Annotated in this window: 60 protein-coding genes, 1 tRNA gene and 1 pseudogene (2 of these 62 cut by a window edge); 43 read left to right on the forward strand and 19 right to left on the reverse strand. The window is 67.6% G+C overall.

The features are described from left to right. Together rdgB and D514_RS22395 are read left to right on the forward strand one after the other, a co-directional pair. On the forward strand, window positions 1-56 hold the final stretch of the coding sequence (gene rdgB, locus D514_RS22390) for an RdgB/HAM1 family non-canonical purine NTP pyrophosphatase (RefSeq protein WP_017828510.1). 541 nt of this gene lie to the left of the window's left edge; only the last 56 of its 597 coding nucleotides appear in the window; its start codon lies beyond the left edge, outside the window; the stop codon is at window positions 54-56. A gap of 111 nt (window positions 57-167) precedes the next feature. Next, window positions 168-1,088, forward strand: coding sequence for a cation diffusion facilitator family transporter (locus tag D514_RS22395; protein ID WP_017828511.1), 921 nt, complete (start codon window positions 168-170; stop codon window positions 1,086-1,088). Window positions 1,089-1,104: 16 nt separating this feature from the next. On the opposite strand, the gene ligD is transcribed toward D514_RS22395, so the two are convergent. After that, on the reverse strand, window positions 1,105-3,057 hold the full coding sequence (gene ligD / locus D514_RS22400; protein ID WP_017828512.1) for a non-homologous end-joining DNA ligase: 1,953 nt from the start codon (window positions 3,055-3,057) through the stop codon (window positions 1,105-1,107). Window positions 3,058-3,148: 91 nt separating this feature from the next. On the opposite strand from ligD, the gene D514_RS22405 reads away from it, so the two are divergent. Continuing rightward, on the forward strand, window positions 3,149-3,958 hold the full coding sequence (locus D514_RS22405) for a Ku protein (RefSeq protein WP_017828513.1): 810 nt from the start codon (window positions 3,149-3,151) through the stop codon (window positions 3,956-3,958). 36 nt (window positions 3,959-3,994) lie between these two features. On the opposite strand, the gene D514_RS22410 is transcribed toward D514_RS22405, so the two are convergent. Continuing rightward, window positions 3,995-4,759 (reverse strand): DedA family protein, encoded by a 765-nt coding sequence (locus D514_RS22410; protein WP_031205420.1) that lies wholly within the window; start codon window positions 4,757-4,759, stop codon window positions 3,995-3,997. 96 nt (window positions 4,760-4,855) lie between these two features. Further along, window positions 4,856-4,937 (reverse strand) — tRNA-Leu (locus D514_RS22415). A gap of 142 nt (window positions 4,938-5,079) precedes the next feature. On the opposite strand from D514_RS22415, the gene D514_RS38830 reads away from it, so the two are divergent. From D514_RS38830 to D514_RS22430, 3 genes are read left to right on the forward strand one after another with little or no spacing between them, the layout of a single operon-like run. Further along, the gene (locus D514_RS38830; RefSeq protein ID WP_017828514.1) at window positions 5,080-5,580 is read left to right on the forward strand and encodes a Flp pilus assembly complex ATPase component TadA; all 501 of its coding nucleotides are present in this window, start codon (window positions 5,080-5,082) and stop codon (window positions 5,578-5,580) included. A 26-nt stretch (window positions 5,581-5,606) separates the two neighbouring features. Continuing rightward, entirely contained in the window at window positions 5,607-5,966 is a 360-nt protein-coding gene (locus tag D514_RS22425; protein WP_017828515.1) for a helix-turn-helix transcriptional regulator, read from the forward strand. Further along, complete coding sequence (locus D514_RS22430; protein ID WP_174524677.1) at window positions 5,963-7,876, forward strand: cation-translocating P-type ATPase; 1,914 nt, start codon at window positions 5,963-5,965, stop codon at window positions 7,874-7,876. Before D514_RS22425 ends, D514_RS22430 begins: the two co-directional genes overlap by 4 nt. A 503-nt stretch (window positions 7,877-8,379) precedes the next feature. Here the strand turns inward: D514_RS22430 and merB are convergent. Together merB and merA are read right to left on the reverse strand one after the other, a co-directional pair. Beyond that, a complete protein-coding gene (gene merB, locus D514_RS22435) occupies window positions 8,380-9,042 on the reverse strand; it encodes an organomercurial lyase MerB (RefSeq protein ID WP_017828517.1) in 663 nt (220 codons plus the stop codon). 48 nt (window positions 9,043-9,090) lie between these two features. After that, window positions 9,091-10,515 carry a mercury(II) reductase gene (gene merA / locus D514_RS22440; protein WP_031205421.1) on the reverse strand — a complete coding sequence of 475 codons (1,425 nt, stop codon included), beginning with the start codon at window positions 10,513-10,515 and terminating at the stop codon, window positions 9,091-9,093. Between the two features lie 115 nt (window positions 10,516-10,630). On the opposite strand from merA, the gene D514_RS22445 reads away from it, so the two are divergent. Next, window positions 10,631-11,020, forward strand: coding sequence for a heavy metal-responsive transcriptional regulator (locus tag D514_RS22445; protein WP_017828519.1), 390 nt, complete (start codon window positions 10,631-10,633; stop codon window positions 11,018-11,020). Between the two features lie 74 nt (window positions 11,021-11,094). Here D514_RS22445 and D514_RS22450 read toward each other — a convergent pair whose 3' ends face one another. The 3 genes from D514_RS22450 to D514_RS22460 all read right to left on the reverse strand — a co-directional run bounded on the left by D514_RS22450 (window position 11,095) and on the right by D514_RS22460 (window position 14,437). After that, on the reverse strand, window positions 11,095-12,324 hold the full coding sequence (locus D514_RS22450; RefSeq protein WP_236610901.1) for a hypothetical protein: 1,230 nt from the start codon (window positions 12,322-12,324) through the stop codon (window positions 11,095-11,097). A gap of 732 nt (window positions 12,325-13,056) precedes the next feature. Continuing rightward, window positions 13,057-13,392 carry a helix-turn-helix transcriptional regulator gene (locus D514_RS22455; RefSeq protein WP_017828522.1) on the reverse strand — a complete coding sequence of 112 codons (336 nt, stop codon included), beginning with the start codon at window positions 13,390-13,392 and terminating at the stop codon, window positions 13,057-13,059. Further along, complete coding sequence (locus D514_RS22460; RefSeq protein WP_017828523.1) at window positions 13,382-14,437, reverse strand: tyrosine-type recombinase/integrase; 1,056 nt, start codon at window positions 14,435-14,437, stop codon at window positions 13,382-13,384. The genes D514_RS22455 and D514_RS22460 overlap by 11 nt, the downstream gene beginning before the upstream one ends. Window positions 14,438-14,663: 226 nt before the next feature. Between D514_RS22460 and D514_RS22465 the strand changes: the two genes are divergently transcribed. The 6 genes from D514_RS22465 (at window position 14,664) to D514_RS22490 (ending at window position 19,254) form a co-directional block, all read left to right on the forward strand. Further along, window positions 14,664-15,404, forward strand: coding sequence for a CpaF family protein (locus D514_RS22465; RefSeq protein ID WP_236610898.1), 741 nt, complete (start codon window positions 14,664-14,666; stop codon window positions 15,402-15,404). Beyond that, complete coding sequence (locus D514_RS22470) at window positions 15,401-16,258, forward strand: type II secretion system F family protein (RefSeq protein ID WP_017828525.1); 858 nt, start codon at window positions 15,401-15,403, stop codon at window positions 16,256-16,258. Before D514_RS22465 ends, D514_RS22470 begins: the two co-directional genes overlap by 4 nt. After that, a complete protein-coding gene (locus tag D514_RS22475) occupies window positions 16,255-17,133 on the forward strand; it encodes a type II secretion system F family protein (protein WP_017828526.1) in 879 nt (292 codons plus the stop codon). The genes D514_RS22470 and D514_RS22475 overlap by 4 nt, the downstream gene beginning before the upstream one ends. Before the next feature lie 228 nt (window positions 17,134-17,361). After that, on the forward strand, window positions 17,362-18,072 hold the full coding sequence (locus D514_RS22480; protein ID WP_017828527.1) for a hypothetical protein: 711 nt from the start codon (window positions 17,362-17,364) through the stop codon (window positions 18,070-18,072). Then, window positions 18,069-18,584 (forward strand): helix-turn-helix domain-containing protein, encoded by a 516-nt coding sequence (locus D514_RS22485; protein ID WP_017828528.1) that lies wholly within the window; start codon window positions 18,069-18,071, stop codon window positions 18,582-18,584. Before D514_RS22480 ends, D514_RS22485 begins: the two co-directional genes overlap by 4 nt. A 160-nt stretch (window positions 18,585-18,744) precedes the next feature. Further along, the gene (locus tag D514_RS22490; protein ID WP_017828529.1) at window positions 18,745-19,254 is read left to right on the forward strand and encodes a hypothetical protein; all 510 of its coding nucleotides are present in this window, start codon (window positions 18,745-18,747) and stop codon (window positions 19,252-19,254) included. 300 nt (window positions 19,255-19,554) lie between these two features. Here D514_RS22490 and D514_RS22495 read toward each other — a convergent pair whose 3' ends face one another. The 3 genes from D514_RS22495 to D514_RS22505 form a co-directional block, all read right to left on the reverse strand. Continuing rightward, window positions 19,555-20,046, reverse strand: a complete 492-nt coding sequence (locus D514_RS22495; RefSeq protein WP_017828530.1) for a hypothetical protein — start codon at window positions 20,044-20,046, stop codon at window positions 19,555-19,557. Window positions 20,047-20,262: 216 nt separating this feature from the next. After that, window positions 20,263-21,132 carry a DNA-processing protein DprA gene (locus tag D514_RS37955; RefSeq protein ID WP_144052923.1) on the reverse strand — a complete coding sequence of 290 codons (870 nt, stop codon included), beginning with the start codon at window positions 21,130-21,132 and terminating at the stop codon, window positions 20,263-20,265. Continuing rightward, window positions 21,129-21,935, reverse strand: a complete 807-nt coding sequence (locus D514_RS22505) for an AAA family ATPase (protein ID WP_144052924.1) — start codon at window positions 21,933-21,935, stop codon at window positions 21,129-21,131. Before D514_RS22505 ends, D514_RS37955 begins: the two co-directional genes overlap by 4 nt. A 634-nt stretch (window positions 21,936-22,569) precedes the next feature. Here D514_RS22505 and D514_RS38835 point away from each other — a divergent pair. The 12 genes and pseudogenes from D514_RS38835 (at window position 22,570) to D514_RS22555 (ending at window position 32,864) form a co-directional block, all read left to right on the forward strand. Next, the gene (locus D514_RS38835) at window positions 22,570-22,719 is read left to right on the forward strand and encodes a hypothetical protein (RefSeq protein ID WP_186004804.1); all 150 of its coding nucleotides are present in this window, start codon (window positions 22,570-22,572) and stop codon (window positions 22,717-22,719) included. Next, entirely contained in the window at window positions 22,719-24,758 is a 2,040-nt protein-coding gene (locus D514_RS37960) for an AAA family ATPase (protein ID WP_081603834.1), read from the forward strand. Before D514_RS38835 ends, D514_RS37960 begins: the two co-directional genes overlap by 1 nt. A gap of 756 nt (window positions 24,759-25,514) precedes the next feature. After that, complete coding sequence (locus D514_RS22510) at window positions 25,515-25,883, forward strand: hypothetical protein (RefSeq protein ID WP_017828535.1); 369 nt, start codon at window positions 25,515-25,517, stop codon at window positions 25,881-25,883. A gap of 562 nt (window positions 25,884-26,445) precedes the next feature. After that, window positions 26,446-28,299, forward strand: a complete 1,854-nt coding sequence (locus tag D514_RS37965; RefSeq protein ID WP_017828537.1) for a tape measure protein — start codon at window positions 26,446-26,448, stop codon at window positions 28,297-28,299. Between the two features lie 179 nt (window positions 28,300-28,478). Continuing rightward, window positions 28,479-28,646, forward strand: a pseudogene (locus D514_RS39480) (WhiB family transcriptional regulator); the annotation flags it as partial. Between the two features lie 198 nt (window positions 28,647-28,844). Continuing rightward, complete coding sequence (locus D514_RS39145; protein ID WP_017828538.1) at window positions 28,845-29,138, forward strand: hypothetical protein; 294 nt, start codon at window positions 28,845-28,847, stop codon at window positions 29,136-29,138. A gap of 195 nt (window positions 29,139-29,333) precedes the next feature. Beyond that, entirely contained in the window at window positions 29,334-29,561 is a 228-nt protein-coding gene (locus tag D514_RS22530) for a hypothetical protein (RefSeq protein WP_236610903.1), read from the forward strand. Window positions 29,562-29,675: 114 nt separating this feature from the next. Continuing rightward, on the forward strand, window positions 29,676-31,298 hold the full coding sequence (locus D514_RS22535; protein WP_017828540.1) for a recombinase family protein: 1,623 nt from the start codon (window positions 29,676-29,678) through the stop codon (window positions 31,296-31,298). 89 nt (window positions 31,299-31,387) lie between these two features. Beyond that, complete coding sequence (locus D514_RS22540; RefSeq protein WP_017828541.1) at window positions 31,388-31,600, forward strand: hypothetical protein; 213 nt, start codon at window positions 31,388-31,390, stop codon at window positions 31,598-31,600. 1 nt (window position 31,601) lies between these two features. After that, the gene (locus tag D514_RS22545) at window positions 31,602-32,003 is read left to right on the forward strand and encodes a TadE/TadG family type IV pilus assembly protein (protein ID WP_031205427.1); all 402 of its coding nucleotides are present in this window, start codon (window positions 31,602-31,604) and stop codon (window positions 32,001-32,003) included. Beyond that, entirely contained in the window at window positions 31,972-32,427 is a 456-nt protein-coding gene (locus D514_RS22550) for a hypothetical protein (protein ID WP_017828543.1), read from the forward strand. The genes D514_RS22545 and D514_RS22550 overlap by 32 nt, the downstream gene beginning before the upstream one ends. Further along, complete coding sequence (locus D514_RS22555) at window positions 32,424-32,864, forward strand: pilus assembly protein TadG-related protein (protein ID WP_051056535.1); 441 nt, start codon at window positions 32,424-32,426, stop codon at window positions 32,862-32,864. Before D514_RS22550 ends, D514_RS22555 begins: the two co-directional genes overlap by 4 nt. A 13-nt stretch (window positions 32,865-32,877) precedes the next feature. On the opposite strand, the gene D514_RS22560 is transcribed toward D514_RS22555, so the two are convergent. Next, window positions 32,878-33,438, reverse strand: a complete 561-nt coding sequence (locus D514_RS22560; RefSeq protein ID WP_017828545.1) for an NUDIX hydrolase — start codon at window positions 33,436-33,438, stop codon at window positions 32,878-32,880. Next, a complete protein-coding gene (locus tag D514_RS22565; protein ID WP_031205430.1) occupies window positions 33,435-34,733 on the reverse strand; it encodes an MFS transporter in 1,299 nt (432 codons plus the stop codon). Before D514_RS22565 ends, D514_RS22560 begins: the two co-directional genes overlap by 4 nt. A gap of 82 nt (window positions 34,734-34,815) precedes the next feature. Between D514_RS22565 and prfB the strand changes: the two genes are divergently transcribed. Next, a complete protein-coding gene (gene prfB / locus D514_RS22570) occupies window positions 34,816-35,925 on the forward strand; it encodes a peptide chain release factor 2 (protein WP_017828547.1) in 1,110 nt (369 codons plus the stop codon). A gap of 54 nt (window positions 35,926-35,979) precedes the next feature. Here the strand turns inward: prfB and D514_RS38640 are convergent, their stop codons facing one another. Together D514_RS38640 and D514_RS39150 are read right to left on the reverse strand one after the other, a co-directional pair. Further along, window positions 35,980-37,056, reverse strand: coding sequence for a DUF2510 domain-containing protein (locus D514_RS38640; protein ID WP_017828548.1), 1,077 nt, complete (start codon window positions 37,054-37,056; stop codon window positions 35,980-35,982). A gap of 198 nt (window positions 37,057-37,254) precedes the next feature. After that, window positions 37,255-38,331 (reverse strand): DUF2510 domain-containing protein, encoded by a 1,077-nt coding sequence (locus tag D514_RS39150; protein ID WP_017828549.1) that lies wholly within the window; start codon window positions 38,329-38,331, stop codon window positions 37,255-37,257. Between the two features lie 183 nt (window positions 38,332-38,514). On the opposite strand from D514_RS39150, the gene ftsE reads away from it, so the two are divergent. The 3 genes from ftsE to smpB all read left to right on the forward strand — a co-directional run bounded on the left by ftsE (window position 38,515) and on the right by smpB (window position 41,057). After that, window positions 38,515-39,606 carry a cell division ATP-binding protein FtsE gene (gene ftsE / locus D514_RS22580; RefSeq protein WP_017828550.1) on the forward strand — a complete coding sequence of 364 codons (1,092 nt, stop codon included), beginning with the start codon at window positions 38,515-38,517 and terminating at the stop codon, window positions 39,604-39,606. Further along, complete coding sequence (gene ftsX / locus D514_RS22585) at window positions 39,603-40,517, forward strand: permease-like cell division protein FtsX (RefSeq protein ID WP_017828551.1); 915 nt, start codon at window positions 39,603-39,605, stop codon at window positions 40,515-40,517. Before ftsE ends, ftsX begins: the two co-directional genes overlap by 4 nt. Window positions 40,518-40,580: 63 nt before the next feature. Further along, on the forward strand, window positions 40,581-41,057 hold the full coding sequence (smpB, locus tag D514_RS22590; protein ID WP_017828552.1) for an SsrA-binding protein SmpB: 477 nt from the start codon (window positions 40,581-40,583) through the stop codon (window positions 41,055-41,057). Window positions 41,058-41,067: 10 nt separating this feature from the next. Here the strand turns inward: smpB and D514_RS22595 are convergent, their stop codons facing one another. After that, complete coding sequence (locus D514_RS22595; protein WP_017828553.1) at window positions 41,068-42,948, reverse strand: prolyl oligopeptidase family serine peptidase; 1,881 nt, start codon at window positions 42,946-42,948, stop codon at window positions 41,068-41,070. A gap of 128 nt (window positions 42,949-43,076) precedes the next feature. After that, entirely contained in the window at window positions 43,077-43,763 is a 687-nt protein-coding gene (lexA, locus tag D514_RS22600; RefSeq protein ID WP_017828554.1) for a transcriptional repressor LexA, read from the reverse strand. A gap of 289 nt (window positions 43,764-44,052) precedes the next feature. Between lexA and D514_RS22605 the strand changes: the two genes are divergently transcribed. From D514_RS22605 to D514_RS22635, 7 genes are all read left to right on the forward strand, one after another. Further along, a complete protein-coding gene (locus D514_RS22605) occupies window positions 44,053-44,421 on the forward strand; it encodes a LysM peptidoglycan-binding domain-containing protein (protein WP_017828555.1) in 369 nt (122 codons plus the stop codon). A gap of 67 nt (window positions 44,422-44,488) precedes the next feature. Then, complete coding sequence (locus D514_RS22610; RefSeq protein WP_017828556.1) at window positions 44,489-45,574, forward strand: histidinol-phosphate transaminase; 1,086 nt, start codon at window positions 44,489-44,491, stop codon at window positions 45,572-45,574. Next, entirely contained in the window at window positions 45,571-46,188 is a 618-nt protein-coding gene (gene hisB, locus D514_RS22615) for an imidazoleglycerol-phosphate dehydratase HisB (RefSeq protein WP_017828557.1), read from the forward strand. Before D514_RS22610 ends, hisB begins: the two co-directional genes overlap by 4 nt. After that, entirely contained in the window at window positions 46,185-46,820 is a 636-nt protein-coding gene (gene hisH, locus D514_RS22620; protein ID WP_017828558.1) for an imidazole glycerol phosphate synthase subunit HisH, read from the forward strand. Before hisB ends, hisH begins: the two co-directional genes overlap by 4 nt. A 103-nt stretch (window positions 46,821-46,923) precedes the next feature. Further along, window positions 46,924-47,670, forward strand: a complete 747-nt coding sequence (gene priA, locus D514_RS22625) for a bifunctional 1-(5-phosphoribosyl)-5-((5-phosphoribosylamino)methylideneamino)imidazole-4-carboxamide isomerase/phosphoribosylanthranilate isomerase PriA (protein ID WP_017828559.1) — start codon at window positions 46,924-46,926, stop codon at window positions 47,668-47,670. Further along, window positions 47,654-48,451 (forward strand): SseB family protein, encoded by a 798-nt coding sequence (locus tag D514_RS22630; protein WP_017828560.1) that lies wholly within the window; start codon window positions 47,654-47,656, stop codon window positions 48,449-48,451. The genes priA and D514_RS22630 overlap by 17 nt, the downstream gene beginning before the upstream one ends. Window positions 48,452-48,473: 22 nt before the next feature. Continuing rightward, a complete protein-coding gene (locus tag D514_RS22635) occupies window positions 48,474-48,887 on the forward strand; it encodes a hypothetical protein (RefSeq protein ID WP_017828561.1) in 414 nt (137 codons plus the stop codon). Here D514_RS22635 and D514_RS22640 read toward each other — a convergent pair whose 3' ends face one another. After that, complete coding sequence (locus tag D514_RS22640) at window positions 48,888-49,286, reverse strand: DUF1844 domain-containing protein (RefSeq protein ID WP_017828562.1); 399 nt, start codon at window positions 49,284-49,286, stop codon at window positions 48,888-48,890. A 231-nt stretch (window positions 49,287-49,517) separates the two neighbouring features. On the opposite strand from D514_RS22640, the gene infC reads away from it, so the two are divergent. From infC to rplT, 3 genes are all read left to right on the forward strand, one after another. Then, window positions 49,518-50,165, forward strand: coding sequence for a translation initiation factor IF-3 (gene infC, locus D514_RS22645; protein WP_081603836.1), 648 nt, complete (start codon window positions 49,518-49,520; stop codon window positions 50,163-50,165). 73 nt (window positions 50,166-50,238) lie between these two features. Further along, window positions 50,239-50,433 (forward strand): 50S ribosomal protein L35, encoded by a 195-nt coding sequence (gene rpmI, locus D514_RS22650; protein ID WP_017828564.1) that lies wholly within the window; start codon window positions 50,239-50,241, stop codon window positions 50,431-50,433. A gap of 34 nt (window positions 50,434-50,467) precedes the next feature. After that, on the forward strand, window positions 50,468-50,854 hold the full coding sequence (gene rplT / locus D514_RS22655; RefSeq protein WP_017202428.1) for a 50S ribosomal protein L20: 387 nt from the start codon (window positions 50,468-50,470) through the stop codon (window positions 50,852-50,854). An 8-nt stretch (window positions 50,855-50,862) separates the two neighbouring features. On the opposite strand, the gene D514_RS22660 is transcribed toward rplT, so the two are convergent. Continuing rightward, a complete protein-coding gene (locus D514_RS22660; RefSeq protein ID WP_017828565.1) occupies window positions 50,863-51,315 on the reverse strand; it encodes a DUF2809 domain-containing protein in 453 nt (150 codons plus the stop codon). A gap of 57 nt (window positions 51,316-51,372) precedes the next feature. Between D514_RS22660 and D514_RS22665 the strand changes: the two genes are divergently transcribed. The 4 genes in view from D514_RS22665 to D514_RS22680 are tightly spaced (at most 35 nt apart) and all read left to right on the forward strand, a layout consistent with a single transcriptional unit that may run on beyond the window. After that, window positions 51,373-52,185 (forward strand): RNA methyltransferase, encoded by an 813-nt coding sequence (locus D514_RS22665; RefSeq protein ID WP_031205441.1) that lies wholly within the window; start codon window positions 51,373-51,375, stop codon window positions 52,183-52,185. Between the two features lie 35 nt (window positions 52,186-52,220). Further along, window positions 52,221-52,892, forward strand: coding sequence for a response regulator transcription factor (locus D514_RS22670; protein WP_017828567.1), 672 nt, complete (start codon window positions 52,221-52,223; stop codon window positions 52,890-52,892). A 3-nt stretch (window positions 52,893-52,895) separates the two neighbouring features. Then, complete coding sequence (locus tag D514_RS22675) at window positions 52,896-54,272, forward strand: HAMP domain-containing sensor histidine kinase (RefSeq protein ID WP_017828568.1); 1,377 nt, start codon at window positions 52,896-52,898, stop codon at window positions 54,270-54,272. 8 nt (window positions 54,273-54,280) lie between these two features. Beyond that, window positions 54,281-55,013, forward strand: the 5' portion of a protein-coding gene (locus D514_RS22680; protein WP_017828569.1) for a TAXI family TRAP transporter solute-binding subunit. 218 nt of this gene lie beyond the right edge of the window; only the first 733 of its 951 coding nucleotides appear in the window; it begins with the start codon at window positions 54,281-54,283; the stop codon falls past the right edge of the window.

The following is a 55,013-nucleotide window of genomic DNA, read 5'->3' on the forward strand; positions in this document are numbered from 1 at the left end:
AGTCCCACCGTGCCCGCGCCTTCGCCGAACTGGTTCCGCTGCTCGCCGCGCTCTGAGCGCGCTCGGCACTCGGCCGCGAGAAACCGCTGCTGAAGCTGAGAATCGTTACCCTTCCCGACTAGCCGGAACAGGCCTTTCCGGCCGCCATCCCGGTCTAGCCTGGGGGCATGCACGATCACGCACCCGCCCCCGGCGGCATCCGTTCCGCGAGCAGCAGACGCCTGCTCGCGATCTCGCTGTCCCTCACCGCGACGGTGATGCTCGTGCAGGTCGTCGGCGCGCTGCTCTCCGGTTCTCTCGCGCTGCTCGCCGATGCGGCACACATGTTCACGGACGCCTCCGGCCTCGTGATCGCTCTCATCGCCGCCACTGTCGCCGCGCGCCCGGCGGATGACAGGCGCACCTTCGGATATCAGCGCGCCGAGGTGTTCGGTGCGCTGATCAATGCCGTCATCCTGATCGCCCTCGCGACCTGGGTCGCGATCGAGGGCATCGGGCGGCTCCTCGATCCGGGAGAGGTCGAGGTCGCCGGCGGCCTCATGCTGATCGTCGCGGTGGTGGGAATGCTCGCGAACGCCGTGTCGATGTGGCTGCTGAGTCGCGCGCAGCGCACCAGCATCAACGTGCGCGGTGCCTACCTCGAAGTGATGGGCGATCTGATCGGCTCTGTGGCGGTCATCGTGGCAGCGGTGGTCATCCTCGTCACCGGATGGATGCCGGCCGATGCCATCGCGTCGCTGTTCATCGCGGCGATGATCATTCCTCGGGCCATCGCCCTGCTGCGGGAGGTGTTCTCGGTTCTCGCCGAGTCCGCGCCGAAGGGCACGGCGGTGAGCGAGATCCGGAACCACCTTCTCGGATACGAGGGCGTCGTCGGCGTGCATGATGTGCACGTCTGGCAGCTCACACGCGGAGCACCCGTGTTCACGGCCCATGTCAGCATCGAGCCGGCGCTGTTCGCCGACGGCCGTTCAGCCCAACTGCTCACCGAGATGCAGGCGTGCCTCGCCGATCACTTCGACGTGGAGCATTCGACCTTCCAGATCGAGCCGGCCGAGCAGTCGGACTGCGAGCCGCACCACGCCTGACCTGGTCGATCGAGCCTCAGGCCTCGATGGAGATCTCGTCCGGGCTCTTGTCGGGGCGCAGACCTCGCCAGCGGGCATGACGGAGCACGCCGTCCGGAGTCCAGTTCGCGAACTCGACCTCGCCGACGACTTCCGCCCGCACCCAGAGGGCGTCGGAGGCATCCGGGGCGGGCACTCCGTCGAGCGGTGCGGCGTCCACCCGCAGCGGATCGAGTCGCGTCAGCAGATCGCGCAGGATGCGGTCGGTGAATCCGGTACCCACGCGTCCGACGTAGCGCAGGCCGCTCCCGCCTCGGGTCGGGTCGGGCACGGCGAGCAGGAGAGACCCGAGCGTGCTCTCCCGGTCGCCCTTGCCGGGGCGGATCCCGACGATCACCGCCTCCTGCATCCTGGTGTGCTTGAGCTTCAGCCAGGAGGGGGAGCGCTGCCCCGGGCGGTACCGCGACATCGGATCCTTGACGACGACGCCCTCGAGCCCGAACTCCCGGCTTGCAGCGAGTGCCGCGTCGACGTCGTCGAACACGGGAGGGATCTGCACGGGGGCGTCGAGGTCTGCGATCACATCCTCGAGCAGTGTGTGACGCTCCCGCAGAGGCATGCCGGTGAGGTCGTGTCCGTCGAGCCGCAGCAGGTCGAACAGCATGTAGACGATGGGCGTGCGCACCACCTCGCGCTCGATCTCTCGCGGGCGGGTGAGGTGCATCCGATTCTGGAGGAGGGAGAAGCTCGGGCGGCCGTGGGAGTCGAAGGCGACGATCTCCCCGTCGACGATCGCGTCTGCGACCGGCAGGAAGGGCGATCCGTCGGCTGTGAGCTCGGGGTAGCGGGCGGTGATGTCGATTCCGCTGCGTGCGTGCAGCAGCATCCGCCCGTTCGCCCAGGTGCCCATCGCGCGGATGCCGTCCCACTTGACCTCGACCCACGAGGGGTCGCTCAGAGCGCGGGCGACCCCGGGGGAGCCGTTCTCGGCGAGCATCGGCGCCACCGATGCCGGGATCGGAGGGGAGACGGTCGCGGGAGAGCTCTGGGGATACCGGTGGGAGCGTCGGGGCTTCGCCGGTTGCGGGAGCGGAGCGGTCTCGGGCGGGTGGAGCGTTGCGAGGGGGTCGACGCCGGCGGTCGCGCGGGCGAGCACCTGATCGAGGTCGAGCTGGGCGAGGCCCGGGTCGTCGAGTTCGTCCCAGGTGCGAGGAGCAGCCACCCAGGGCTGCGCACGGCCGCGGAGCGAGTAGGGCGAGATCGTGGTCTTCTTGCCGTTGTTCTGGCTCCAGTCGAGGAACACCTTGCCGCCACGGACCGCCTTCGCCATGACGCTGGTGGCGAGGTCGGGGTGGTCGTTCTCGATCATCCGCGCAAGTTCTCTGACGACGGTCGAGACCTCGTCGCTCGTCTGCTCGCCGGGTAGCGACGCGTACAGGTGGATGCCCTTGCTGCCGCTGGTGACCGGCAGGGGGTCGAGCCCCATGTCGGACAGGATGACGCGGGCGATGCGGGCGACCTCGGCACACTGCTCCAGCCCCACCCCCTCCCCGGGGTCGAGGTCGAGCACGAGCCGATCGGGCTTGCCGGGAAGGCCCTCGGGGGAGAAGCGCCACTGCGGCACATGCAGTTCGATGGCGGCGACCTGCGCGAGCCAGACGAGGGTCGGAACTTCCCGGACGAGGGGGTACTCCTTGGGGCCGTCCGAGTGCTGGATCGCCTGTCGAGGGATCCACGACGGCGCGCCCGGCTCGATCTGCTTCGTGAAGAACGCGTCAGCCGGGGCCTCCGCGCTCCCGACGCCCTCCACCCAGCGTTTGCGGGTGACGGGGCGGCCGTCGAGGAGGGGGAGCAGGAGCGGAGCGATGGCCGTGTAGTAGGCGATGATCTCGCCCTTGGTGGTGCCGGTCTCGGGGTACACGACCTTGTCGAGGTTGGTCACACGCAGGCGTCGGCCGTCGACCTGCACGATCTGCCCTTCTGTGACCATGGGGCCCAGCGTAGTCAAGGGTCCGCCTGGTCGAGGGGTCGGGTGGTCAAGGGGCTGGTCGTGACGGCTGCGGCTGGTGTCTACTGGTGTGATGAGGACGATCTGGAAGGGCGCACTGACGTTCGGGCTCGTGAACGTACCGGTCAAGGTGTACTCCGCGACCGAGGACCACGACGTGCCGCTGCATCAGGTGCACGAGAAGGACGGCGGACGCATCCGCTATCAGCGCACCTGCGAGGTGTGCGGCGAGACCGTGGCCTATGCGGACATCGATCGCGCCTACGTCGATGAGGGCCAGACCGTCGTGCTGACGAAAGACGACCTCGCGGCGCTTCCGGCGGAGAAGAGCCGTGAGATCGACGTGGTCGAGTTCGTTCCGTCCGACCAGGTCGATCTGCTCACACTCGACAAGCCGTATTACCTCGAACCCGACTCGAAGTCACCGAAGGCCTACGTGCTGCTGAGGAAGACCCTCGAGCAGACCGATCGCACGGCGATCGTGCGCTTCACCCTGCGGCAGAAGACCCGCCTCGCCGCGCTCCGGGTGCGAGGGAAGGTGCTCGTGCTGCAGACGCTCCTGTGGGCAGACGAGGTGCGCGAAGCCGCGTTCCCGGCGCTGGAGGAGGACGTGCGGATCTCGAAGAAGGAGTTGGAGCTCTCGGCCTCCCTCGTCGACAGCTACTCGGCGGACTTCGACCCCGAGGCGTTCGTCGACGAGTACCAGAAGGAACTGCGCACCCTCATCGACGCGAAGATCGAGGCGGGCGACACGTTCGACGTGGCCGAGACCTTCGGCGAAGCCGAGAAGGCGGCAGAGGGCGGCGAGGTCATCGACCTCATGGAAGCGCTGCGCGCGAGCGTGGCGCGGTCGAAGGACGAGCGCGCCAAGAACGCGGGGTGATCATCGGGTGCCGAGGAGTCGGCCCCCGATGCGCGATCAGTGCTTGCCGTCGCCGTCCAGGTCGGGAGAACGGTCGAAGACGTCGGCGTCGAGCACGAGCTCCTGCGCCTCCCCGGCGTCGGTGACCACGTCTTCCCCTGCCGCAGCGGCCTTCTTGGCCTTGTGTCGCTCGGAGAGGTAGTGCCACAGCGTGACGAGCGCGGTGCCACCGACCGCGATCAGCAGGATCACATCGATGTACTCGACCACGAGATCGCGCACCCACGGGATGTAGGCGATGAGGTATCCGACCATCGTGAGGCCGAAGCCCCAGATCATGGCACCGATGAAGTTGTAGAGCGAGTAGCGGCGCCACGGCATGTGGCCCACTCCGGCTGCGACCGGCGCGAAGGTGCGAACGATGGGCACGAAACGGGCCAGGATGACCGTGAGGCCGCCGAAGCGCTCGAAGAATGCGTTCGTGCGCTCCACGTTCTTCTTGCTGAACAGGCCCGACTCCTTGCGCTCGAACACCGCCGGCCCGCCCTTGTGGCCGATCAGGTAGCCGACCTCGCCGCCGACGAAGGCCGAGAGAGCGATCAGGAGCGAGACGACCCAGATGTTCACCCCGAACACGTTGCTGGTGTGTGTCAGGAGCCCCGCGATGATGAGCAGGGTGTCGCCGGGGAGGAGGAAACCGACCAGCAGGCCGGTCTCGGCGAAGATGATGAAGCAGACCACCAGAAGCGCCCAGGGACCCGCCGCGCCGATGATCGTCTGGGGGTCGAGCCAGGGGATGAGAGCGGTCGGCGCGTGCAGCATGGTTTCGAGCACAGGGGGAGTCCCGTCGGTCGTGAATGGTCGGCGGTAGAACAGAGCGATGTCGTGGCGACCCGAGAAGGATGCCGTCGTCTCTCGTGCGGAAGGTGGGACTTGAACCCACACGCCCTGGGGCACAGGAACCTAAATCCTGCGTGTCTGCCAATTCCACCACTCCCGCGCGGTGGAAACAGTCTACTGATCGTCGAAACCGCCTGTCTGGGGATCAGCCCGCAGTCCGTCTCCCCCTGAGCGCTCGGACGCACCAGGGCGGCTGTGGATAACTTCGGAGGGCGGAGGGCGATTGTTGCGAGGATGCGTGGGTGAGTCATCCGTCCGCTCTTGTCGCCGACCGTGTGCGGTCGCGTCTGCGCGCCGAGGGCATCGACCCGTCGATCGATCCGGAGGCGGCCTGGCGCATCACCCACGCCGAGGTTCGCCGCCACGACGATCTCGCCCTCGCTCGCGGGGAGGCGCTGATCGACGATGAAGCGGCGTGCGTGCGAGAGGTCATGGCCTCGCTCAGCGGATTCGGTGCGTTGCAGCCGCTGCTCGACGATCCGGAGATCGAGGAGATCTGGCTGAACGGATCCGGCCATGTGCACATCGCCCGCGAGGGCGAGGCAGAGCGGACGGGCCTTCGTCTCGACGATGTCGCGGTGCGCGACATCGTCGAGCGCATGCTGCAGTCGACCGGCCGGCGGGTGGATATCAGCCAGCCGTTCGTGGATGCATCGTTGCCGGACGGATCCCGTCTGCACGTGGCGATCGCCGATACTGGTAGGGCCGAATGTCGCAGGGTGCACTATTCATCCTGGGATTAGTTCAGTCAACACTGTATGATCAGTGCATGCTGACCATTGCTCCACGTCTCGACGTCATGAACCGGCTCGGCCGGGCCATGGCGGACCCGACGCGCTCCCGGATACTGATGACCCTGCTCGCCGGCCCCAGCTACCCGGCGGTGCTCTCGCGTGAGCTGGAGCTGACCCGCTCGAACGTCTCGAACCACCTGACCTGCCTGCGCGACTGCGGCATCGTGGTCGCCGAGCCGGAAGGGCGGCAGACGCGCTACGAGATCGCGGACCCGCACCTCGCGGCGGCGCTGACCGCGCTGGTGGACGTGACGCTCGCGGTGGACGAGCACGCGCCCTGCATGGACGCTTCGTGCACGGTGCCGGGCTGCTGCGGGACGGGAGCGGGCGCGTGAGCGCGGCGTGCGGCTGCGAGCACGACGAGCCTGAGACCGCAGTCGGCGAAGAGGCCGAGGAGGCGGAGCGCCCCTGGTGGCGGGACCGCGGGATCATGGTCCCGGTCTTCTCCGGTGTGGCGTTCCTCACCGGTCTGGCGCTGGAGTGGTCCGGGATGGAGATCCCTGCGCTGGTGCTGTTCTGGATCGGCCTGCTGCTGGGCGCGTCGACGTTCACGCCGGGCGCGATCCGGAACCTCTTCAAGGGCAAGCTCGGCATCGGGCTGCTGATGACCATCAGCGCGGTCGGCGCGGTGATCCTCGGCTACGTCGAGGAGGCCGCAGCGCTGGCATTCCTGTACTCGATCGCCGAGGCGCTGGAGGACAAGGCGATGGACCGTGCCCGCGGCGGGCTGCGGGCACTGCTCAAGCTCGTCCCGGAGACCGCCACCATCCGCCGCGACGGCGTCTCGGTCGAGGTCGCCGCGAAGGATCTGGCTGTCGGGCAGCTGATGTTGGTGCGGCCGGGTGAGCGGATCGCGACCGACGGCGTCGTCCGCACGGGACGTTCCAGCCTGGACACGTCCGCGATCACCGGGGAGTCGATCCCGGTCGAGGTCGAACCCGGCGATGCCGTCTCCGCCGGCGCAATCAACACCGCCGGGGCACTGGAGGTCGAAACGACCGCGGCAGGCACCGACAACTCACTGACCACGATCGTCGACCTCGTGGAGAAGGCTCAGGCGGAGAAGGGCGATCGCGCCCGCCTCGCCGACCGCATCGCCCGCCCTCTCGTCCCGGGCGTGCTGATCCTCGCCGCCCTGGTCGCGATCATCGGCTCGCTGCTCGGCGACCCGGAGCTGTGGATCACCCGCGCCCTGGTCGTGCTGGTCGCGGCATCGCCCTGCGCACTGGCGATCTCCGTGCCGCTGACCGTGGTCGCGGCGATCGGCTCGGCGAGCAAGTTCGGCGTGATCATCAAGTCCGGTGCCGCGTTCGAGCGGTTCGGCGTGATCCGCCACGTCGCCGTCGACAAGACCGGCACCCTCACCCGCAACGAGCCCGCCGTCACCGCCGTCCTCACCGTGGACGGTGTGAGCGAGGCGGAGGCGCTGGCGTGGGCGGCCGCTCTGGAGCAGCACAGCACCCACCCCCTCGCCGCCGCGATCACCGCCGCAGCGCCGGATGCCCCTGCGGCGGAGGGCGTGACCGAGCAGGCCGGGCACGGCATCGAGGGCGAGCTCGCCGGCGCGCGGATCACCGTCGGCAGCCCGCGCTGGCTCGACGCCGGGACCCTCGGCGACCGGGTCGCGGGGCTGGAGGAGCAGGGCATGACAGTCGTGATCGTCCACCGCGGCGGCGTCCCGGTCGCCGCGATCGGCGTCCGCGACGAGCTGCGCCCCGAGGTCCCTGAAGTGGTCCGCACCCTCGCGACCCAGGGCATCGGGGTGACCATGCTCACCGGCGACAACGCCCGCACCGCCCGCGCCCTCGCTGCGCATGCAGGGATCGATGACGTCCGCGCCGAGCTGCGCCCCGAAGACAAGGCCGCCGCGATCGCAGAGCTCGGTGCGAAGGGGCCGGTCGCGATGATCGGCGACGGCATCAACGACGCCCCTGCGCTGGCCGCCGCGGACATCGGGATCGCGATGGGCGCGACGGGCTCCGACGCCGCGATCGAGTCGGCCGACGTGGCCTTCACCGGTCACGATCTGCGGCTTCTCCCGCGCGCGTTCGCCCATGCCCGTCGGGGGCGGCACATCATCAACCAGAACATCATCCTGTCGCTGCTGATCATCACCGCCCTGCTCCCGCTCGCCCTCTTTGGCGTCCTGGGGCTTGCGGCGGTGGTGCTGGTGCACGAGATCGCCGAGGTGATCGTGATCCTCAACGGCCTGCGCGCCGCGTCGACGCGGAAGGCAAGCACGTGACCGCGCAGGACGTCGCCGCCGCGTGACGGCTTGATCCGGGACCATGCGGATGACCTTTAGATTTCACATCAGAGTTCGCGCGCGTTGATCGGCGACTTGCCTGCTGGCTAGGGGCCTATCGGGCGGGCCGTATGCCGGGGTCTAATGGCCATGATCATTTGGTTCCGGTTTCCCTTCGCCTCGGGTCTGTCTTCGTTATGGTCGGGCGAAGGGGCGGGCAGCAGTCGGGGTCGTTTTCGCGGCGGTGTCGCCTGGCACGCGCTGTCATCACGATGCTTGCAACCACCGCGAGGATCAGGAGTGCGGCACCGCCCGTGATCACCCACGGGTTGCGGAGGAGGGTGCCGATCCCTGTGATCGTGCCTCCGACGACGAGAAGTGGAAGGAGGGCGCAGCAGCCGACCACGAGCAGTGCGGCGACGGCCCCAAGGAGCAGGCCACGGCCGCCTCGCTGGTCGTCCTGGTTGGGAGGCATTGGTGTTCTGTCCTCTCGTGGTGCCGTCTCAGCAGCAGGTCTCGGGACCGCAGCAGCTTCCAGACAGTTCGTCGGCACCGGTCCGGGGGCGCTCGAGCATCTCGGTGATCAGGGTGCTGCCAACCTCGAAGGCATCGGCGACCGTGAGGATTTGGGCCATCGGGTGTTCCGTGAGCCATCCGGCGGCGTCCTCGCGGGAAGCGAAGTAGTGGACCTGGTTGCAGAACGAGGAGCGAATCGAGTGCATGGCCTCGGGGCTGACCAAGGACACCACCGCGGTCGCCGGTTCCACGCTAGTGACACCGGCGGTCGAGTCGACGGTGACGCGGATCGTGTCGCCGCTGGCCGGGGAGATCGATTCGACCCGGGCGGGCCGATCGAGGAGCGTGGGGAAGATCAGGGTATCGAAGGCGCACCAGGTGTAGAGCTCCTCACCGGCGACGGTGAACCGGTGGGTGGTGGGGCGCAGGGTCAGGCCCTGACCGATAATCCGCCCCTGGTCGTCGTACTCGGTGTCCGGTGACGCGGCGAGGCGGGTGCGGACCTCGTCGGCGGTGAGAGCGGTGGCGGTCGCGAGCTGCTCGATGGTGACCGGGTCACCGGCGACAAGCAGCCGCAGGAGCGGAACCAGCAGGGCTGTCTCCTCGGACCGGGCGAGCCGATCGGTCAGGTCGGTAGTGAGGGGCGTCATGGCGAGGCTCCAGTTTCTGATGGGGTGGATCCGCTGTCTGGCGCGCGGTCAGGCGCAGCAGGACAGCATCGACACATCGGTGGTGAAGGCCTTGGCGACGATCCGGATGCCTTCGGCCGTGGTCAGGTACGGGGCCCACGCGTCGGCGACCTCGGTGATGGTCTTGCCGAGGATGTGGACACCTGCGGCGGCGAGTTCGCCGGCGTCCTTGGCGACCGCGGTCAGGCCGAGGATCTCGCCGGTGTCCGCGTTGGCGACCATCTTGATGAACCCGCGGGTGTCCCGGTTCACCAGCGCGCGGGGCACGTACTCCAGTGGCAGGACACGGCAGTCGCAGCGGATCCCGGCCGCGATGACCTCCTTCTCGGTCATCCCGACCGCGCCGACGGCAGGGCTCGTGAATGTGACCCGCGGCATCCGCGTGTAGTCGACCGACGTGCTGGCGTCAGTGAAGGCGTTCTCGGCGACCAACGTGCCGTGCCGGGCTGCGACGTAGACGAACTCGGGGTGCCCGGTGACATCCCCAGCCGCCCAGACGCGAGGGTTGGAGGACTGCAACTGGTCGGTGACCACGACCTCTCCGGCCTCGCCGGTCTTCACTTGCACGGTCTCGAGGTTGAGCCCGTCGGTGACCGGGGCGCGGCCGAGCGCGACGAGGATCTCGTCGGCACGGAACTCCTGCACGCCGCCCGAGACCTCGGCCGCGGCGACGATCTGGCCGGTGCCCGGGTCGCGGGTGACGCGGGTGGGGATGGCGCGGCGGACCACTCGGATGCCCTCGTCGGCGAAGATTTCCTGCAACGCCTTGGAGACTTCCGGCTCCTCCTTCGACGCCAGCCGGGACCTCACCAGCAGAGTCACCTTCGAGCCGAGCCGGGCGAACAACTGTGCCATCTCCAGCGCCACATAGCCCCCGCCGAGCACCAGCAGCGAGTCAGGCACCTCGGACAGCTCCATCGCCGACGTCGAGGTGAGAAAGTCGACGCCGTCCAGCCCCTCGATGGCAGGAGCCCACGGGCGGGAGCCTGTGGCGATGAGGTAGTGGGCGGCCTCGATGGTTTCGACGGTGCCGTCCGCGGCGGTGACCTCGAGGACCGACGCATCCGGCGTGCCGGCGAACGCCGCCTCGCCCTGGCGGACCGGCCAGCCGTAGGCTTCTGCCACGTCGATGTACTTCTCACTCCGCATCGCCTCGACCAGGTCCTGCTTGCCACCCACCAGCCCGTGCATGTCTACCGGGCCAGCGGTGGCGGCGATCCCCGGGAACCGGGAGCCCGCATCCGCGGCCACGTGGCGGGCCTCGGCGGCCGCGAGCAGCGCCTTGGACGGAACGCACCCCGTGTTCACGCACGTGCCGCCCAACGTGCCGCGCTCGATCATCACCACCGACTTTCCCAGTGTGGTGGCGCGGATCGCCGCGGCGAATGCCGCGCCACCCGACCCAATCACGGCCAGATCAAACCTCGATGGCATCCTTATTCCTCCCTGGACATCTTGGAACATCCCGCTGATACACTCATCATGAACCTTCCACCACAGGGGAAGGTCAAGCACGAAATTTGCGACCAGCGAAAAGGGGGGGCGGGGAATGCGGATCGGAGAGCTCGCCGACGCGGCCGGCACCACGGCGAAGACGTTGCGGTTCTACGAGGACCAGGGGCTCCTGCCGCCGGCCGGGCGCACGCCCAGCGGCTACCGCAACTACACCGCCGAGACCATCGCCCGAATCGACTTCATCCACCGCGGCCAAGCCGCTGGACTCACCCTCGCCCAGATCCAGCAGATCCTCCACATCCGCGACCACGGCCAAGCGCCCTGCAGCCACGTCCGCGACCTCCTCGACGCACGCCTCACCGATATCGACCAGCAGCTCAGGCAGCTCCACGACCTGCGCGACACCCTCGCCGGGCTCCGCGACCAGGCCGAGCACGTCGAGCCCGACACGTGCAGCTCGGATCAGGTCTGCCGCTATCTGTAGCCAAGCCCGGGGGTCTGTCCGATAATTCAGGCAGTCCCACTGGAGGCGCAAGCGTAGCGGGAGGCCATTGGTGCTCAGGTCGAGGTTGAGCGCAGCGCGGGATAGTCGGACCATTCGCCCCCGGAGAGGCGTGCCCAGGCGGCAGCTGATGACGCCGTGATGCCGAGCAGGTCGGACACGATTCGAGGATGCAGTTGTCGGGTGAGGTCCATCAGCGCGGTGACACGAGCGCTGCCGGCGAGGAGTCCTTCTTGACGGAGTCGACGGCTGAGCGGCCCGGGGGTGATCGGTCGGCCCGGGTTCCTGCCCGGGAAGAGCCAAGTGTCGGAGCGGTTGCCGTCGAGCAGCTGGACCATTGCTTCGGCGAGGACTTCGGGCAGCTCGATCGGTTCAGTTCCGACCGTCAGCGTCATGAGGCGCGCGGTCGTATCGACTTGTGCGCGGGTGATCGCTGCGATGCGGGTCAGGTGGAGCCCGTAGAACAGGACGAGCAATCCGCTGACTCGCGTCACGGGATCCATGTCGTCTCGCGTGATGAACGCGCGTGCCATCGTCCACCGATGGTCGGCGGCGTAGTCGCGCCCTTCGAGGCGATGGCTGCGGAACTCGACCCGGAGGCGGCTCAGGCGGTGCCGTCGCAGCCACCGGGTGAACGGCGCGAGGGCATCCCGTTGTGAGGGCGAACCGGTGAGGAAGCCGTCGAGAGATCGCTGCGGGTATGTCGTCAGCGTTTCGCCGCTCGCGCGGATCTGCTGCAGGAGGGCCGCGCACCGCTTCAGCGCCGCACGCACCTTCTGATAGGTGGAGCCGGATCGGACGGCCGTAGCTGGTCTGCCCCTGAGTGATCTGCCCGACGGCAGCAGCTCCCAGGTGCAGTACCGCCGTAGGAGGAGCCGGTCCTCGGGATGGGGGACGGTCGGAAGCCACCGTTGGAACCAGTGCTCGAACCTCGCCGCCTGGATGTCGAAATCGGGCAGCACGCCTGAGCGGATGAGGAGCGAGAGCAGGAATGCCACGGACTGGCCGGCGTGCGCTCTGGTCATGATCGCGTCCGCGGTGAGGGGCAGCGTGCCATCGGCGAGCTCACGGAGGACGACCGCACAGCGGCTCTTGTACAGCCACCGCTCGAGGGAGATCGCACTGCCGTGGTGCGTCACCAGATACTCCGCGAGCGGGTGCAGCTCGGGGCGGATCTCTCCGCTGTCGTCAGCAAGCAGTTGCTGGATGGCGATAGGTCGCCGGCACTCTACGCATAGCCGGTGCTTGCGCACCTCTTCGATCGTCCCGCATCCCGGGCATGCCATCGTCACGGGAGCTCCTGCGCACTCGGCGCAGACCTTGTGCCCATTCATGAAGCCAGTGAGGAACACCTTCCGCCCGCACTCCGGGCACGGCTGGGGGCGTCGCATCGCGTAGTAGCAGCGGGCGCAGACCCGTCGGCCGTCCAGGTGCGTCGCTACGCGGCCCGGCTCCCCGCAGAGCTCGCACATCTTGACCGGCGCGGTGTAGCACGCGAGACAGACGAGCGCGGGGCGACGGACGATAATCGTGGCGTTCTGCCCGCATCGCGAGCAGTCGCCGAACGACCGCGGATCGGCTCGCCAGCAGTCCCGGCAGAACCGTTGCCCATCGACGGTGCGCTGCACGGGCTGAACTCGTCCGCATCTGCCACACGCGACCGATCGGGCATTCCGTTCACAGCGCGAGCAGTGGCGACCGCCGGTCTGCGTCTTGTGAGGCATCCGAACGGCACGTCCACAGGAATCGCATGTAGGCAAGACGACCCGCCCGGCACCCTCGTTCACGAGAGCGTGGGCCAGATCCTGCACCGTCACCGGTACGTTCCGGTGTCGCCCTTCGAGGACTCCAGGTTGTTTGAGGAGTGCGAGTTCGAGACGCCGTTGGGTGAGCGGCACGGGTGCGACTTCAGCCACGATCTCAACAAGGCGCTCCACCGGGATCTCCGGCGCGATCGCGTGGACGAGCCCGGCGACCTCAGCAACCCTGGGCTCCTGCGGAGGCTTCGCCACCGCGGCCTACTTCGAGCGCGGGCGACGGATCGTGGCCCGCACGGGCCGCAGATCGCCGATCGCACCCCGCGTCGCCTCTTCACCCACCGCGACCGGGGCCGCAGCCTCCCGGCGGGTGACCTGCACGAGGTCGTCGAGCGAGCACTCCAACGCGTCGCACAGCGCGGCGAGCACGTCGATGCGAACCCGCTGCGGTGCTTGCGTCACCAGTCGGTACACCTGTTCCCGGGACAGGTCGACGCCCCGCTCCTCGAGCAACGGCTTCAGCTTGGAGGTCTGGAAGATCCCGCGCGAGGCCATCACGCTGCGGAGGTTCCATGCGGTCTCGAGCTCAACGGTCATCTGCTTCTCCTTCGATGAGGGCCTTCAATGCGTCCGCGAGTACCCGGTTCTTGAAGTCCGAGCTGACGGAGGCGTAGATCGAGGTCGTCGAAGCATGCATGTGCCCGACCTGCTCCTGGACGAATCGGTCGGCGTAGCCGAACTCGAGCAGGTGCGTCACGTACGAATGCCGGAGGCTGTGCAGAGTCAGGGCCTTTGACAAGCCGGCCTCGTCCCGCAGCTCCGCGAACCGCCGGTCGAGATAGCCGGCCGACAGTCGGGTGCGGCGTTCCGTCACCCACAGCGCGTCAAGATCACTGCCAGGGGCGAAACGATCGCGCGCCTGCTCCACCCACTGCTCCATGCCCGGCACCCACCAATCGAACTCCGGCACCAGCAGCACGGTACGTCGTCGTGGCGCGCCACCTCCCGCGGCCTTCGCCCACCGTACGTGGATCGCGCCATAGCGGCCCCACTGCCGCATCTTCGCGTTGTAGTGCAAGTCAACCGTGTCGAGCATCACCGCTTCTGTGCGCCGCAACCCGAACGCGTAGACCGTCTTCAACAGCTGCGCATCACGTAGCGCGCCGAGCGCCCCTTTGCGCCCGGACCCGACCAGTGTCTCCACGCGCGCATCAGCCGTGTCGAAGAGACGCTCCACCTCGTCATAGGCCAACGGGCGACGCTTTCCATCACCCTCGAACTCGAACCGATGCGCGACGGTGTTCCACGGCAAGCACACCTGCGACGGAATCTCCGCGAACTCTCGCTCGCAGATCTCCATCCAGTCATACAACGGGCTCGTCAAGTACTCGCAGAATCCATGGATTGAACCGTGGTTGTTCCGCAGCGTCGACAACGCTCGAACCCGGCCCATCGAATCGGCGGTGAACTCATCGACGTCTGCGACGGTCCACTTCCACGGCGGCTTGTCGACGAAGTCGCGAAACCGCGTGACCGTCGCCAGTCGATTCTGGATGGTCTGCTCACGCAGCCCGCGAGAACGCTGCTGGCTGCGCCACCCCTCCACCATCGCATCGAAGATCTGCTGCTCCGGGTTCGCCAACGCGATGTTCGACGTCGACGTGAGCAGTCGAAGTGACGCAGGGGAACCACCAAACTCTTGCATTAGATGCAACAAAGTACGACAGGATGCATCACCGAGTCAAGTCGAACGGACAGGTTCCCGACATTCCGCTGATACGGTCAGAGCATCAAGGCCTGAGAAATCCCAGTAGTCCTCGCCAGCAGGTGTAGACAGTTGCATTCACTGCAACAGTCGATGGTTTGTGGTGCGCGGCTCCTGGGCCGTCAACATCCGCAAATTCCTGCCGAAGTACCGATCCCTCGACGCGCTCGCGGCCCAGGGGATGATGCCGACCGATGTCGCGGAGCTGCTGACGACCGCCATGAACGACGGCCGCAGCGTGATCGTCTCGGGAGCGACGCACGCGGGCAAGACCACCATGCTCGGCGCGATGCTGGCCTCCTGCGCCGGTACGCAGCGCATCGTCACCGTGGAGGAGACATTCGAACTTGCCGTGGAGGGGCCCGATCTGGTCTCGCTCCAGGGGCGCCAGGCGAGTCTCGAGGGGACGGGGGAGATCACCTTGCGTCGACTGGTGAAGGAGGCGCTGCGCATGCGCCCCGACCGTCTCGTCGTCGGCGAGGTCCGCGACGCCGAAGCCCTCGATCTCGTGCTCGCGCTCAACACCGGCGTACCCGGGGCGTGCACCGTGCACGCGAACTCGGCGACCGAAGCCATCGAGAAGCTCACGATCCTCCCGCTCTTGGCGGGGCGGAACATCGATCGTGCTTTCATCGCACCGGCGCTCGCCGCGTCGATCGACCTGGTCGTGCACTGCGTCCGAGATCGGGCAGGACGGCGACACGTGCAGGAGATCATCGCCCCGACAGGTGACATCGACGAGGGGAAGGTGCGCACGAGGTCGGTCTACCGGGCGAGAACTCGGCAGAGCGACGATTTCGGCAGGGAGCGTGGGGGCCTGCGCCCGATCGAGGCCGCATCGTGACGGTGCTCGTCGGCGCTGTCCTCGCTGCGGGGGTGCTCCTGTGCCTCTCGCCATGGATGTGGCCACTGTCGGACGAGGCCGAACCGCTCCCGCGACAGGGTCGGCTCGTCCGTCTGATCGAGGAGGCGGGGTTCGACGGGCTCTCGCGACGTGTCCTTCTCGCCGTCATCATCGCGGCCGGGCTGGTCGCAGCCTCCGTGGTGTGGCTTCTGACCGGAATCGCCGTGCTCTCCATGCTGGCGGGCCTTGCGGGGGCGGCGGCGCCGATCATGCTCCTCCGAGGGCGCCGCACGCGACTGCGACGATTGCGGCGACAGCTCTGGCCGGACGTCTGCGATCTCCTGATCGCATCGATCCGCGTGGGTTTGTCGCTCCCCGACGCGGTGGCGAGTCTGGCGGAATCCGCACCGAAGATGCTCAGGCCGGCGTTCATCGTCTTCGCGAGAGATCTGCGGGCGAGCGGAAGGTTCGAGTCGAGCCTCGATCGGCTCAAGTCCACGTTGGCCGACCCCATCGGCGATCGCATCGCCGAGACCTTGCGGATGGCGCGTCAGGTCGGCGGCACGGAACTGATCAGTGTGCTGCGCGCCCTCTCGAGCTCGGTGCGGGCGGATGCGGCTCTCCGGGGCGAGGTCGAGGCGCGGCAGTCGTGGATCCGCGGTGCCGCGGTTCTCGGAGCCGTCGCGCCGTGGGTGATCCTCGGCCTGCTGGTGCTCCGACCGGAGGGCGCCGCGGCATACGGCACTCCCGAAGGCGTGATCGTGATCTGCCTGGGGGCGGCGGTGTCAGTCGTCGCCTTCCACGTCATGGTCCGCATCGGCCGGCTTCCCGAGCCTCGGCGGTGGTTCGGATGAGCGCGATCTCGGTCCTCGCGAGCGCCATCCTGATCGGGGGTGGCTTCGCCGCGGGAGTGATAAGCATCCTCTCCGCCCTCCCGCGGTGGAAGGCGGCATCTCTGGCCGTGCGGATCGGGCCTTACGTGCGCGACGTCGTGGCCGATGATCAGCTGCCCAGCGGGGTCCTTCCCGCTGCGGGAGCACTGCCGGCGAGCGGGCGGACGCTGTGGGAGCGCGCGCGAAGCGGGTTCGGGAGGATGCTCGGCGGGGGAGAGGCTCTCCGGCAGCGGCTGGCGCAGGCGGGGCTGCGCACCGACCCGGCTGCGTTCCGCGGGCGGCAGCTGGGGTGGGGTCTCGCCGGGATCGGTGTGGGCGCGGTCGTGCTGACCGTGCTGGCGGTGACCGGCCGGTTGTCGGTGCCGACGGGCGCGATGCCGCTGCTCTGCGGCGCGGCGGCCGCCGCCGCATACGACATGCAGCTCTCCGCGCGCGCCAGGTCCCGGCGGGCGCGGCTCACCGATGAGCTTCCGACGACGCTCGAATTCCTGGCTCTGTGTCTCTCTGCGGGTGAGGGCTTCCTCGATTCGCTGCGTAGGGTCGCCGATGTGGGGTCGGGTGAGCTCACCGCCGAGCTGCGCCAGGTGGTGCTCGCGGTCGGCACCGGCTCCCCGTTGGCCGATGCGCTGAACGAGATGGCGCGACGGCTGCAGCTTCCCGGACTGTCTCGCGTCGTCGACCAGGTGATCGCTGCGCTCGAGCACGGTGCGCCGCTCGCCGCCGTCCTGCATGCACAGGCGGGCGATGCGCGCGAAGACGCGAAGCGCGCACTGATCGAGCAGGCGGGGCGCAAAGAGATCCTGATGCTCCTCCCTGCTCGGTCGGTTTGCATCTGACGCTCCGGTCACCCTCCCGAAGTTCCCCTTCGAGGTCTCCCTCCGGGACGTCGCTGAGGCCGCGTGATGCGCTCTCTCGACGTGGTTGCTTGCAGCGACGAATCACGGCTGGTTTTGTCGCGCCCGAAAGCTCCCGACAGCACCTGCTGACGGGTCACCCAGGGCGAAGCCCACCCAGGATCGCGAGATCCGCCCAGGGCGGCGTCCACCCAGAGAATCGAGATTGAAATGACCATCAACACCGCACCATTCGTGCAGGCGTTCACCACCTTCCGGCGCTCGCTGGCGCAGGCCGTGGATTACCAGAACCCGAACTACACGAACTCGGCTCTTCACCGTGAGCGGTTCAAGCAGGTGATGGATGCTCGCGCGGCGCTCCTCAACCTGATTCCGGAGGCGAAGGATGCAGACGCCGACGCGCAGATCGCCGAGGTGCTCGACGGGCTCGCACCGAAGAACGCGGACGAGGTGGCGCTTCAGGAGGCGGAGTGGCGCAAGGTCACCGCGCTCCTGGCCGCTGACCGGTCGCTTGAGCAGATCATTCTCGGGGCGAACCCGCTCCGACTCGCGGCAATCGCGCAGTGGATCGAGGTCTCACCGGAGGCGCTCGCATCGGTCGACCCGTCCGGCGTGATCGCTGAGGTCCGCGAGCTGGTGTTTCAGCAGCTGGTGCAGCACGGCGTTCCGGCAGCGACCCGAGTCCGCGACCTCACGGCCGACGCCAACTTGGTGTCGGCGTGGCGCGACCTGCTGGTCGAGGCACTGGAGGGCGCATCCTCGTTGGGTGCAATGTCGCGTGTCGCGCGCCTCGACCCGCAGGGGTACGCGGCGCTCGGGATCGACGAGAACCTGGACCGAGACCTCCAGATCGATCACAAAGTCGAGAAGCTCGACGGGCTTCGCCTCCGCCCTGACGCTGTGGCCGCGAAGGGCGCGTGATCGTGTCCGCGCGCCAGTCCGGGGTACGGACGCCGCCGGAGGTGGAGGCGGAGATCGTGCGCCTGGTCCGTGCCGGACTGACGCGCGGTCAGGTCGCCAAAGCTGTGGGCGTCCACCCGCAGACGGTCTCGCGGGTCGTACGCGACGCGGAGGGGCTGGAGTTCGCCCGCACGGGCTCCAGCTCCTCAGGCACCCCGGAGGCTATGGCAAAGGCACGGACGTACCAGTCGGAGTATGCGAAGACCCGCCGGAATGATCTGGCGGACAAGCTGCTCGACCAGATCGCACGCGCTACGGAGCTGGCGGTGAACGAGAGCGACCCCCGCAAGTTCCAGGCATTGATGCAAGCGGCGGACGCGGCAACTCGGGCTTACAACACCATCACGAAGACGGACCAGGCGGGCGACAGCGGTTTGAAGCACGGCCTTTCGATGCTGGAGAAGTTCACTGAGGCGGCGGCGACTGTTGCTGATCTGCTCCCGCCGATTCGGCCGGGGCTGATCCAGGACTAGCGCTCCGCGCCTCTTCCTTGAATTGAGAAGGCCCGGCACCCCTCAGAGGGCGTCGGGCCTTTTCCGTGTCCAAGAAACCCTCACGGAGAGCCGCGCGCTCCCGCGTGAGAGGCACGTCTATCCTGAGGATGTGTTTCGGCGAAAGCAAACAGACGTCAGCGTGGATCACTTCGCCGCGCGTGTGCGGCTCCTGAATGCTGAGCTGGACAAGACTAGAGAAGCAGCCGTCGAGCGCACACGTCTACTGAACACCAAGGCCTCTTTTGTCGTGGTGGCCGCAGGCGTGATCGGAAGCGCGAGTTCGGTCGGAGTACAGGAAGCCGATTCAGGTTTGATCTGGCTCATTCCGTTCGCCCTCACGTTCCTGACCGTTCTCGCCGCGACGATCACTCTTTGGCCACGCCGCTTGCAGGTTGGCGGTGGACGCGAGATGGTCACCGAATGGCGCGTCAGTGAACTCACTGAAGAGAGCCTCGAAGACCACATCCTTGAAGTTAAAGCCTCGGAGATCGAGAGCAGGGATGCACAGTACAAGACGGGCGCTAGATGGACGCGGGTCGCCTTCGTATTGTTGTTGCTGAGTCTTGTCTCCGTCGTCACAGTTGCGACTCTCGACGCGCTACCCGCCGCGAGCCCTGCTCCCGCCGTCAGCCCAAGCCCAACACCCTAGTGAGGCCCCAATGGCATCCAAGCCTTCACCGAAGCCAAAGCCGCAGAGCCCCAAGCCCGATTCTTCGCGCCCGGACGTCAGCAACGTGATGTTGCACTTGTCGCATTCCGACGATTCCGAGAAGAAGAGCGAGTGATGCCCTCCACCGAGAGGGGCAAGCAACCGCCAAAGCCCCCTGCGAAACCCAATGTGGAGAAGGTGCTCAAGCGGGTCAAAGAGGAGAAGCGCGCGAAGCCTGGAGATGCACCGCCGCTTCGTGGCTGACGCGAACGATAAGGATCCTTCGACTCAGCGCCGAGTTCACTGTGCGGGGACTTGCAGTACCCGACGCAGTTGAGATCCACCGGGTTCGAGGCGATACGAAACGACGACGTTGGCAGGACCCGAGAGCGTGTAACGCGAGACGAGTACGAACTCCTTCGCCTGGCCCGGCGACAGCGACGCCGGGTCGAGGGCGACCTCGTGAAGGCGTCGCTTATCGAGGTCCGTCAAACCCTCGACGTCGACCATGTAGGCGACGTCCGGCCCCTGGTTGATTAGAAGCCAGGTTTCACCGTTCTTGCGTTCGATCCGAAAGTCAGCTGTTCCACTTTCGCGCTCGGCGAGGACGCTCTGAGGACGGTTGGGATCGTCGAGTGCTGCGACCATGGTGGCACGCTGCTGTGCGTCCTTCGACCGGCTATTCGATGCGAGAGTGAGGTACCCGAAAACTGCGGCAACCACAACTGCCGCTACAGCGGAGCCCGAGCCGACCCACTGCGCCCATAGGGAAGCCGCCTCGTACTCAGTCATACGCTCACGTTAGCGGTTCTGTCAGACTCCAGGGATGGATGATCTGGAGCGTCAGCGGCAGTTGCAGCTGGAGCGAGACACCCTCGCTTTCGACACGCCGAACTGCCCGGCGTGCCTACGCCGCATGGAACCCGCCGAGGCTAACTGCGAACCGGTCTGGCAATGTGCCGAGTGCGGTCGGGTTCTCAGCACGAACTAATCTGCGCACTCGGGTTGTCAGAACAGCGGAGGGGCGTCGATCGGTGCAACTGAGGAGTGCACCTCGTCGAGAGCGTCGCTGAGTTCGTTCGTTGTGCGAATGGCCTTCGCGCCCTTGTTGATCAGGATGCGGTTGCCCATGGGTGTGTCCTCGCCGAAGTCCACAGCGAGAACCGGGCGACCAAGCTGGATCGCGCCCTCACCAGCAGCGAGGGTCCCGCCCTTCTCGCCAGCTTCAATGACAACTAGTGCCTTCGACAAGCCGAAGATGATGCCATTGCGCGCCATTGCGGCATGAGCTTGCCAGGTCTGGCTCGGCGGGAACTGCGATACGACCAGGGTTCGATCCCAATTGAAGTCGTCGGCGAAGTTCTTCTTCACTCGGAAGTGGTTGAAGCCCTCCGCGAGCACTATCACGGTGCTGCCGCCATTCCTGAGGGCGGCAAGATGGGTCGCCGTGTCCACACCAGCCGCGTATCCGGAAACCACAGACATCCCCTTGTTGGTCACAAGCTCGCCGCAGCGACCGGCAGCTTCGAGGCCTTTAGCGCTGACGTGACGGGAGCCGCACATGCCGACTCCATCCATGTACAGCAGGTCTTTGTTGCCTCGGTAGAACAGGATCGGCGCGATGGGTTTGTCGTTCTTCACGAGGATCTTCGGGAAGTCCTCGGATCGGAAAATGACGGCTCCGATACCAGCGCGCTGCATCTCGTCGGCCTTGGCTTCGACCTCCACTCGGGCGGACTCCGATAGAGCAGCGAGCGCCTGTTCGAGAACTTCGAGACCCTCGGCCCGCAGCGCGCGGGTGATCTGGCCGGGCGTGCGCAACTCAGCGAACCCCGCGAGAGCGAGTTCGAGCGTGTGCACGGAGTTCAACAGGGTCACCACCTAATAGTCCTCGCAACGGTCAGTGAAAGCGCTCTGTCGGCCCCGGCACGCTTGGCGGCGGCAGCAGCGCCGCTCGCGCTGCCACCAGTGTGGTAGACGTCATCCAGCACGATGACATCGCCCGTGAGTTGCCCTTGCACGGTGAACACGTCAGTGAGGTCCTGCGGCGTTTCCTTCTGCTGGGGTCGAGGGCCGGGAGAAGAGGTCTCCACGAACGGAATACCAACCTTCGTGGCGACCTCGCGGGCCAGTATCTCCCCGAAGCTCTGGCCGTCAGCCTTGTGGCCCGGTGCCGTGACAATCGCGGTTGCGTTGGCGTACAGAGGATGATGCTGGATCACGTTGACGAGCGCGTCGATCATGAGGCGGCGCGAGTTGCGCGAGTTGCTCCACGTCGGCTCGCTCGCGTGCTTGGTCGTCCAGATCCAGTACCCGGCGGGAGTCCGTTCAAGCTCATCTTGATCGTTCGGCCGGTTGTACATGTCGAGCGTGATCGCAACGTCCACATAGTCGGGGGCAGGAATGCTTAGCACCGAAGCTAAATTCTGCATGGTGGTTTCGAGGTTGTCGGGCGCTCCATCGCGGAAGAGGAAGCCGTGAGTGTAATCGTCCGCGACATGCTCGGCGAGGGGTCTCGATTCGCATGAGCTACCGAAGATCATCTGTATCTGGTCGGCGATCCAATCCGGGCAATCGACCACCAGCGCGGTGCCCCGGCGAACTTCCGTGATCCGGTACTTCGCAACCTTGTCGCCGCGCCGTTCCCAGTGCAGCCCCTTCCAGATGATGTCCTGACTCATCTCGCCCCCTTTGCGCCTTAGCCGAACGATACACGCGACCGCGGACATCGCTGTGGGGCGCACCGGCTTCAAGTCTGCATGGGCGTTCCTGCTGCAAACCGAGAGAGCGAGAATCCCCGTTCAAACGGTAAAATAGGTTCTGCGAGACCCCCAACACGCGCTCCGTGTCGGGGGTCTCGCTTTTGCGCGACACGTCGTGTGGTGCTCCCAGATTGCGCCTCGGGGTACGGCCTGGTAAAATCCGGGGCGTTCGGCATCGCGAGGTGCTGAACAACAACTCCACAAGACGACTTCCGTAGGGGCTCTGGTTCCTGTCCCTACGCGGTAAACGAGCAATCGATTACTGACGGCGTAAGCCGTGGCGGTGAGCAAATCCTACTGACGCACACCGTATCCCACCGAGGGTGGAAGGTCTCATTCGAGACCGGCCCGGTTCATCCGGCGCTTCCCCTCAACGGATACGGGAGTGCGTCTTCGTCGTCTTAGGCGGCACTCCCAGTCAAGTTGGGAGCGCCAACGTGGCAACTTCAACCACACACTGGGAAGCTCGACCGCTTCCCGTCGAGGACATGACAAGGCTGCTGGTCTTGCTGTTCGCCCCCGTCGCAGACGCACCCGAGGGGGTGCAGGCGGCGTGAGTACCATCCATCTGCCCCGCAACCTGCGCCGCTACCTTCCGGGCAAGCCGGACGCCGACACCGCAGTGTGGCTCACCGTTCTGGGGGCTACATTCGCCTTCGACATCGGTTTGGTGGTACTCATCACCCGAATGGCAGGCGTCTGATGGTCAGGCTCGATCCAGAAGCCGTACAGCTGCTCGGAGGCCCTGACGAGCCTGAGGTTGTCACCACAGCACTCGAATGGGCAGAGCGAGGATGGGCGGTCTTCCCGCTCCGCCCCAACGAGAAGATGCCCGCGATTGCGAGCCCACACCTGAAGGGTTCAAAAGAGAGGGCGGAGTGCACCGGCCAGTGTGGCAAGCTCGGCCACGGAGCGCACGACGCTAGCCGGGACCCAGAGAAGATCCGCCGGATGTTCGCGGGACGACCGAATGCCAACATCGGCGGTGCGACCCTCGGGCGCGTGGTGTTCGACTTCGACATCCACCACGGAGCCGAACGGCGCGACGTATTCCCGGTGACACGTGAGCACCTCAGCGGCCGAGGCAATGGCAACGTCCACGTGGTGTACCTCGTCGGAGATGGCTTCGCGCAGCGGATCAAATCGGGGACCCACGTCCTCGGGACTGGGGTGGATATCCGCGCTGGGGCTGGCTCCTACATCGTCCTGCCGCCCTCCACTCACCCGGAGACCGGCAAGCCTTATGCGGTCGCCGACGACACGGTGCCGGAGCATGCACTGACCGATGACGACGTGCGCGTGATCTGGTCCGCCTACGGCGCAAATCTCCCTGGTGAGGCCTCTCCTGCGGCCTCCCACGACCTCCCGGGGGGTGGAGTGCGTCTTGGTGGTCCCAGCATCGTCGAGCTCCTCTCCAACCCTCCCGCGCGTCGAGAGGGACAGACCAACGACTGGCTGACCAAGGTGGCCGGTCACTACGCACACCAGTACCGCGACAAGCGGGATCTCTACGTGCTGCACGTCCGGCTTGCCGCCGCCATGGTCGATTCGAGCTACGAGGACATCGAGACCGTCATGGACTCGATCTGGGGGAGCGAGCAGGCCAAGCCGATCCCGGCCGACGAACGCGAGCAGCGGATCGCTGAGCGAGTCGAGGCGAAACTAGTCGAACACGAGGCCAAGGCGCAGTTCACCCGTGCGCTCGCGGAACTCGAACCGGCTGAGCCGTTCGACGCGGGGTCGCTCGCGGAGATCCTCGCGCGTCCCGATACCACCCGGTTCCGTGTCGATGGTTTGGTGCTCTCCGAGGGGTTCACCACGGTGGTGGCCGCGCGCAAGACCGGCAAGACCACGTTCAACCTGAACCTCGCGGACTCGCTGCTTACGGGGCGCGACTTCCTCGGGCGGTTCCCGGTCGAGCCGGTCGAAGGGCGTATCGCGCTGCTCAACTTCGAGGTGGCAGCTAAGCAGGTCGCTCACTGGGCCAACCTCGTCGGGGTCGATCCTGATCGGTTCGACATCGTGACGCTTCGCGGTCGCCGGAACCCGCTGCTGCACCCGCAGGATCGCGCCGACCTCGCGGAGTATCTGCGAGAGCGCGAGGTGGAGTTCCTGTTCGTGGACCCGCTGTCACGGGCCTTCTACGGCGACAACGCCAACGACAACACGCAGATGCAGCGGTTTCTGTCGGACCTGGACACGTTCGCGCGCTCGGAGGTCGGGGCTACCGATGTGGTGCTCAACGTCCACGCGGGCTGGAACGCCGATCGCTCGCGTGGTGCATCAGCTACGGAAGACCACCCCGATTCGATCATCTGGCTCAAGCCCGGCGACAGGGAGAAGGGCGACAAGTCCACCTACATCGAGGCGAAGGGTCGTGACGTGGACGTGGAGGAGATGCAGCTGGCGTTCGACCCCTCGACCTATCGCCTGTCGCTGACCGGAGAGGGCTCGCGGCGCGAGGTCAAGCAGGCGCAGAAACGGAGCGACCTCGAACCCGAGATCCTCCTGCTTGTGACCGCGAAGCCCGGTATCAACTCCGGCGCGATCACGGTGGGGCTCAAGGAGCGGGGCAACAGCTTCCAGAAGGGAGCCGAAAACGACGCCCTCCGAGCGATGCGAGCCGCTGGCCGCATCGGGTGGAAGAAGGGGCCGAACAACGCCTCGCTCTGGTACCCGGCGGGACACCCCAGCGCGGCGACGACGGCACCCCTGGCGGGTATCGGGGAGGAGGAGTTCTGATGCCGGTTTCCCCGAGTTTCCCCGCACCCGGTTCCCCCGAGTTTCCCCAAGCCGGCGAGCCGCGTCACGACGCGGTTTCCCCGAGTTTCCCCGAGCTTCCCCACCGGTTCCCCCAGCCAGTTCCCCCGCCCCCTTTAGAGGGGCGGGGGAGCGGGGAACCCAGGGGAACCACAGCCCGGGGAACCCAGCAGCACAAGCCAAGAACGACAACCTTCTCATCTCTTCCCAACCTTTCGCGCGCGATGGAGGCGCTCTCATGAACACCAACAACTCTCTGATTCCCGCCGGTCTGCCGGATTGGCTTTCCGCTCACGTCGAGGAGGTGGCGGGGTGGGGGCCAGCTCCTGCGGCTCGTGGGTGTTGGGTCGTCGGGTGCCGCCGAGATGCCCAGCTGCTCGGGCTCTGCAAGACGCATCACCGCAGGGCCGAGCGTGCATGGAAGCCGCGCCCATCGGACTCCGCCCGGTGGCGTGATGAATCCACGGGCCGCAAGTACGGGCGCAAGACGCAGCCGGAACGACCGTCCCGGCTCGAAACCGAGGAGGTGGCGCGATGAAGAAGCCGATGCCCGAGTGGGTGGCGTGGGTTGGGCTCGCGGCGCTGCTGGTCGCCGCCCCGATTGTCGGCGCGGCGCTCGGTGCCTGGCTCGTCACCCCGTAGCCACATAGACCCCCGGCGGCTGTCAGCGTCCCGCCCGGACGTCCGCGTCAGTCGCCGGGCCTCACCCACCACCAACGCCATTAGGAGGTACCTGAAATGAACACGAACGACAACAACGACGCACGCTACGCCGAGCAGCTTGCAAAGGACACTGCCGACGCGAAGCGAGCACCTGAGATCGCGGCATGGCTTCGGCTCGGCCCGCTCTACTTCCAGGAGATCGTCGGGTTCCGGCGGGATCGGCTGATCGAGCAGGGCTACTCGACCGAGCGTGTGGAAGCGCGCGCGGCGGAGTCAGTGCTCCACGACCTCGGCCGCGTCGGTGGACAGGGCGGGCCAGTGGTCTTCGAAGGATCGCAGTTCCACCTGGACGAGAGTCGCCGCGCAGTGATCGATGCCTGGGTCCGCGAGGACGCATTCCGGCAGGCTGGCATCACTTCGGATGACCTGGACGGCGTGCTGTGAGCGTCGATCCGTTCGAGCCTGTGGAGGTGGGGCCTGACGCCCCGCTCCTCGGGCCGGGCGAGGAGTGGGTACACCCGCACGGGCGACCGGACACAGACCGCCTGGTCGTGCGGACTGTCCCGGACGATGCCCCGCCGCTGGTGCGGGAGGGGCTGGTCCGCCGTCGCATACAGGCGGTCGAGGGCACCTGCCCGTGTGACGGTCGCCTGTTGTGGTGGGACGAGTGCTCAGACCCCGAGGCCCGAGAGCGGATCTTCGGTCCCACGACCGACTACGGCGGCGGCGTCGACTCATCCCGTGTGGTGGCAGTTCACCGGGACGAGTGCCCGGCGCATGACCGGAACCTAGTGCCCGCGCTCGCCGCATGGCATGAGGAGCGGGGCGACTGACCGGGTGCCGGGGCGTCCCTACCGCCCCGGTTTCCCGGTCGCACGTCCGCACGACTGCGAAGCGTGACTCCGGGTAAATCCCGGCGCCTTACGACGTGGTGAATTGTGCGGCGAAATCAGGGCGGGTTGGATCGCCCGCGATCCACACAGACGGAACGAATGGAGGTGACCCCGTGGCTCTGGACATCGGAACACTGGTCGCGAAGATCAAGGTCGACGACGGCGACTTCGACAAGAAGACCGAGAGCTGGTCCACCCGTGGCGCGGCTATCGGGTCGGCCTTCGGCAACGTCGCGGCCGACGCGATCTCTCAGGCCGGGCAGATGCTCGCGGATTTCGTCGGCGACGCCATGGCGGCATCCGACGCCACCGACAAGTTCAAGCAGACCCTGGAGTTCGGTGGTCTCAGCACCGCCAAGATCGACGCGCTCACGAAGAGCACCCAGGCATACGCCGACACCACGACCTACTCGCTCGGCGATATCCAGTCGATCACCGCGACCCTGGCCGCGAACGGCGTCAAGGACTACGACACCCTCGCGATGAGCCTCGGCAACCTGAACGCCGCCGCTGGCGGAAGCTCTGAGACCTTCGGGCGTGTGGGCTCCGTCCTGACCCAGACAGCGGGGCAGGGCAAGCTCACCACCGAGAACTGGAACCAGCTCACGGATGCCATTCCCGGAGCCTCGGGAAAGCTGATGGACGCGCTGCTCCAGGCCGGGGCGTACACCGGCAACTTCCGGGAGGCGATGGAGAAGGGCGAGATCACGGCGGACGAGTTCAACGCCGCGATCACCCAGCTGGGCACCGAGCCCATCGCCGTCGAAGCTGCGAAGTCCACCGAGACCTTCGAGGGTGCAGCGGGCAACCTCGCCGCGACCATCCAGGGGAAGCTCGTCGCCGCCCTCGATGTGGTCAAGGGGCCGATCAACGATGTCACCAACTTCCTGGCTGACCTGATCGCCAACTCCAACGTGTTCATCCCCATCGTCGCCGGGCTCGGGGCCGTCATCCTCGCCGCCCTCGCCCCAGCAATCTGGGCCGCAGTTGTCGCGACTGCCGCATGGACCGTCGCACTGCTGGCGAACCCGATCACCTGGATCGTGCTGGGCATCGGGCTCCTCGTGGCGGCGATCGTCTGGCTCATCATGAACTGGGACACGGCCGTCGCCTGGATTTCCGAGATCTGGGGCGGCTTCATGACCTGGATCGGTGACGTGATCGACGGGTTCGTGTCGTGGTGGAACTCGGTCTGGTCGGGCTTCGCGTCCTGGATCGGCGAGGTGTGGGTCGGCTTCACCACGTGGATCTCGAACGTGTGGAATGGCTTCATCGGCTGGCTGATGGGCATCGTCAACGGCATCGTGTCCTGGTGGAATGGCATCTGGTCTGCTGTCGGCGCGTTCATCTCGTCCGTCTGGCAGGGCTTCGTCAACACCATCACCGCGATCTGGAATGGCTACGTGTCGTGGATCATGTCGGTGGTCAACGCCTTCGTCGGCGCGTGGAACTCCACCTGGTCACGCGTCGGTCAGATCATCTCCGATGTCTGGAACAACATCGTGTCGTTCTTCCAGGGCATCCCGGGCTCGATCAACGCGCTGCTGTCGGGTGCGGGCGAGTGGCTGTACAACATCGGCCGCGACATCATCAACGGTCTCTGGAAGGGCCTCAAGTCGATCTGGAAGTCGGTGGAGTCGTGGTTCAACGACACCTTCGGCGGGATCATCGACACGGTGGCGGGCCTGTTCGGTATCGCCAGCCCGTCGCGGGTGTTCCGCGAGTTCGGCGTGTTCATCGGTGAGGGGCTGATCGAGGGCCTGGACAAGATGCAGGATCCGATCGATGCGGAGTTCCGGCGCATGACGACGGTCCCGCCAATCGATGTCCCCGCCCCGACCTCTAGTGATGCGGGTGCGGACGGTGGCAGTCGGACTCTGATCTACCAGGCCGCTCCGCATTCGTCGTTCGACGCGCAGGAAGCGTTCTTCGACGCGATGGGCTCGCCTCGGGTGGCAGGCTACTGATGGGTGGTGTTACAGCAGGGATGTCCGCCCCACTTGCGGCTGGCGCTTCCGTGACCTCGGACGCCCGCCCCCTGCTCCACGTCGTCGCTGCATCCGCGAGTTCACGGGAGACCCCGCCGGAGCCCGGGGACATGTACTCACGGCTGATTGAGCAAGTGCACGCAGCTGTCGAGGGTGGCATGGAGGTGCCGTGCGCCGGTTCTGAGTCCGCAGCTTGGACATCGGACGATCCGGCGGACCAGGAACGCGCGGCGGATCGGTGCTGGGACTGCCCGCTCGTGTTCCAGTGCCGCGCCTACGCGATCGCGGCGGGAGAGCCTGCCGGAGTGTGGGGCGGTTTCGCGCCCGAGCTGGAACGCGCGCGGAATCGACGCTACCGGCCGAGCGCCGAGGCAAAGCAGCGTGCTAGGGAGCGGAGGCGCGCGCTTCGAGCTGCTCGAAAAGCTGAGGCGGCGCAGGGGGATTGTGCGGACGCATATGCGTACATTTTGATGGAAGGTGGGGTAGATAAAGCCCAGATCAGAAGACAGATTGGAACGCCCACCATGGAGAAAGCCATCGCCACCGAAATCCCCGTCAACACCTGCGCCTGCGGTACCTGCCACGAGCCGGTCGGCCGCAAGGCCATGTACCGCCCGGGGCATGATGCCCGCCACGTGAGCGTGCTCCTCCAGGGGCTTATCAACGAGCACGCAGACGGACGCAAGGTCACCAAGGCACTCGTCGCCGCCGAGGCAAAGCACCTTCCGTCCGAGCGCCTCCGCGCCAAGTTCACCCGCGCGGCCGAGCGACTCGCCGCGAAGCAGAGTGAGGCCGACACGAAGGCGGCGGCGAAGTGACCCCCGAAGAGCACGGCCGGTGGAACGGCACCGACTCGCCCATGCAGGAGACCAAGTTCTGTCGGCGATGTCAGCGCCAGCTCCCGTTGGATGCGTTCGGCAGGGTGCGCGCCGATCGTCCGTGGCTTCGATCCAAGTGCAAGGAATGTGAAGCCGAACGGCGACGCGACAGCCGAAAGGGGGCTCGCCGTGGCGATGCCTGAGCGCCTCACCCTGGACGAGTTCATCGTGGCGACGATGGTCTCTCAGGGACCGGCCGACCCCGGCCAGACCGTTCGGAACCTCCGGGAACTTCGGATACACCTCTCCCGGGCGGCGGCAATGCACGACCCCGACCTCACCCTGGATGACGAGGTCTCGCTCGCCCAGGCACTCGCCATCACGCACGACGCGAACGACCTCGAAGGACTCCGCCATGAGTGAAGTAACAGTGTTTGACCCGAAGGTCTGCACCTCCTGCCGACGAGCCAAGGCACCCTCCGCATTTGCTCCCGACAGCGACGAATGTAAGGCGTGTGCTCAGGGGCGGAGCTTCGCATGACCACTAAGCGCGCCGCCTACTACGCCCGAGTCAGCACCGATCTCCAGATCGACAACACCTCACTCCCGGAGCAGAGGGAGATCTGCGAAGCCGCGATCAAGGTCCGGGGCTGGGAACTCGTCGGTGCCTACGTCGATGAGGGTCTGTCGGGGACTGATGCGAATCGCCCTCAGTGGCGGAAGATGCTCCAGGACGCCCGCGACGGCAAGATCGACGCGATCGTGGTCTCGAAGCTCGACCGGTTCGCACGCAAGGCCGGTGACGCGATCCGGGAGACCGACCGCTTTGCCGAGATGGGCGTCGACCTTGTGTTGGTCAAGGAGCAGATCGACATGAGCACCCCGCAGGGCAAGATGATGCGCACCGTCATGGCCGGGTTCGCCGAGATGGAGCGCGATACCATCGTCGCCCGTACTGCCGCCGGTCAGCGGGCCAAAGGACGCGCCGGGGGATGGGCGGGGTCGAAGCCCCCATTTGGGTGGCGGCTCGAAGGGCTCAAGCGAGACGCCCGCCCGGTGCCGGATGATCGCGAACGCGAGGTCCTCCGCGCGATGCACCGCCTGTTCGTCAAGGACCGGCTGTCCACCGCCGAAGTCGCCGAGCGGCTCAACCTGATGGGAATGCACCCGCGCCAGGCGGCACAGTGGCAGTACCAGACCGTGCGGCAGACGGCTACGAATCCGTCACTGTGGACGGGGGAGACCGAGTGGGGATCGGCAACCACCGGCAACTACCGGCCGCATCGCAAGGTCACGAAGATGAACCGCGACGGGACGCCGAAGTATGGCGACACCGTGAAGGTGCCGCTCGGTGACCCGGTGTTCACCCGGCCGGAGTGGCTGGCACTCCAGAGGGCGGTCAATCGGAAGGCGTCGGTCACGCCTTCCGCGCCGCAGCGGCAGATGCTAACAGGCCGCTTGCTCGGGCCGTGCGACATGGACAAGCACTACGACGGCGTGACCACAAAATCCCGCCCGAACCCGTACTACGTCTGCTCGGGGCGGCGGTACAGGTCGAAGGAACAGCCGCGCTGCTCGTGCCCGCAGATCAAGGGACCAGCGATCGACGAGCCCGTATGGGCGGAAATCGCGGCGATGCTGGCCGACCCCGAGCGCCTGGAACGGCTCGCGCGGCAGTGGCTCGAACTGGACGACACCGCCGACCTGAACGAAGAGGCTCCGATGATCGCGGCCCTGCGCAAGCAGGAGGCGACCTTGGAGCGGGCGATGGGCCGTGCGAAGGACCTGTACCTCATGGCGGATGATCCCGAGGAGCACCGGCAGACGATGGAGCGTCTTCGCGGCGAGCTTGCGGACGTCCGGGAGCGCCTGGAGGGGCTCGCCGCCATGCGCTCCGTGCGGGGCGAACAGGCGCAGCGGATTACGGATGTGGCCGCGCTCGCGGAGCGTGCCCGTGGCCGTCTGGAGGATGCGTCGGCGGCGATGCGACGTGAGGTTGTGGAGCTGCTGGACGTGCGGGTGATCGTGTCGGACATCGTGCAGGGACGGCCCCGCGCGATCACCATTCATGGGGTGCTCGACCCGTCGATGTTCCTGCCCGCCGACGCCGCAGAACGCAAGCCAGCCGAAGCGGCACGCTCCTCCCGCTCGTCTTCCTGATCCTTCCGCTCTCGGTGCTCTTCGCCGTGTATCCGGGACTCTTCATCCTCCGGCTCGGCATCGGCTGACCGCCCGACGAAAGGACCACCATGACCGCACGAACACAGGAGCACCGGCGACGCCCCTGGTATGACGTCACGACTCGGTTCCGCGCCTTCATCGACGACGAAGCGGGTGACGTTCCCGGATGGGTGCTCGTCACGTTGATGACCGCGGGATTGGTGGTGCTGATCTGGGCCGTCGCCGGTCCCGCTCTGACCTCGCTGTTCGAGCAGGCGATCCAGAGGGTCTCGGGGCTCTGACATGGACGACCGGAGTGGTTGCGCGGATGATCGCGGCTCCAGCCCGGTGGAGTTCGTACTGGTCGGAACGCTCCTCACCGCTCTCACGCTCGCTGTGCTGCAGCTCGCGTTCGCAGTGTACGTGCGCAACGTGGTGCACGACGCCGCCGTCGAAGGCGCCTACCACGCGGCTCTCGCCGATACGACCCCGGAGGAGGGCATAGAACGCACCAGAGACGTCATCTCCCGCGCGGTCGGGGCGGACTACGCCGAGGACATCCGAATCGGCGTCTCCGGCGCCCCGCCATACGAGACGGTCGACGTCCGGGTCCGCACGACGTTTCCGCTGCTCGGACTGATCGGCCTTCCCCTGGCGATGGAGGTGGAGGCTCATGCACCCGCCGAGACTTTCGGGGAAGAATGACGAGGGATCGGCCGCCCTGGAGTTCATCGCGGTGGGGGTGATCCTCCTGGTGCCGCTGATCTACCTTGTCATCGCGCTCGGTGCGATCCAGGAGCAGACCTTCGGGGCGGAAGCGGCAGCACGGCACATCGCCCGCGTGATCGCACGAGCGCCAGACGCTGCGACTGCGGCGGACCGCAGCGACGCAGTTCTCGCAGGGATCGTGGACGAGTACGGCCTCGATGAGGACACTGTCGACGTGTCGCTCTCCTGCGCACCGTCCGCCGCGGAGTGCCCGTCGGCCGGCACGATGATCGTCGTCACCGTCACCACGCGGGTACGGCTGCCGCTGGTGCCGGAGGTGCTCGGACTCGATCGTTCGACGGCCGTCCCTGTGCAGGCCGAAGCGGTGCAGAAGGTGTCGCGGCTGTGGGGGACGGGATGAGGGAGCAGGCCCGAACAGCGTATGGCGGGGTCGGCGACCAAGACGAGGGGAGCGTGCTGCTGCTCACTCTCGGCTACGTACTGCTCGCTCTGGCCGTGCTCTTCGTGTGCGTCTGCGCCACCGATCTCTACATCGCCCAGAAGCGGTTGGACGCACTCGCCGACTCCGCCGCGCTCGCCGGAGCGGACGGTTTCACCCTGGCGGTGTACGACGACAGCGTGCGGGCCGAGCTGACCGATGCCGGCGTCGAGGAACAGGCCGACGCTCTCATGAGCGCGCTGCCGGGCGAGGCGTCGATCACCGCCGCGGGCACGCCCGACGGCGTCACCGCCCGGGTGACCGTCGCCGCGGAATGGCATCCGCCGCTGGTGTCCCTGTTCGTGCCCGGAGGTGTGCCGCTGGAGTCGACCGCCACCAGCCGCACGGCCCTGCGATGACGGGATTCTCGGCTCAGCGAGGGTCGCGCAGCTGCGTGAGCAGTCCGTCGAGCCGGGGAACGAGTTGCGGCGGCACCTCGGCGGGCAGGGCGTCGACCGGCCACCAGCGCACGTCCTCCGACTCCTCGCTCACGGTCAGCGCGGACTCACCGTCGACGACGACCGCGATGCCGATGTCGAGGTGCGAGGCACAGGCGCCGAAACGCGAGGAGAGCCCATGGTGGTCGAGGTCGTAGGCGAGAGGGGCGGGCGTCGGCTCGACCACGATGCCCGTCTCCTCGCGCAGTTCACGCAGCGCTCCCGCCACGACCGAATCATCGCCGTGCTCGACGTGGCCTCCCGGCTGCACCCAGAACTGCCCCTTGCGATGGAAGACGAGCAGCGTGTGCTGCAGGGACGCATCGAACACCACGCACGACGCGGTGAGGTGATCGGGTCCTGCCTCCCGATGCACCGGGCCACCCTCTGCCGCGAAGAACGACGCGAAGTCGGCCTGCGCTGCACGGTCTCGTCCCGATCGGGGCACGAAGGTCGAGACCAGTCGGTGGGCATCCGCCTCCAGGGCCTGGGTCATTCCTGTTCCCCCTCGGAGGAGTCGTCGCCGGATTCCGGGCGCTCCCGCGGCACGAACTGCGGGATCCACCGCAGGAACCCCAGAGCGCCGACGAGGCCGACCACGCCCATCGCGGCCGCCGCGAACGGCAGGGCGGCGACAGCCGTGATCGCCGAGACGAGCAGCGGAGCGATCGCCCCGCCCGCGTCGGTGAGCGTGCGCCAGGATCCGAGGAACGCCGCCGGTTCCCGCTTCGGGGCGACGTCGGCGCCCAGGGTCAGCAGGATGCCGCTCGAGAGGCCGTTGCCGACACCGAGGACGGCGGCGAACATGCCGAACCACAGAACCGCCGCATCCACGTCGTGCGTGAGCGACAGGGCGAGGAACCCGGCGCCCATGAGAACCATCGCCGGCATCGCCGCCCACAGTCTGCCGAAGCGGTCCATCACCTGGCCGCTGGCATAGAAGAGCGCGAAGTCGATGGCGCCGGAGACGCCGACCACAAGGGCGATGGTCGAGGCATCCAATCCCAGCGACAGTCCCCACAGCGGCAGCACCACCTGTCGCGCCGAGCGGACCGCCGAGAGCGACGCGGCGGCGAGTCCGAGCCGGCCGAGCACCGCACGCTGACGCCACATGGTCTGGAAGATGCCCAGGCGCTCGATCGTCGGGATCGACCCGCTCACCGCCTCGCCGGAGTCCTCCAGATAGCGCTCGTGAGTGGTCGACGGGACCGGCGGGATCATCTTCTCGGGGTCGGGGCCGAAGAGCACCAGCACGACCATGACCACCAGGCACCCCAGGAAGAACCAGATCGCCGCACTCTCGCTGCCGAACAGCTGCAGGAGCCCTGCGGCTACGAAGGGGCCGATGAAGATGCCGAGGCGGAAGCTGCCGCCGAGCAGCGAGAGCGAACGCGCACGGAAGGCGACCGGCACGCGGGTGGTCATGAACGCGTGCCGGGCGAGACCGAAGGCCGCCGCGCAGATCCCGAGGAGGAAGACCGAGGCCGCCAGCACGCCGAGCGAGGGCGCGAACACCATTCCGAGTCCGGCCACGATGGCGATCACGCCGGCGATGACCATCGTGTACCTCTCGCCGATCTTGCCCACGGCCCAGCCGGCAGGAAGATTGCCGCACAACTGACCGATGACGAGGGCGGAGGCCACGAGGGCGGCGAACGCCACGTCGGCGCCCATGGAGGCGGCGAGCACCGGGATGAGCGGGATCACGGCTCCTTCGCCGAGGGCGAAGAGGATCGTCGGCAGATACACCATGGGCCCGAACTGTCGAAGGACCGTCGATGCACTGCTCACGGCTTCACGCTACTCCCGTTGCAGAAAGGTCTCCGACGACGGGGTCCCCGCGCGGGCAGGCGGCACGTTAGGCTGAGGTGTCATGCTCGAACTAGATCTCTCCGCCGAAATCCAGGCGCTCAGGCACACCTTCGGCGACATCAGCGAGGTCGTCGATGTCTCCCGTCTCCGCGACGACATCGCGCGTCTCAGCGAGGAGGCCGGTGCCCCCGACCTCTGGGACGACACCGAGAACGCGCAGAAGGTGACCAGCGCACTCAGCCACCGCCAGTCCGAGCTCGCCCGCATCACCGGCATCGCTCAGCGTCTCGATGACCTCGAGGTCCTGATCGGGCTCGCCAACGAGATGGGCGATGAGGACTCCGCGCAGGAAGCCCGCGCCGAGCTCGCCGCTCTCACCGACCTCATCAACCAGCTCGAGGTGCAGACGCTCCTCGATGGCGAGTACGACGAGCGCGCCGCGATCATCACGATCCGCTCCGGCGCCGGCGGCGACGACGCCACCGACTTCGCTGAGATGCTGATGCGCATGTACCTGCGCTGGGCAGAGCGTCACAAGTACCCCGTCAAGGTCATGGACACGTCCTACGCGGAGGGTGCGGGCATCAAGTCCGCCACCTTCGAGATCGATGCGCCCTACGCCTTCGGAACCATCTCGGTCGAGGCCGGAACCCACCGCCTCGCCCGCATCAGCCCGTTCGGCTCCGCGGACAAGCGCCAGACGTCATTCGCCGCCGTCGAGGTCATCCCGCTGATGGAAGAGGCGACCGAGGTCGACATCCCGGAGAACGACATCCGCGTCGACGTCTTCCGCTCTTCCGGCCCCGGTGGGCAGTCGGTCAACACGACCGACTCGGCCGTGCGCCTCACCCACCTCCCGACCGGCATCGTCGTGTCGATGCAGAACGAGAAGTCGCAGATCCAGAACCGCGCCGCCGCGATGCGCGTGCTGCAGACGCGACTCCTGCTCCTGCAGAAGGAGCAGGAAGCGGCGAAGAAGAAGGAGCTCGCGGGCAACATCACCGCGAGCTGGGGCGACCAGATGCGCTCGTACTTCCTCTACGGCCAGCAGCTGGTCAAAGACCTCCGCACCGGACAGGAGTCCGGCAACCCGGCGGCCGTGTTCGACGGCGACCTCGACGACTTCATCTCGGCGGGCATCCGCTGGCGCAAGCGCAAGATCGAGGACTGAGTCCACGAAGAAGGCCCCGGAGAAATCCAGGGCCTTCTTCGTGTGCGTGGTCGGTCAGTAGTTCGCGCCCTTGAGGGTTCCGGTCACTTCCTCGTAGCTGAAGAGGATGCACTGCACGGTGCGATCCGACGCGTGGTTCCAGGATGACTTCGTCGGCTGGTAGTAGTAGTAATCGAGCTCGGAGACGTCGTAGGAGACGCCGACGTACGACTCGAACGCCGCGAGGCAGCCGTCCGACGCCGTGACGCCCAGGGCGTCGTCCCCGGGGAACTCGCCGTCTTCGACGTCGAAGATGAGGTAGATCTCGTCGGTGTGGGGCTGCTCGCACGGCACGACGGGAAGATCGAAGATCACGTCGTCGTCGGTGTATTCGACCAGCGGGAGGCAGTCGCCGACCTCGAGCTCCTCGAAGGGGACCATCTCCGCACCCTCGATGGCGGAGGGATCCTCGCGTCCGGTGGAGGAATCGCCCTCGGATGACGGGCGATCGCCGGGAGCGGCGAACGGACTGTCGCCGTTCTCCGCGATCGAGGACGTCGCCAGCACGAGGAAAGACACCGCGGCGGCCAGGACCGCGCCGACGACGGCGACGACCACTCCGGTGATGCCAGGCCACTTCCGTCCGCGCAGGAAGAGCGAGATCAGCGACATCACGAAGCCCACGGCGAGCAGTGCCCAACCGGCGATCGCGATCACCGGGAAGCAGGCGCAGACGACGCCGATGACCACGGCGACAAGTCCGATGATGCCCACCACCGGCACTCCGGTCGCGGGCTGCGGAGACGGTGCGACCGGCCACGACGCCGCCGGATATCCGCCGTATGCCGGATACGTCATACCGGCAGGGGACGCGGTCGCAGCGGGCGCGGGCATCTGGCCCGCGAGCGTGTACGGCGGGACGAAGGGTGCCGGTTCGACATCCGCGGGCGGGGTGACGGGTGTGGCCGTCACAGGGGCCTCGGGCGTCGCTGTCGGTTCAGCCGCTGTCGGTTCGGCAGCCGTCGTCTCCTGCGCTGTCGACTCGCCGCCAGGCGCCGGCCTCTCCGTGACGACATGCTCGGTCCACTGCAGACCGTCCCACCACCGTCGGTTCCCGGAGCCGTCGTCGTACCAGCCGGCAGGTGTTGTCATCAGGCTTCCCCGTGTGTCTTTCTCGGTCGGCGAATGCGTGGTGAGGTCATTCTCGCTACGCCGGCCGGTCCTCAGCGGTGTGGCCGTCATGACGACGGTAGCGGCGCGGGGCGCCCTGTGTCGAATGAGAGGACGACCGCGCGAAGAAGGCCTCAGGAGCACGGTGCTCCTGAGGCCTTCGACGTCACTCTGCAGTGCTCAGGGCGTGAAGCACGCGGCGACGGCGTCCGTGTCTCCGAGCACCTCGGCGAAGCCGTAGAGGGCATCGGTGTCGGTCAGGGCGCCATCGCTCTCGGCGATCGTGCGCAGCGTCGCGTTGTCGAGGTCGGAGGCGACGAACAGGTCCGCGAGGCAGGAGATCTGAGGCTCGGTGTATCCCTCGGCTCCGGTGGAAGCGAGGATCGCCGTGAGTCCCTGAGCCACTTCGGGAGCGGTCGGGCGTACGCCGGTGTCGGTCCCCTCGGTGCCGTCGGTTCCTTCAGTCTCGCTCGGGGCGGTCGCCTCGATCGACGGAGAAGAGGTGGGCATCCTGTCGATCTCGTCGCTCACTCCCTGCGCGAAGGCGAAGAGGTAGACGAACGACATCACGATGCCGATGATCGTCCCGACGACCGCGAGGATGAGTCCCGTGATGCCCGGCCACTTCTTGCCCTTGAGGAAGACCGAGACGAGGGAGACGATGAACCCGGCGGCGAGCAGGAAGAAGCCGATGAAGCCGATCACCGGGATGAAGACCAGGATCGTGCCGAGCGCCGCGAGGCCGAGTCCGACGAGTCCGAGGACCGACACCTTCTTCGGCTCCTCGGGGCCGGGCTGCCCGTACCCGGCGGCGGGGTAACCCGTCGTGGTGCCGGGGTAGGCAGGTGCGGCGCCCGGGTAGGAATCCGACGACGGCGCGGCTGCGCCGACCGGGTAGACGGGAGCCGCCGGCGCGGAGTATGCACCGAGGTCGTCGCTGAGCGGGGTCGTCGCCGCCGTCGCCCCGGAAGCATCATTCACATCCTGAGCGGTGAGACCCGCGGAAGCCGTCTGCGACGGATCCGGCGACTCGGGGGAGATCTGCGTCTCCTCGGACGGGTGGACGACGGTGTCATCGATCGATGAGGTCTCCGCGACCTGCTCCTCGACGACGACCTGCTCCTCGGAGACGACCTGCTCCTCGGAGACGGCCGAGGCATCGGTGGTCTCCGGGGCGAAGTGCTCGGTCCACTGCTGGCCGTCCCACCAGCGCTGTCGACCGGATCCGTCGTCGTACCATCCTGCGGGCGTAGTCATGGGTCCCCCTTGAAAGAATTCGGCGGCCACTTCCTGCAGCCGACATCTTCATGTATAGCAGTGGCAGGCGACGTGGCAGTGGCTCGTGGATGGGGAGCAATCCCCATCCGGTCGGAGGACGGAAGCGTCGTGCGGGGTGTCGCTCGCGGCCAGGGGAGAGCCCGCGCTTAGGCTCGTAGCGCCATGATTCGGTTCGAGAACGTCACGAAACGCTACCGCGGGACGTCGAAGCCCGCCCTCTCCGGTGTCGACTTCGAAGTGCAGCGCGGGGAGTTCGTCTTCCTGGTCGGCGCCTCGGGCTCCGGCAAATCCTCCTGTCTGCGCCTGATCCTGCGCGAAGACGTCCCGACGACGGGGCGGGTCGCTGTGCTCGGCAGGGATCTGCGGGCGCTCGCCAACCGCAAGGTGCCGTACTTCCGCCGCCACATCGGATCGGTCTTCCAGGACTTCCGACTGCTGCCGTCGAAGACCGTGTATCAGAACGTCGCCTTCACGCTTCAGGTGACGGGTTCGTCGCGTGGCTTCATCCAGCAGGCTGTTCCGGAGGCCCTGGCGCTCGTGGGTCTCGACGGCAAGCAGAAGCGGATGCCGCACGAGCTCTCCGGTGGCGAGCAGCAGCGTGTCGCGATCGCGCGCGCTCTGGTCAATCGTCCTCAGGTGCTGCTCGCCGACGAGCCGACCGGAAACCTCGACCCCGCCACCTCGGTCGACATCATGCAGCTGCTGGCCCGCATCAACGCGGGCGGCACCACCGTGCTGATGGCCACCCACGAAGCCGGATTCGTCGACCAGATGCAGCGCCGCGTGATCGAGCTGCGCGACGGCGAGATGGTTCGCGATGAGGTGCACGGCGGGTACGGCGACACCTCCAACATCCCGCGCCTCGTCCCGGAGGAGGTGCGTGGGGCCGCGGCAGCGGCCGCGCTCACCGCTGTGCAGGAAGTGCAGCGTCAGACCGCAGACCTCTCCATGGTGCGTGCCGCCCTGACGGAGGAGCTCAGCACGCAGCGCAAGGCCGCGGCCGCGGTCGACCGTGACGGGGAGACCGTGGTTCCCCCGGCCCCGCGCACGGTCGAGCCCCCGGAGCCCGCACGTTCGCAGGCCGATTCTGCCGCGAACGTCGTGGAGCCTCCCGCCGCTGTCGAACCTCCGGCGGTCATCCGCCCGCGAACACACCCCATCACGCTGCCGACGGTCGACGTCGCTGAGCTCGGAGTCGCCGATCGCCTCGGCCTCTCGGATGAAGACGACGAGGAAGTGGGCCCGACCTCATGAGAATCGGACTCATCCTGACCGAAGCCCTCGGTGGGCTCCGGCGGAACATCTCGATGGTGATCTCCGTCGTGCTCGTCACCTTCGTCTCCCTGACGTTCGTGGGTGCGGCGATCCTGATGCAGGGCCAGATCGGCGTCATGCGCGGCTACTGGGCCGAGCGCGCCCAGGTCGCGGTCTACATGTGCTCCGCGGTCTCGGAATCCGAGACCTGTCTCGACGGCGCCGCGAGCGAGGAGCAGGTCGCCGCCGTCCGTGCACAGCTCGAGGGTGATGCGCTCAAGCCGCTCATCAGCTCGATGACGTTCGACACCAAGGAAGAGACCTACGCCAAGCTCGTCGATCAGCTCGGCGCCGACCAGGCGAGCGTGCTCACGCCCGACCAGGCCTTCGAGGTGTTCTTCGTCACCATGAAGGACCCGGGCCAGTCGCAGGTGCTCGCCGAGGCGTTCAGCGGACAGGCCGGTGTGGAGCAGGTCAAGGATCAGCTCCAATACCTCGAGCCGTTGTTCTCCGCGTTGACCGTCGCGACATACATCGCGGTGGGAATCGCTGTCCTCATGCTCATCGCAGCCACCCTCCTGATCGGAACCACCATCCGGCTGTCGGCGTATGCCCGACGCAAGGAGATCGGCATCATGCGCCTGGTCGGAGCGTCCAACCGCTTCATCCAGACGCCGTTCGTCCTCGAAGGCGTGTTCGCCGCCTTCCTCGGCTCGGCCCTGGCCAGCGCCGCGGTCGTGGCCGGCGTGCACTTCGGCGTCAACGGCTACCTTCGGGGCCGGGTCCCGTTCATCACGACATGGGTGACGATGCAGGATGCCGCGCTCGTGGTTCCCGTGCTGATCGGCATCGGCGTCATCCTCGCCGCGCTGTCGGCCGGTTTCGCGATCCGACGCTGGCTGCGTACCTGATAGCCTGAAAGGCTGCTCGGTCGGATCGATCGATCGAGCTCATCACGGCAACAGGAGAGCATCATGCCCAGGGAACGCGGAGAGAAGGTCATCGCGACCAATCGTCGCGCACGTCACGACTACACGATCGAGAAGTCGTACGAAGCGGGGATGGTGCTCACCGGCACCGAGGTCAAGTCACTGCGTCAGGGACGCGCCAACCTCAGCGACGGCTACGCGTTCGTCAAGGGGAACGAGGTCTTCCTCGACTCCGTGCACATCCCCGAGTACTCGCAGGGGCACTGGACCAACCACTCGGCCAAGCGCATCCGCAAACTCCTGCTGCACCGCGAGGAGATCGCCAAGATCGCGCACGCGGTGTCAGCAGGCGGATACACCCTGATCCCGTTGAAGCTCTACTTCTCGGACGGTCGCGCCAAGGTCGAGATCGCTCTGGCGAAGGGCAAGCGGGAATACGACAAGCGCCAGACCCTGCGCGAGCGTCAGGACACCCGCGAGGCCGACCGCGCCATGCGGCTGCGCAACCGCGTAGGGGAGTAGCCCCCGCCCCTCACAGGCGCGGTTCGAACCCGAACACGCGGCCGAGGAACCTCAGCTCCCGCTCGAGGGCGTCGACGATCGTCTCCGCGCTGCGGAAGCCGTGCCCCTCGGCGGGGTACAGCACGTATTCGTGGTCGATGCCGCGGGTCGCGAGCGCGTCGCGGATCGCTTCTGACTGCGACGGCGGAACCACGCGGTCCTCGCCACCCTGCAGGAGCAGCACGGGCACATCGATGCGCTCGGTGTGGGTGAGCGGGGAACGCTCGATGTACAGATGCTCGTACTCGGGGAGCGGTCCGACCAGGCCGTCGATGTACGACGCCTCGAAGTCATGCGTCTCCGCCACCAGCATGCGCAGGTCGGCCACGCCGTAGCGGCTGATCCCGGCGGCGAAGGCGCCACCGCGGACCAGCGCCGACAGCACGGTCCAGCCGCCTGCCGAACCGCCGCGGATCGCGATGCGGGCAGGGTCGGCGAGTCCGGCGTCGGCGAGTCCGCGGGCGGCCGCGATCACGTCGTCGACGTCGACCACGCCCCACTGGCCGTCGAGTCGCTCGCGGTAGGCGCGGCCGTAGCCGGTGGATCCGCCGTAGTTCACGTCGAGCACGCCGATGCCGCGGCTCGTGTAGAAGGCGATCGCCGCTGACGCCGCGCCGGTGACGTGCGCCGTCGGTCCGCCGTGCACCAGCACGACGTAGGGTGCGCGCTCAGCGTCGGGCGCCGACGTATCGGGGTTGGCCGGAGGATAGGCGAATGCGTGCACCGCGCCGCGGGGACCCTCGATCTCGATCGGGATGGACGCGGGCATCCACTGCGGATCGACCGGCTCGCCGCCGCGTACGGCGATGACCTCGCCGGATTCGACGTCGACGCACCACAGGCCCGCCGTCGCCCGAGAGCCGTTGCCCGAGAGGAGCGCCTTGGTGCCGTCGACGGCATCGATGCTCACGTGACCGTCACCGGGGAAGTCGATCACGCTCACGCCGCCGTCGGCATCGATCACGACGACCTCGTCGCGGCCGTTCGTGCGGACGGCGACGATGCGGCCGTCGTCGAGCGGCTGGTACCAGCGGTTGCCGAGCACCCAGAGCCCGTAGCCGGTGTCGGCATCGACAGGAGCGCCAGCAGGCGCGAACGGTCGCGCCGGCCCGGTGGGAGTCACCCCGTCGAGTGTGATGCGCTGCAGAGCCCAGCGACCGTCGGGATCGTCGGCGAAGATCAGTTCCGCGTCGCTGAGCCACTCGGGCTGCAGAGCCGCCCGCGAGGGGATCGTGTGCGGCGTGCCGCCGGCGACCTCTGCGACCTGCACGTGCGCGTCCTCCCACGGCATCCGTCCCCGCTCCCAGCCGACCCATGCCGCGCGGGTCCCGTCGGGAGAGAGGGCAGGGTGGGCGAAGAAGCCGTCTCCCTCCGCGATCACCCTGATCGCGGACGGGTCTTCGGCGGCGGATCCATCGAGCGGGATCTCGATGATCGAGCGGAGGTGCGGCGTGGTCGAGAGGTCTTCGCGCACGGCCAGCAGGCGGCCGTTCTGCACGCGCAGGCCTCCGTGCGAGGGACCGGGGGCGGTGAGGGCGACGGGGTCGGCTCCGACGCTCAGACGGTGCACCCGCTGGTCTCCTGCGTCGACGAAGAACAGCGTGCCGTGCTCATCCGCCGTCCAGGCGCCTCCGCCGTACTCGTGCACGCGAGACCGCGCGCTCCAGGGGGTGGGGAGGATCTCGGAGCCGGAGGAGCTCCGCACCGTAACGCGTCCCTTCTCGGCAGGTACCGACTCACCCCACCAGATCTCCGCACCGACGAAGCGGGCTCCGTCGATGCGCGGAGAGGAGGCCGCGACGGAGGCCGCGGAGAAGGGGGAGGTCCAGGAACCGTAGGGGGACGACGACATGATTCGAGCCTAGGCGTCGAAGGTGGACGCCCGTGCGTCAGGACGGGAGCATCGCGGTCTTGACCCGTCGCCCGAAGACACGAAGCCCCTCCCGGCACCCGGGAGGGGCTTCATCGTGCCGTCTCGTCTCAGACGGCGCGCAGTACTGCCACGATCTTGCCGAGGATCACGGACTCATCACCGAGGATGGGCTCGAACGCGGAGTTGCGGGGGAGCAGCCAGGTGTGGCCGTCGCGGCGACGCAGCACCTTGACGGTGGCCTCGCCGTCGAGCATCGCCGCCACGATCTCGCCGTTCTCGGCGCTGTTCTGGGAGCGGACGACGACCCAGTCGCCGTCGCAGATGGCGGCATCGATCATCGACTCGCCGGAGACCTTGAGCATGAAGAGGTCGCCCTTGCCCACCAGCTGGCGGGGGAGGGGGAAGATCTCCTCGACCTGCTGGTCGGCGGTGATCGGCACGCCGGCTGCGATGCGCCCGACGAGGGGGACGAGCGCGGCGTCTCCGACCGGGGTCGCCACGTCGGCGGGGCTCTCGGTGCTGGTGCCAGGCAGATCGATGAGCACTTCCATGGCTCTCGTCTTCCCGGGGTCGCGGCGCAGATAGCCGCTGAGCTCGAGCTGCCCCAGCTGGTGGGTGACGCTGGAGAGGGACTTGAGGCCGACGGCGTCGCCGATCTCGCGCATGCTCGGCGGGTAGCCGTGGTGCGCGATCGAGTTCTGGATGACCTCGAGGATCGCCATCTGCTTCGGGCTGAGGCTCTTCCGGCGGCGCGTGCGCGGTGCCTCCGACTCGGGGGCAGAGTTCTCGCTCATGGTGCTCCTTCAGTGCGTGATCCGACGTCCCTCTTCGAATGTCGGAGGCCCGTGGTGGGGTGTCCTTATCGAAACCGTATCCGAGAATCGGGCCGATCTGGAAGATCTGTTCGAGCGTGTCGGCCTAATCGTCGGTGGGGTTTCGAAGAATACTTGACAGATGTTCGAACTCGAAGATATCTTCGGTACGTAGCTTCGCATTCACGGCTCCCGGCCGAGGCGGGAATGCGAACGCTACGCCAACTTCCCCGGTGGCCTCACGGTTCCGGGACAGGCTAAGGAGCACCACATGAGCAGCATCAGCTTCAGCACCGCAGCAGTCATTCCGGCGTCGACCCGTCCTTCGACGCGACTCCGGCTGACGACGCGTGGCCGCGCCGTGCTGCTGGCCTTCGCCTCTGTTCCGCTCGCGGTCGGCATCGCGTTCGCCGCGCTCAGCGGTGGCAGTGCGATCGCCTCGGGTGCAGACACTGCAGCCGTCAGCGTCGAGACCGTCACGGTCATGCCGGGCGACACGCTCTGGTCGATCGCGACCGGCGTCGCCCCCGACGCCGACCCGCGCGACGTGATCGGTGAGATCAGCCGGATGAACCTGCTGCGTGGTGGCGAGCTCCAGATCGGTCAGACACTGGCCATCCCGGCCCAGTACGTGAACTGATCCCCGCCGCGGCGTCGCTGCAGCAACTTTGCGTCACCGACTTGGGGCGCCGCTTAACATGGGAAGGGTGACCCTCTCCCTCAACGATCTCCCGCTACGTGATGATCTTCGCGGACTGACGCCGTACGGCGCTCCGCAGGCGCCCCTTCCGATCGCGCTCAACGTGAACGAGAACACGCATCCGATCCCGGATGAGGTGGCCAGCGACATCCTCGACGACATCGCCGTGGCGATCCGCGACGTCAACCGCTACCCCGACCGGGAGTTCAGCACCCTTCGTGAGTCGTTCGCCGCGTATCTGGGCCACGGGCTCACCCCCGAACAGATCTGGGCGGGCAACGGGTCCAACGAAGTGCTCCAGCACATCCTCCAGGCGTTCGGCGGGCCGGGGCGCACCGCGTTCGGCTTCGCGCCCACGTACTCGATGTACCCGCTGATCGCCCAGGGGACGGGGGCGCGGTGGATCGCCGGCACCAGGCAGCCCGACTACACGATCACGCCGGAGGAGGCCGCCGAGCAGGTGCGGGCCGCCGACCCCGACGTGGTGATCCTCTGCTCGCCCAACAACCCCACCGGCACGCCGCTGGGGCTCGACGTCATCGAAGCCGTCTACGACGCAGCGCGGGGCATCGTGATCGTCGACGAGGCCTACCAGGAGTTCGCTCCCCGCGACGCGGTGTCCGCATTGACGCTGCTCGAAGGGCGTCCGCGGCTCGCCGTCTCGCGCACGATGAGCAAGGCGTTCGCGTTCGCGGGCGCTCGCGTCGGCTATCTCGCGGCGGATCCGGCATTCATCGACGCGCTGCGGCTGGTGCGTCTGCCGTATCACCTGAGCGCCCTCACCCAGGCAGCGGCCATCGCGGCACTGCGCAACGCCGACGTGATGCTCGGGATGGTCGAGGAGATCGTCGAGCAGCGCGACAGGATCACGGCGACCCTCGAGGCGCTCGGCTATCAGCCGCACGAGACGTGGTCGAACTTCGTGCTGTTCGGCGGAGTCGCCGACCCGAAGGCGACGTGGCAGCAGCTCTACGACCGCGGCGTGCTCGTGCGCGACGTCGGCATCCCCGGCCACCTGAGAGTGAGTGCTGGAACCGAGGCGGAGACCACCGCGTTCCTCGACGCTCTGGCCTCGATAGGATCGGCTTCATGAGCACCACCGCACTGACCCTGCGCACAGCGAGCCGCGTGCGCAGCACGTCGGAGTCCACCGTCGAGCTCGAGCTGAATCTCGACGGCACCGGTGCGAGCCGCATCGACACGTCGGTGCCGTTCTTCGACCACATGCTCACGGCGTTCGCAAAGCACTCGCTCACCGATCTGACCGTGCGCGCGTCCGGCGACACGCACATCGACGCGCACCACACCGTCGAAGACGTCTCGATCGTGCTCGGCCAGGCGATTCTCGAGGCACTCGGCGACAAGTCCGGCATCTCCCGCTACGGTGACGCGCTCGTTCCGCTCGACGAGGCGCTCGCTCAGGCCGTCGTCGACATCTCCGGTCGCCCCTACCTCGTGCACACGGGTGAGCCTGCGGGGTTCGAGCACCACCTCATCGGCGGGCACTTCACCGGTTCGCTCGTGCGTCACGCGTTCGAGGCCATCACGTTCAACGCGGCTCTGACGGTGCACGTGCGCGTGCTCGGCGGACGCGACCCTCATCACATCGCCGAGGCGGAGTTCAAGGCGTTCGCCCGTGCGTTCCGTCAGGCCAAGGCGCTGGACCCTCTCGTCGACGGCGTCCCCTCCACCAAGGGTGCGCTGTGAGCACAGCACCTCGCATCGCGGTCTTCGACTACGAGTCGGGCAACGTCCATTCGGCGGTCAAGGCGCTCGTGGCAGCGGGGGCGGATGCCGTGCTGACACGCGACCGCGCCACCGCTCTCGAGGCCGAAGGTCTCGTCGTGCCCGGCGTCGGAGCGTTCCAGGCCGTGCGTGATGCCCTGCGCGCCCATGGCGGAGACGAGATCATCGATCGGCGTCTGGCCGGCGGTCGCCCCGTGCTCGGGATCTGCGTCGGGATGCAGGTGCTGTTCGAACACGGCGTCGAGCGCGGCCACGACACCGAGGGCCTCGGCGAATGGCCGGGGGCCGTCACCCAGCTCAACGCACCGGTGCTTCCGCACATGGGCTGGAACACGGTCGAGCCGGGTGCCGACAGCGTGCTGTTCCGAGGCATCGAGCAGGAGCGCTTCTACTTCGTGCACTCCTACGCCGCGCAGTCCTGGGAGCTCGACGTCATCCCGCCGTTCCCCGAGCCCGTCCTCACCTGGACGACCTACGGGGATCCGTTCCTCGCCGCCGTCGAGAACGGCCCGCTCTCGGCGACGCAGTTCCACCCGGAGAAGTCCGGCGAGGCCGGCATCCAGCTGCTGCGCAACTGGGTCCAGAGCCTCTGACGACGCCGGCAGGCGTCATCCGTTTTGTTCCCCGCCGTCCGGCGGACTACCCTCGGTTCTCGTGCCCGCACCGGGCCGAAGAGCTTCCCGATCCAAGGACCCCATGAACGACTTCGCGCAGTCCCCCTCGCTCACGCTCCTTCCCGCGGTCGATGTCGCCGGGGGCAAGGCCGTCCGCCTGACCCAGGGCGAGGCCGGCACCGAGACCAGCTACGGCGACCCGTTGGATGCAGCGGGGGAGTGGGCCGCGCAGGGTGCGAAGTGGATCCACCTCGTCGACCTCGACGCCGCGTTCGGCCGCGGCAGCAATGCGCCGATCCTGCGCAAGGTCATCAAGCAGTTCAAGGGCGTGAACATCGAGCTCTCGGGCGGTATCCGCGACGACGCGACGCTGGAGGCGGCTCTGGAGAGCGGCGCTACCCGGATCAACCTGGGCACGGCGGCGCTGGAGAACCCGGAGTGGGCTGCCGACGTGATCGGTCGTTACGGCGAGGCGATCGCGGTCGGCCTCGATGTGCGTGGCACGACTCTCGCCGCCCGCGGATGGACCAAGGAGGGCGGCGACCTCTGGGAGGTGCTCGAGCGCCTCGAGGACGCCGGCTGCAGCCGGTACGTCGTCACCGACGTCACGAAGGACGGCACGCTCCGCGGCCCGAACCTCGAACTGCTGCGTGAGGTCACCTCGCGCACCCCGAAGCCGGTCGTCGCGTCCGGGGGGATCTCGAGCCTCGACGACATCGCCGCGCTTCGTGAGCTCGTGCCGCTGGGCGTCGAGGGAGCGATCGTCGGCAAGGCACTCTACGCCGGCGCGTTCACGCTGGCTGAGGCACTGGATGTCGCAGGAGACTGACGCGCACGCCTGCGGGCCCGAGTCGCACAACCACGGCGATTCCGCCGGCGTCCCCTGGGAGGGGCGCAGCTTCGAGTCGAATCCGCACGCGGGGGACGACGGCTCCGCAGACCCCGCTCTCCTGGCCGCGATCCTTCGCTTCCGCGCGGGGGAGGGCAGCCAGGCTGAGGTGGTCGACGCCTTCCGAGGCGCGCGGGTGCTGGTGCCGCTCGTCGCGGAGAAGGGCGACGAGGGCGTCGCGCCGAACGGACTCACCGTCGACAAGACGCAGGAGCTGTCCATCGTGACGGTGGCGGCTCCCGACGGACGCCGCGTGCAGCCGGTCTTCTCCTCCGTCCAGGCCATGCAGGCCTGGGATCCGACCGCGCGCCCGATTCCGGTCGAGGCGGTCCGCGCCGCGTTGGCGGCCTCCGCGGAGGACACCGACCTGATCGTGCTCGACCCGACCTCCGAGACGGAGTTTGTCATCCGGCGCCCCGCGGTGTGGGCGATCGCTCAAGAGCACCGCTGGGAGCCGAGTTTCCTCTCCGCCGAGGTGTTCACCGCGCTCCAGGAGAGCGTGGCGCACGAACTGGCCGTGATCGACGTGGCGGTGGCCTCGGGCGATCCCGACGCACGGCTCCGGGGCCCCGAGCTGATCGTGGTCCTCGAGCTCGTCGACGGTCTGGAGCGTGAGGTGCTCGACGCCGTTCTCTCTCGCCTCGCTCAGCGCTGGGCGTCCGACGACCGCATCGCCGTGCTCGCGGATTCGCTCACGGTCAAGCTCCGCCGCAGCGCCTGACCGCTTTCGCTACGATCGGAACATGTCCCGCGGTCTGATGCGAGTCCTCGCCGTGGTCGTGCTCCTGTGTGGCGCCGCGACCGGCACCACGGGCTGCTTCACCGCGTGCCCGGCCATCGGCTACGTCAACGGGGCGGTCGTCGACGTGAGCGCATTCCCCGCGGTCGCGGCCGTCCAGTTCTGCGTGGACGCGGAGTGCTCACCGGCGCCGGGGGAGGACGAGACGTCCTCGACCAACATGTTCGCCACGTCCCGTCAGGACGACGGGACGTGGAGCCTCACGTTCGACATGTCCGCGCCGGACGACGTCGACATCCGTCTCTTCGACGCGCAGGGCGCCGTCATCCACGAGTCCGAAGAGGCGATCGCCTGGACCCACACCGGAGGCGCCTGCCCCGGCCCCTCCACCGCGGAACCCCTGATCCTGCAGCCCTGATTAGTTGACCGGACCGGTCCACTTCTCGCCCGGTCCCTTGCCGATCGGGTCGGGAATCGTCGATGCCTCGCGGAAGGCGAGCTGCAGGGAACGAAGACCGTCACGCAGCGAGCGGGCGTGCATGTCACTGATCTCGGGAGCGCCGGCGGTGATGAGGCCGGCGAGAGCGTTGATGAGCTTGCGCGCCTCGTCGAGGTCGATCTGCGCCGCGGCGTCGGGATCGTCGGCGAGTCCGAGCTTGACGGCTGCGGCGCTCATGAGGTGCACGGCGGCGGTGGTGATCACCTCGACAGCGGGTACATCGGCGATGTCTCGGGTGGCCGACGATGCGGCCTCCTCCTGACGTGCCCAGCGCTCTTCGCGCTCACGTGCAGCCTCGTCCGGTGCCTGGTTCGTCACTTCGCCTTGCTTTCTGTTAGACTTTGGCGGGCTCCGGAGCGTCATGCTCCGGGTCGAAAGAGGATTCACTTCCCACCCGCGCTTGCCGTTCAAGGCTACCGGGTCTTGCACTCCACCGGCTCCGTTCGCAAGACGGACCCGGCAGGTAGGGTGCTGAGCCGGCGTCTGAATGCCGGTGGGCGGGGACGATTCCGATTTCGCCCGTGATGCAGACAGCATCGCGGTGGCCGAATCACATCGTCTAAGGAGTTCCGCATCAGCGATCCCCGTACCAATGAGCGCATCCGCGTCCCCGAGGTCCGCCTCGTCGGCCCCGCGGGTGAGCAGATCGGCGTTGTCCGCATCGAGGCCGCGCTGCGCCTCGCGCAGGAAGCCGATCTCGACCTCGTCGAGGTCGCCCCCAACTCGAAGCCGCCCGTCGTCAAGATCATGGACTACGGCAAGTTCAAGTACGAGGCCGCCCAGAAGGAAAAGGAAGCTCGCCGCAACCAGGCGAACACGATCCTCAAGGAAGTCCGTTTCCGTCTGAAGATCGAGGCGCACGACTACACGACCAAGCTCAAGCGCGCCGAGGGCTTCCTCAAGGCCGGCGACAAGGTCAAGGCCATGATCCTGTTCCGCGGTCGCGAGCAGTCGCGTCCCGAGCAGGGCGTCCGCCTCCTGCGCAAGTTCGCCGAAGACGTCGCCGAGTTCGGCACCGTCGAGTCGAACCCGACCATCGACGGTCGCAACATGGTGATGGTCGTGGCTCCGCTCAAGAGCAAGTCCGAGGCGAAGCAGGAGCAGAACGCCGTGCGCGATGCTCAGCGTGCCGACAAGAAGCAGGCGGCGCGCGACGCGAAGAGCGAGTCGCCCGCGGCCGCTGCTCCGGCGGAGTGATCCCCGCCCCCAGAACTCCCGCACCGCGGGTTGACACCGTCGCCTGAGAAGGCGCCATACGAAGGAAGAGAAGATGCCGAAGCAGAAGACCCACTCGGGTGCTAAGAAGCGCTTCAAGATCACCGGCAGCGGAAAGCTGAAGAAGCAGCAGGCCGGGATGCGCCACAACCTCGAGCACAAGTCGAGCCGTCGCACCCGTCGTCTGAACCAGGACCAGGTGCTGTCGAAGGCTGACACCAAGGTCGCGAAGAAGCTTCTCGGTCGCTGACGCGCACCGAACGCACGAATAGGAACACAGGAAAATGGCAAGAGTCAAGCGGGCAGTAAACGCCCACAAGAAGCGCCGGGTCATCCTCGAGCGCGCCTCCGGTTACCGCGGACAGCGTTCGCGCCTGTACCGGAAGGCCAAAGAGCAGGTCATCCACTCGCTGGTCTACTCGTACCGTGACCGTCGCAAGCGCAAGGGCGACTTCCGCCGTCTGTGGATCCAGCGCATCAACGCTGCGGCCCGCCAGAACGGCATGACGTACAACCGCTTCATCCAGGGCCTCGGCCTCGCGGGTGTCACCGTCGACCGTCGCATGCTCGCCGACCTCGCGGTCAACGACGCGGCGACCTTCACGACGCTGGTCGAGACGGCGAAGAAGGCTCTGCCCTCCGACGTCAACGCACCGAAGTCGGCTGCGTAAGCATCTCTTCACACAGGGCGCTCTCCTTCGGGAGAGCGCCCTGTGGCGTTCGTGGGCCCGGAACCGGCGGATGCGCGGGTGACGACCACGTCGACGAGGGCCGCCACGACGACCGCGCCCGCGTACACCGCGAGGTCGCGGACATCGAAACCCGAACCGAGGACGAGACGGATCGGCGGGAACAGCGCTGCCCACTCGCGGGGAAGCCCGGTGAGCTGGAGCAGTTCGACGGCGGCGCAGAACACGAAGGCCACGACCGCGATCGCGGGACGAGGGCGGCGTGGGGCGAGGAACGCGACGAGCAGGTAGATGAGCACGGCATACAGGGCATCGCCCACGATGTCGCCGATCATCCCGCTCACACCGCGGTGAACGACGAGACCGATCCCGACCGTGGCGGCGGCGACGACGGCGAGGGTGATCCGTCGGCGGGTGCTGTTCACCGTGGGGCTGTCGCTCATCTCGGCACCCTATCCCGGTGGTGCGGGAACCAGCCGCACGTTCTCTAGACTGTGATCGTGCTGGAGAACCCCCGTTCGCCCCGAGTCCGAGCCGTCGCGAAGCTGACAAAGCGCAGCGCGCGAACCGAGACGGGCCTGTTCCTTCTGGAAGGTCCGCAGTCCGTCCGCGAGGCGCTCACCTACCGTCCCGAGGCGATCGTCGAGCTGTTCGCGACGCCGAACGGCTGGGAGAGGCACCCCGACATCCGTGCGAAGGCCGCCGAGGCCGAGATCGATGTCGAGTACGTGACCGAGTACGTCCTCAACGCGATGGCCGACACCGTCACCCCGCAGGGGCTGGTCGCGGTGGTGCAGCAGACACCGACCTCCGTGCGCGACATCTTCGACTCCGCGCCTCGGCTGGTGGCCATCTGCGAGGAGGTGCGGGACCCGGGGAACCTCGGCACGATCATCCGAGCTGCCGACGCCGCGGGTGCGGATGCCGTCGTTCTCACCGGCCGCACGGTCGATCCGTACAACCCGAAGGTCGTGCGCGCCACGACGGGATCGCTCTTCCACCTGCCGGTGTCGGTCGGGGGAGACCTGGCCGATGTCGTCACGCGCGCCCATGCCGCAGGCCTGCGTATCCTCGCAGCCGATGTGAAGGGCGACGATCTGCTGAAGGCACGTGCCGAAGGCGTGCTCGAAGAGCCAACCGCATGGCTCTTCGGCAACGAGGCGCGCGGGCTCGAAGACGAGGCGCTCGCGCTCGCGGACCAGGTGCTCAAGCTGCCCATCTTCGGCCGTGCCGAATCCCTCAACCTGGCGACGGCCGCCAGCGTGTGCCTCTACGAGAGCGCCTTCGCACAGCGGGCGACGTCCGCCGGCTGAGTTCTCGGCCCCGAAGGAAGCAGGAGACGGAGTCGATGAGGATTCTGATCGTCGAGGACGACGACCGCGTCGCCGGCGCGCTCGAGGCGTTCCTCGCTCGGTCGGGATACGCCACCGTGCGCGCGGCGGACGGAGCTGCAGCTCTTGACCTGCTGGGTGCGGACACCGAGGTCGTCCTGCTCGATCTCGGGCTTCCCGACATCGACGGTGTCGACCTGTGCCGCCGCATCCGTGGACGCTCGGAGGTGCCGATCGTGATCGTGACCGCGCGCAATCAGGTCGCCGAGCGCATCAAGGGGCTGCGGGCCGGAGCCGACGATTTCGTGGTCAAGCCCTATGACGTGCACGAGCTCCTGGCCCGGATCGAGGCCGTGACCAGAAGATCACGACCGATGCGACCCGAGGCCGATGCCCGTGTGCTGCTGCATGACGGTGATGTGGAGATCGACCTCGTCGCACGGCAGGTCCTCGTGGACGGCACACCGATCGACCTCACGCGCAAGGAGTTCGACATCGTCGCGGTCCTCGCCCGATACCCGGGGGTGGCGGTGCCGAAGGAGCGCCTGATCCGCGAGGTGTGGAACACCGACTGGCGGGGGTTCGGGCACTCCCTCGAGGTGCACGTCGGCGCGATCAGGAAGAAGACCGGAGTCCGCGGGATCATCGAGACCGTGCGTGGGGTCGGATATCGGCTTGCGGGGTCGTGACGCATGCGGCGCCGTTTGATCATCGTCTTCCTCATACCGCTCGTCGCCATCCTGGCCGCGCTCGGCGGGGCCGCGGGATGGAGTGCCGCACACAGCGTGCAGCAGGCGTTCTACACGCAGCAGCTCGGCGACCTCGGTTACTTCGCCACGAGCGCGCGTCAGGCTCTGCGATCCGGCAGCGCTGCGGTGATCGACGCCGAGGTGATGCGCTTCCGTGAGGTCTACGGAATCGAGGTCACCGTCTTCGATCTCGGCGGCAGCGTGTGGGCCGCAGGCGAACAGGATCCGGCGGTCCTTCCTGAGGAAGACGCCGAGAGGGTCAGGCTGGCCCTTTCCGGGCGACGGGCCGAGCAGCCGACGGTCGCGTTCCCCTGGACCGTCACGGATGCGGCGCTGGCCGAGCCGGTGTTCGACGACGGGGACGTGATCGGCGCCGTGCTGGTCACCGGCGACGTGGAGGCGCCACGAGCCGCGATCCTGCAGCAGTTCCTCCTCATCTCCGCGATCGCGCTGGTGCTCATCGCCCTCGGAGTGCTCCTCGTGTTCCGCCTCGCTCGATGGGTGCTGTCGCCGGTGCGCCGGCTCGATGAGGCGATGGTCGCCATCGAGCGGGGGGAGATGGATGCGCGTGTCGCGGCGGATGACGGTCCGCCGGAGCTGCGCCGCATGGCTCAGGTGTTCAACGGGATGGCCGACGAGATCGAACGGGTGATGACGCGCCAGCAGGAGTTCGCCCTCAACGCCTCTCATGAGCTGCGCAACCCCCTGAACGCTCTCCTCCTGCGCGTGGAGCATCTGGCGACCGGACTCGGGACGCAGTGGCAGCACGACGTCGAGGAGACGCGGGAGGAGGGGCGACGGATGACGCGCATCCTCGAGACGCTGCTCGGCCTCGCGCGCGGCGGACGCGGGGATTCGGCCATCTCCGCTGTCGACCTCGCGACCCTCGCCGCCCGGCGCCTCGACGCGTGGCGCGACGTCGCCGCCCAGCGTGGAGTCGGCGTGCGCGCCACGGGGGACTCGTCGGTGATGAGCGTGACCGATCGGACGATCGTGGAGAGTGCGCTGGATGCCGTGATCGACAACGCCGTGAAGTTCTCCCCCGAGGGGGCGCAGATCGAGATCGGTGCGCAACGCGAAGGCCGGCTCTGCCGGATCACCGTCCGCGATCACGGTCCCGGTCTGACCGAGGAGGAGGCGGCAGCGGCGACAGACCGGTTCTGGCGCAGCGCCGAGAGCGGCGACACTCCCGGGTCCGGGCTCGGCCTCGCCATCGCGAGCGACCTGCTCGCGACGGTCGGCGGGGAACTCTCCGTGTCCTCGGCGGAGGGCGGCGGGCTCGCCGTCGCGCTCGTGCTCCATGACGGGACGACGCCGTGAGGGTCCTCATGCGGCGCCTCGCCGCCGGAGCGCTCGCGATCACGCTCCTGGCGGTGCTGACCGCGTGCAATCCTCGCGCGAGCGAGTGGACGGATGGGGAGTACTCGATCGCCAGCGGCGGGTCCACCGGCGTCTACTACGACTACGGGAGTCACCTGGCCGAGGAGTTGTCCGCATCGCTGGACATCACGATGGGTGCACAGGAGACGGCGGGATCCGTCGACAATCTGCTGCGGGTCAGCTCGGGGGAGGCACTGATCGGTTTCGCGCAGGGGGATGCTGCGGCCGATGCGGTAGCCGGCACCGGCGCGTTCGACGCGCCGTTGGAGGTACAGGCCCTCGCTCGGCTCTACGACGAATACGTGCAGGTCGTGGTGCGCGGGGACTCCGAGATCGACGACGTCGGCGATCTGGCCGGACGCACGATCTCGCTCGGCGCGGAGAACTCGGGGGTGAACGTGATCGCCGCCCGCGTGCTGGATGCGGCCGGCGTCGATCTCGGGTCTGTCCGCAACCCCCAGCTCGACCTCAGCGAGTCGATCGGGGCGATGGAGCGCGGGGAGATCGACGGATTCTTCTGGGTGGGTGGATTGCCCACCCCTGGAGTGGCGGAGCTCTCCGAGAGGTCGCCGGTTCGCCTGCTCCCGATCGAGCAGGAGTGGGTCAACGAGGTGAACGAGCGGTACTCGCACGCCTACCGTCCGGCAGACGTCCCGGCCGGGACCTACGGCCTCGTGGATT

Origin of the sequence: Microbacterium sp. UCD-TDU (genome assembly GCF_000340625.1) — a bacterium.
Classification (GTDB): Bacteria; Actinomycetota; Actinomycetes; order Actinomycetales; family Microbacteriaceae; genus Microbacterium; species Microbacterium maritypicum.

What these genes read in the sequence shown, in the direction of transcription:
- D514_RS22395 (WP_017828511.1), top strand. Translation starts at nt 168, where the DNA reads ATGCACGATCACGCACCCGCCCCCGGCGGCATCCGTTCCGCGAGCAGC.
- ligD (WP_017828512.1), bottom strand. Translation starts at nt 3,057, where the DNA reads ATGGTCACAGAAGGGCAGATCGTGCAGGTCGACGGCCGACGCCTGCGT.
- D514_RS22405 (WP_017828513.1), top strand. Translation starts at nt 3,149, where the DNA reads ATGAGGACGATCTGGAAGGGCGCACTGACGTTCGGGCTCGTGAACGTA.
- D514_RS22410 (WP_031205420.1), bottom strand. Translation starts at nt 4,759, where the DNA reads ATGCTGCACGCGCCGACCGCTCTCATCCCCTGGCTCGACCCCCAGACG.
- D514_RS22425 (WP_017828515.1), top strand. Translation starts at nt 5,607, where the DNA reads ATGCTGACCATTGCTCCACGTCTCGACGTCATGAACCGGCTCGGCCGG.
- merB (WP_017828517.1), bottom strand. Translation starts at nt 9,042, where the DNA reads ATGACGCCCCTCACTACCGACCTGACCGATCGGCTCGCCCGGTCCGAG.
- merA (WP_031205421.1), bottom strand. Translation starts at nt 10,515, where the DNA reads ATGCCATCGAGGTTTGATCTGGCCGTGATTGGGTCGGGTGGCGCGGCA.
- D514_RS22445 (WP_017828519.1), top strand. Translation starts at nt 10,631, where the DNA reads ATGCGGATCGGAGAGCTCGCCGACGCGGCCGGCACCACGGCGAAGACG.
- D514_RS22450 (WP_236610901.1), bottom strand. Translation starts at nt 12,324, where the DNA reads ATGGCATGCCCGGGATGCGGGACGATCGAAGAGGTGCGCAAGCACCGG.
- D514_RS22455 (WP_017828522.1), bottom strand. Translation starts at nt 13,392, where the DNA reads ATGACCGTTGAGCTCGAGACCGCATGGAACCTCCGCAGCGTGATGGCC.
- D514_RS22475 (WP_017828526.1), top strand. Translation starts at nt 16,255, where the DNA reads ATGAGCGCGATCTCGGTCCTCGCGAGCGCCATCCTGATCGGGGGTGGC.
- D514_RS22480 (WP_017828527.1), top strand. Translation starts at nt 17,362, where the DNA reads ATGACCATCAACACCGCACCATTCGTGCAGGCGTTCACCACCTTCCGG.
- D514_RS22495 (WP_017828530.1), bottom strand. Translation starts at nt 20,046, where the DNA reads ATGACTGAGTACGAGGCGGCTTCCCTATGGGCGCAGTGGGTCGGCTCG.
- D514_RS22505 (WP_144052924.1), bottom strand. Translation starts at nt 21,935, where the DNA reads ATGAGTCAGGACATCATCTGGAAGGGGCTGCACTGGGAACGGCGCGGC.
- D514_RS37960 (WP_081603834.1), top strand. Translation starts at nt 22,719, where the DNA reads ATGGTCAGGCTCGATCCAGAAGCCGTACAGCTGCTCGGAGGCCCTGAC.
- D514_RS22510 (WP_017828535.1), top strand. Translation starts at nt 25,515, where the DNA reads ATGAACACGAACGACAACAACGACGCACGCTACGCCGAGCAGCTTGCA.
- D514_RS39145 (WP_017828538.1), top strand. Translation starts at nt 28,845, where the DNA reads ATGGAGAAAGCCATCGCCACCGAAATCCCCGTCAACACCTGCGCCTGC.
- D514_RS22530 (WP_236610903.1), top strand. Translation starts at nt 29,334, where the DNA reads ATGCCTGAGCGCCTCACCCTGGACGAGTTCATCGTGGCGACGATGGTC.
- D514_RS22535 (WP_017828540.1), top strand. Translation starts at nt 29,676, where the DNA reads ATGACCACTAAGCGCGCCGCCTACTACGCCCGAGTCAGCACCGATCTC.
- D514_RS22540 (WP_017828541.1), top strand. Translation starts at nt 31,388, where the DNA reads ATGACCGCACGAACACAGGAGCACCGGCGACGCCCCTGGTATGACGTC.
- D514_RS22545 (WP_031205427.1), top strand. Translation starts at nt 31,602, where the DNA reads ATGGACGACCGGAGTGGTTGCGCGGATGATCGCGGCTCCAGCCCGGTG.
- D514_RS22550 (WP_017828543.1), top strand. Translation starts at nt 31,972, where the DNA reads ATGCACCCGCCGAGACTTTCGGGGAAGAATGACGAGGGATCGGCCGCC.
- D514_RS22555 (WP_051056535.1), top strand. Translation starts at nt 32,424, where the DNA reads ATGAGGGAGCAGGCCCGAACAGCGTATGGCGGGGTCGGCGACCAAGAC.
- D514_RS22560 (WP_017828545.1), bottom strand. Translation starts at nt 33,438, where the DNA reads ATGACCCAGGCCCTGGAGGCGGATGCCCACCGACTGGTCTCGACCTTC.
- prfB (WP_017828547.1), top strand. Translation starts at nt 34,816, where the DNA reads ATGCTCGAACTAGATCTCTCCGCCGAAATCCAGGCGCTCAGGCACACC.
- D514_RS38640 (WP_017828548.1), bottom strand. Translation starts at nt 37,056, where the DNA reads ATGACAACACCTGCCGGCTGGTACGACGACGGCTCCGGGAACCGACGG.
- D514_RS39150 (WP_017828549.1), bottom strand. Translation starts at nt 38,331, where the DNA reads ATGACTACGCCCGCAGGATGGTACGACGACGGATCCGGTCGACAGCGC.
- ftsE (WP_017828550.1), top strand. Translation starts at nt 38,515, where the DNA reads ATGATTCGGTTCGAGAACGTCACGAAACGCTACCGCGGGACGTCGAAG.
- ftsX (WP_017828551.1), top strand. Translation starts at nt 39,603, where the DNA reads ATGAGAATCGGACTCATCCTGACCGAAGCCCTCGGTGGGCTCCGGCGG.
- smpB (WP_017828552.1), top strand. Translation starts at nt 40,581, where the DNA reads ATGCCCAGGGAACGCGGAGAGAAGGTCATCGCGACCAATCGTCGCGCA.
- D514_RS22595 (WP_017828553.1), bottom strand. Translation starts at nt 42,948, where the DNA reads ATGTCGTCGTCCCCCTACGGTTCCTGGACCTCCCCCTTCTCCGCGGCC.
- lexA (WP_017828554.1), bottom strand. Translation starts at nt 43,763, where the DNA reads ATGAGCGAGAACTCTGCCCCCGAGTCGGAGGCACCGCGCACGCGCCGC.
- D514_RS22605 (WP_017828555.1), top strand. Translation starts at nt 44,053, where the DNA reads ATGAGCAGCATCAGCTTCAGCACCGCAGCAGTCATTCCGGCGTCGACC.
- hisB (WP_017828557.1), top strand. Translation starts at nt 45,571, where the DNA reads ATGAGCACCACCGCACTGACCCTGCGCACAGCGAGCCGCGTGCGCAGC.
- priA (WP_017828559.1), top strand. Translation starts at nt 46,924, where the DNA reads ATGAACGACTTCGCGCAGTCCCCCTCGCTCACGCTCCTTCCCGCGGTC.
- D514_RS22630 (WP_017828560.1), top strand. Translation starts at nt 47,654, where the DNA reads ATGTCGCAGGAGACTGACGCGCACGCCTGCGGGCCCGAGTCGCACAAC.
- D514_RS22635 (WP_017828561.1), top strand. Translation starts at nt 48,474, where the DNA reads ATGTCCCGCGGTCTGATGCGAGTCCTCGCCGTGGTCGTGCTCCTGTGT.
- rpmI (WP_017828564.1), top strand. Translation starts at nt 50,239, where the DNA reads ATGCCGAAGCAGAAGACCCACTCGGGTGCTAAGAAGCGCTTCAAGATC.
- rplT (WP_017202428.1), top strand. Translation starts at nt 50,468, where the DNA reads ATGGCAAGAGTCAAGCGGGCAGTAAACGCCCACAAGAAGCGCCGGGTC.
- D514_RS22660 (WP_017828565.1), bottom strand. Translation starts at nt 51,315, where the DNA reads ATGAGCGACAGCCCCACGGTGAACAGCACCCGCCGACGGATCACCCTC.
- D514_RS22670 (WP_017828567.1), top strand. Translation starts at nt 52,221, where the DNA reads ATGAGGATTCTGATCGTCGAGGACGACGACCGCGTCGCCGGCGCGCTC.
- D514_RS22675 (WP_017828568.1), top strand. Translation starts at nt 52,896, where the DNA reads ATGCGGCGCCGTTTGATCATCGTCTTCCTCATACCGCTCGTCGCCATC.